The organism is Agromyces sp. NPDC055661, from assembly GCF_053618135.1.
In genome coordinates this window covers 1067158-1122621 of record NZ_JBSHHC010000001.1, presented here as the reverse complement: position 1 = coordinate 1122621, position 55464 = coordinate 1067158, and the positions used below count along the sequence as shown (strand labels likewise).

General features: G+C 72.0%; 51 protein-coding genes (1 of these 51 only partly in view). 27 read left to right on the top strand and 24 right to left on the bottom strand.

What is annotated here, in order from left to right:
• Positions 1-15: 15 nt before the first annotated feature.
• Both ACWGO8_RS05120 and ACWGO8_RS05115 read left to right on the top strand, forming a co-directional pair.
• Positions 16-1650 (top strand): LuxR C-terminal-related transcriptional regulator, encoded by a 1635-nt coding sequence (locus tag ACWGO8_RS05120; RefSeq protein ID WP_452042034.1) that lies wholly within the window; start codon positions 16-18, stop codon positions 1648-1650.
• Positions 1651-1744: 94 nt separating this feature from the next.
• On the top strand, positions 1745-2887 hold the full coding sequence (locus ACWGO8_RS05115; protein ID WP_452042033.1) for a flavin-containing monooxygenase: 1143 nt from the start codon (positions 1745-1747) through the stop codon (positions 2885-2887).
• 99 nt (positions 2888-2986) lie between these two features.
• On the opposite strand, the gene ACWGO8_RS05110 is transcribed toward ACWGO8_RS05115, so the two are convergent.
• From ACWGO8_RS05110 to ACWGO8_RS05100, 3 genes are all read right to left on the bottom strand, one after another.
• Entirely contained in the window at positions 2987-4351 is a 1365-nt protein-coding gene (locus tag ACWGO8_RS05110; protein WP_452042032.1) for an NAD-dependent succinate-semialdehyde dehydrogenase, read from the bottom strand.
• Between the two features lie 112 nt (positions 4352-4463).
• Positions 4464-5240: a PDC sensor domain-containing protein gene (locus ACWGO8_RS05105; RefSeq protein ID WP_452042031.1), complete on the bottom strand. Its 777-nt coding sequence runs from the start codon at positions 5238-5240 to the stop codon at positions 4464-4466.
• A complete protein-coding gene (locus ACWGO8_RS05100; RefSeq protein WP_452042030.1) occupies positions 5221-5991 on the bottom strand; it encodes a FadR/GntR family transcriptional regulator in 771 nt (256 codons plus the stop codon). The genes ACWGO8_RS05105 and ACWGO8_RS05100 overlap by 20 nt, the downstream gene beginning before the upstream one ends.
• A gap of 115 nt (positions 5992-6106) precedes the next feature.
• Between ACWGO8_RS05100 and ACWGO8_RS05095 the strand changes: the two genes are divergently transcribed.
• From ACWGO8_RS05095 to ACWGO8_RS05080, 4 genes are read left to right on the top strand one after another with little or no spacing between them, the layout of a single operon-like run.
• The gene (locus tag ACWGO8_RS05095) at positions 6107-7288 is read left to right on the top strand and encodes a CaiB/BaiF CoA transferase family protein (protein WP_452042029.1); all 1182 of its coding nucleotides are present in this window, start codon (positions 6107-6109) and stop codon (positions 7286-7288) included.
• The gene (locus tag ACWGO8_RS05090; RefSeq protein ID WP_452042028.1) at positions 7285-8475 is read left to right on the top strand and encodes an acyl-CoA dehydrogenase family protein; all 1191 of its coding nucleotides are present in this window, start codon (positions 7285-7287) and stop codon (positions 8473-8475) included. Before ACWGO8_RS05095 ends, ACWGO8_RS05090 begins: the two co-directional genes overlap by 4 nt.
• Entirely contained in the window at positions 8475-9974 is a 1500-nt protein-coding gene (locus ACWGO8_RS05085; protein ID WP_452042027.1) for an aldehyde dehydrogenase (NADP(+)), read from the top strand. The genes ACWGO8_RS05090 and ACWGO8_RS05085 overlap by 1 nt, the downstream gene beginning before the upstream one ends.
• A 37-nt stretch (positions 9975-10011) precedes the next feature.
• Positions 10012-10269: a hypothetical protein gene (locus tag ACWGO8_RS05080; RefSeq protein ID WP_376955844.1), complete on the top strand. Its 258-nt coding sequence runs from the start codon at positions 10012-10014 to the stop codon at positions 10267-10269.
• Positions 10270-10334: 65 nt separating this feature from the next.
• Here ACWGO8_RS05080 and ACWGO8_RS05075 read toward each other — a convergent pair whose 3' ends face one another.
• Positions 10335-10664 carry a hypothetical protein gene (locus ACWGO8_RS05075; protein ID WP_376955845.1) on the bottom strand — a complete coding sequence of 110 codons (330 nt, stop codon included), beginning with the start codon at positions 10662-10664 and terminating at the stop codon, positions 10335-10337.
• Between the two features lie 297 nt (positions 10665-10961).
• Here ACWGO8_RS05075 and ACWGO8_RS05070 point away from each other — a divergent pair, with 297 nt between their 5' ends.
• The 3 genes from ACWGO8_RS05070 (at position 10962) to ACWGO8_RS05060 (ending at position 13358) form a co-directional block, all read left to right on the top strand.
• Positions 10962-11783, top strand: a complete 822-nt coding sequence (locus tag ACWGO8_RS05070) for an amino acid ABC transporter substrate-binding protein (RefSeq protein ID WP_376955846.1) — start codon at positions 10962-10964, stop codon at positions 11781-11783.
• 59 nt (positions 11784-11842) lie between these two features.
• A complete protein-coding gene (locus tag ACWGO8_RS05065) occupies positions 11843-12508 on the top strand; it encodes an amino acid ABC transporter permease (RefSeq protein ID WP_376955847.1) in 666 nt (221 codons plus the stop codon).
• 97 nt (positions 12509-12605) lie between these two features.
• Entirely contained in the window at positions 12606-13358 is a 753-nt protein-coding gene (locus ACWGO8_RS05060) for an amino acid ABC transporter ATP-binding protein (protein WP_452043520.1), read from the top strand.
• 29 nt (positions 13359-13387) lie between these two features.
• On the opposite strand, the gene ACWGO8_RS05055 is transcribed toward ACWGO8_RS05060, so the two are convergent.
• Positions 13388-13885 carry a hypothetical protein gene (locus tag ACWGO8_RS05055; protein WP_452042026.1) on the bottom strand — a complete coding sequence of 166 codons (498 nt, stop codon included), beginning with the start codon at positions 13883-13885 and terminating at the stop codon, positions 13388-13390.
• On the bottom strand, positions 13882-15153 hold the full coding sequence (locus tag ACWGO8_RS05050; RefSeq protein WP_452042025.1) for an AAA family ATPase: 1272 nt from the start codon (positions 15151-15153) through the stop codon (positions 13882-13884). Before ACWGO8_RS05050 ends, ACWGO8_RS05055 begins: the two co-directional genes overlap by 4 nt.
• 104 nt (positions 15154-15257) lie before the next feature.
• Between ACWGO8_RS05050 and ACWGO8_RS05045 the strand changes: the two genes are divergently transcribed.
• Positions 15258-16052: a Pr6Pr family membrane protein gene (locus tag ACWGO8_RS05045; RefSeq protein WP_452042024.1), complete on the top strand. Its 795-nt coding sequence runs from the start codon at positions 15258-15260 to the stop codon at positions 16050-16052.
• Here the strand turns inward: ACWGO8_RS05045 and ACWGO8_RS05040 are convergent.
• The 3 genes from ACWGO8_RS05040 to ACWGO8_RS05030 form a co-directional block, all read right to left on the bottom strand.
• Positions 15949-17484, bottom strand: a complete 1536-nt coding sequence (locus ACWGO8_RS05040; protein ID WP_452042023.1) for an FAD-dependent oxidoreductase — start codon at positions 17482-17484, stop codon at positions 15949-15951. The genes ACWGO8_RS05045 and ACWGO8_RS05040 overlap by 104 nt on opposite strands.
• A gap of 197 nt (positions 17485-17681) precedes the next feature.
• Positions 17682-19094 (bottom strand): aminotransferase class III-fold pyridoxal phosphate-dependent enzyme, encoded by a 1413-nt coding sequence (locus ACWGO8_RS05035; RefSeq protein ID WP_452042022.1) that lies wholly within the window; start codon positions 19092-19094, stop codon positions 17682-17684.
• 10 nt (positions 19095-19104) lie between these two features.
• Positions 19105-20643 (bottom strand): CoA-acylating methylmalonate-semialdehyde dehydrogenase, encoded by a 1539-nt coding sequence (locus ACWGO8_RS05030; protein WP_452042021.1) that lies wholly within the window; start codon positions 20641-20643, stop codon positions 19105-19107.
• A gap of 147 nt (positions 20644-20790) precedes the next feature.
• Here ACWGO8_RS05030 and ACWGO8_RS05025 point away from each other — a divergent pair, with 147 nt between their 5' ends.
• From ACWGO8_RS05025 to ACWGO8_RS05015, 3 genes are all read left to right on the top strand, one after another.
• Positions 20791-22464 carry a PucR family transcriptional regulator gene (locus tag ACWGO8_RS05025; RefSeq protein ID WP_452042020.1) on the top strand — a complete coding sequence of 558 codons (1674 nt, stop codon included), beginning with the start codon at positions 20791-20793 and terminating at the stop codon, positions 22462-22464.
• Between the two features lie 93 nt (positions 22465-22557).
• The gene (locus tag ACWGO8_RS05020) at positions 22558-23019 is read left to right on the top strand and encodes a VOC family protein (protein ID WP_452042019.1); all 462 of its coding nucleotides are present in this window, start codon (positions 22558-22560) and stop codon (positions 23017-23019) included.
• A gap of 13 nt (positions 23020-23032) precedes the next feature.
• Positions 23033-23785 carry a winged helix-turn-helix transcriptional regulator gene (locus ACWGO8_RS05015; RefSeq protein WP_452042018.1) on the top strand — a complete coding sequence of 251 codons (753 nt, stop codon included), beginning with the start codon at positions 23033-23035 and terminating at the stop codon, positions 23783-23785.
• A 21-nt stretch (positions 23786-23806) separates the two neighbouring features.
• Here the strand turns inward: ACWGO8_RS05015 and ACWGO8_RS05010 are convergent, their stop codons facing one another.
• The 4 genes from ACWGO8_RS05010 to ACWGO8_RS04995 form a co-directional block, all read right to left on the bottom strand.
• The gene (locus ACWGO8_RS05010; protein ID WP_452042017.1) at positions 23807-24361 is read right to left on the bottom strand and encodes an MOSC domain-containing protein; all 555 of its coding nucleotides are present in this window, start codon (positions 24359-24361) and stop codon (positions 23807-23809) included.
• The gene (locus ACWGO8_RS05005; protein WP_452042016.1) at positions 24358-24717 is read right to left on the bottom strand and encodes a cupin domain-containing protein; all 360 of its coding nucleotides are present in this window, start codon (positions 24715-24717) and stop codon (positions 24358-24360) included. The genes ACWGO8_RS05010 and ACWGO8_RS05005 overlap by 4 nt, the downstream gene beginning before the upstream one ends.
• On the bottom strand, positions 24714-26162 hold the full coding sequence (locus ACWGO8_RS05000) for an NAD(P)/FAD-dependent oxidoreductase (protein WP_452042015.1): 1449 nt from the start codon (positions 26160-26162) through the stop codon (positions 24714-24716). Before ACWGO8_RS05000 ends, ACWGO8_RS05005 begins: the two co-directional genes overlap by 4 nt.
• A 275-nt stretch (positions 26163-26437) precedes the next feature.
• Positions 26438-27940: a helix-turn-helix domain-containing protein gene (locus ACWGO8_RS04995; protein WP_452042014.1), complete on the bottom strand. Its 1503-nt coding sequence runs from the start codon at positions 27938-27940 to the stop codon at positions 26438-26440.
• Between the two features lie 166 nt (positions 27941-28106).
• On the opposite strand from ACWGO8_RS04995, the gene ACWGO8_RS04990 reads away from it, so the two are divergent.
• From ACWGO8_RS04990 to ACWGO8_RS04980, 3 genes are all read left to right on the top strand, one after another.
• Positions 28107-28910, top strand: coding sequence for a dienelactone hydrolase family protein (locus ACWGO8_RS04990; protein ID WP_452042013.1), 804 nt, complete (start codon positions 28107-28109; stop codon positions 28908-28910).
• Between the two features lie 124 nt (positions 28911-29034).
• Positions 29035-30510, top strand: coding sequence for an anaerobic C4-dicarboxylate transporter family protein (locus ACWGO8_RS04985; protein ID WP_452042012.1), 1476 nt, complete (start codon positions 29035-29037; stop codon positions 30508-30510).
• 26 nt (positions 30511-30536) lie between these two features.
• Positions 30537-31892, top strand: a complete 1356-nt coding sequence (locus tag ACWGO8_RS04980; RefSeq protein ID WP_452042011.1) for a M20/M25/M40 family metallo-hydrolase — start codon at positions 30537-30539, stop codon at positions 31890-31892.
• Between the two features lie 20 nt (positions 31893-31912).
• Here ACWGO8_RS04980 and ACWGO8_RS04975 read toward each other — a convergent pair whose 3' ends face one another.
• From ACWGO8_RS04975 to ACWGO8_RS04965, 3 genes are all read right to left on the bottom strand, one after another.
• The gene (locus tag ACWGO8_RS04975; RefSeq protein ID WP_452042010.1) at positions 31913-33295 is read right to left on the bottom strand and encodes a permease prefix domain 1-containing protein; all 1383 of its coding nucleotides are present in this window, start codon (positions 33293-33295) and stop codon (positions 31913-31915) included.
• A gap of 4 nt (positions 33296-33299) precedes the next feature.
• Positions 33300-33671, bottom strand: a complete 372-nt coding sequence (locus ACWGO8_RS04970; protein WP_452042009.1) for a PadR family transcriptional regulator — start codon at positions 33669-33671, stop codon at positions 33300-33302.
• 141 nt (positions 33672-33812) lie between these two features.
• Positions 33813-34706: an aminoglycoside phosphotransferase family protein gene (locus ACWGO8_RS04965; protein ID WP_452042008.1), complete on the bottom strand. Its 894-nt coding sequence runs from the start codon at positions 34704-34706 to the stop codon at positions 33813-33815.
• A 190-nt stretch (positions 34707-34896) separates the two neighbouring features.
• On the opposite strand from ACWGO8_RS04965, the gene aceA reads away from it, so the two are divergent.
• The 4 genes from aceA (at position 34897) to ACWGO8_RS04945 (ending at position 39751) form a co-directional block, all read left to right on the top strand.
• The gene (gene aceA, locus ACWGO8_RS04960; protein ID WP_452042007.1) at positions 34897-36279 is read left to right on the top strand and encodes an isocitrate lyase; all 1383 of its coding nucleotides are present in this window, start codon (positions 34897-34899) and stop codon (positions 36277-36279) included.
• 128 nt (positions 36280-36407) lie between these two features.
• The gene (aceB, locus tag ACWGO8_RS04955) at positions 36408-38117 is read left to right on the top strand and encodes a malate synthase A (protein ID WP_452042006.1); all 1710 of its coding nucleotides are present in this window, start codon (positions 36408-36410) and stop codon (positions 38115-38117) included.
• A 111-nt stretch (positions 38118-38228) separates the two neighbouring features.
• On the top strand, positions 38229-38780 hold the full coding sequence (locus ACWGO8_RS04950; protein ID WP_452042005.1) for an N-acetyltransferase family protein: 552 nt from the start codon (positions 38229-38231) through the stop codon (positions 38778-38780).
• A 62-nt stretch (positions 38781-38842) separates the two neighbouring features.
• A complete protein-coding gene (locus tag ACWGO8_RS04945) occupies positions 38843-39751 on the top strand; it encodes a bifunctional helix-turn-helix transcriptional regulator/GNAT family N-acetyltransferase (protein ID WP_452042004.1) in 909 nt (302 codons plus the stop codon).
• On the opposite strand, the gene ACWGO8_RS04940 is transcribed toward ACWGO8_RS04945, so the two are convergent.
• Positions 39748-41154 (bottom strand): cryptochrome/photolyase family protein, encoded by a 1407-nt coding sequence (locus ACWGO8_RS04940; RefSeq protein WP_452042003.1) that lies wholly within the window; start codon positions 41152-41154, stop codon positions 39748-39750. The two genes, ACWGO8_RS04945 and ACWGO8_RS04940, sit on opposite strands and share 4 nt — an antisense overlap.
• 26 nt (positions 41155-41180) lie before the next feature.
• Positions 41181-42596 (bottom strand): MFS transporter, encoded by a 1416-nt coding sequence (locus ACWGO8_RS04935; protein WP_452042002.1) that lies wholly within the window; start codon positions 42594-42596, stop codon positions 41181-41183.
• A gap of 56 nt (positions 42597-42652) precedes the next feature.
• On the opposite strand from ACWGO8_RS04935, the gene ACWGO8_RS04930 reads away from it, so the two are divergent.
• Complete coding sequence (locus ACWGO8_RS04930) at positions 42653-43612, top strand: DUF5937 family protein (RefSeq protein ID WP_452042001.1); 960 nt, start codon at positions 42653-42655, stop codon at positions 43610-43612.
• Positions 43613-43730: 118 nt separating this feature from the next.
• Here the strand turns inward: ACWGO8_RS04930 and ACWGO8_RS04925 are convergent, their stop codons facing one another.
• A complete protein-coding gene (locus ACWGO8_RS04925) occupies positions 43731-44705 on the bottom strand; it encodes an NADP-dependent oxidoreductase (protein WP_452042000.1) in 975 nt (324 codons plus the stop codon).
• Positions 44706-44805: 100 nt separating this feature from the next.
• On the opposite strand from ACWGO8_RS04925, the gene ACWGO8_RS04920 reads away from it, so the two are divergent.
• Positions 44806-45495 (top strand): Pr6Pr family membrane protein, encoded by a 690-nt coding sequence (locus ACWGO8_RS04920; protein WP_452041999.1) that lies wholly within the window; start codon positions 44806-44808, stop codon positions 45493-45495.
• On the opposite strand, the gene ACWGO8_RS04915 is transcribed toward ACWGO8_RS04920, so the two are convergent.
• From ACWGO8_RS04915 to ACWGO8_RS04905, 3 genes are all read right to left on the bottom strand, one after another.
• Positions 45492-46286, bottom strand: a complete 795-nt coding sequence (locus ACWGO8_RS04915) for an alpha/beta fold hydrolase (protein WP_452041998.1) — start codon at positions 46284-46286, stop codon at positions 45492-45494. The genes ACWGO8_RS04920 and ACWGO8_RS04915 overlap by 4 nt on opposite strands.
• Positions 46283-46924 carry a YqaJ viral recombinase family protein gene (locus tag ACWGO8_RS04910; protein WP_376956813.1) on the bottom strand — a complete coding sequence of 214 codons (642 nt, stop codon included), beginning with the start codon at positions 46922-46924 and terminating at the stop codon, positions 46283-46285. The genes ACWGO8_RS04915 and ACWGO8_RS04910 overlap by 4 nt, the downstream gene beginning before the upstream one ends.
• Positions 46925-47063: 139 nt before the next feature.
• A complete protein-coding gene (locus tag ACWGO8_RS04905; protein WP_452041997.1) occupies positions 47064-47780 on the bottom strand; it encodes an amidase domain-containing protein in 717 nt (238 codons plus the stop codon).
• 163 nt (positions 47781-47943) lie between these two features.
• Here ACWGO8_RS04905 and ACWGO8_RS04900 point away from each other — a divergent pair, with 163 nt between their 5' ends.
• The 3 genes from ACWGO8_RS04900 (at position 47944) to ACWGO8_RS04890 (ending at position 50931) form a co-directional block, all read left to right on the top strand.
• The gene (locus ACWGO8_RS04900) at positions 47944-48351 is read left to right on the top strand and encodes a hypothetical protein (protein ID WP_452041996.1); all 408 of its coding nucleotides are present in this window, start codon (positions 47944-47946) and stop codon (positions 48349-48351) included.
• 9 nt (positions 48352-48360) lie between these two features.
• The gene (locus tag ACWGO8_RS04895; protein ID WP_452041995.1) at positions 48361-49404 is read left to right on the top strand and encodes an alpha/beta fold hydrolase; all 1044 of its coding nucleotides are present in this window, start codon (positions 48361-48363) and stop codon (positions 49402-49404) included.
• A gap of 279 nt (positions 49405-49683) precedes the next feature.
• The gene (locus tag ACWGO8_RS04890) at positions 49684-50931 is read left to right on the top strand and encodes a class I SAM-dependent methyltransferase (RefSeq protein ID WP_452041994.1); all 1248 of its coding nucleotides are present in this window, start codon (positions 49684-49686) and stop codon (positions 50929-50931) included.
• A gap of 82 nt (positions 50932-51013) precedes the next feature.
• On the opposite strand, the gene ACWGO8_RS04885 is transcribed toward ACWGO8_RS04890, so the two are convergent.
• Both ACWGO8_RS04885 and ACWGO8_RS04880 read right to left on the bottom strand, forming a co-directional pair.
• Positions 51014-51685: an ABC transporter ATP-binding protein gene (locus ACWGO8_RS04885; RefSeq protein WP_452041993.1), complete on the bottom strand. Its 672-nt coding sequence runs from the start codon at positions 51683-51685 to the stop codon at positions 51014-51016.
• Between the two features lie 107 nt (positions 51686-51792).
• Positions 51793-53298 carry an ABC transporter permease gene (locus ACWGO8_RS04880; protein ID WP_452041992.1) on the bottom strand — a complete coding sequence of 502 codons (1506 nt, stop codon included), beginning with the start codon at positions 53296-53298 and terminating at the stop codon, positions 51793-51795.
• 171 nt (positions 53299-53469) lie between these two features.
• Between ACWGO8_RS04880 and ACWGO8_RS04875 the strand changes: the two genes are divergently transcribed.
• Both ACWGO8_RS04875 and ACWGO8_RS04870 read left to right on the top strand, forming a co-directional pair.
• Positions 53470-54210 carry a response regulator transcription factor gene (locus tag ACWGO8_RS04875; protein WP_376955884.1) on the top strand — a complete coding sequence of 247 codons (741 nt, stop codon included), beginning with the start codon at positions 53470-53472 and terminating at the stop codon, positions 54208-54210.
• A protein-coding gene (locus ACWGO8_RS04870; RefSeq protein WP_452041991.1) for a sensor histidine kinase crosses the window boundary here: on the top strand, positions 54207-55464 show its 5' portion. Its footprint extends 347 nt past the window's final position; 1258 of the gene's 1605 nt are visible here — the first part of the coding sequence; the start codon lies at positions 54207-54209; the stop codon falls past the right edge of the window. The genes ACWGO8_RS04875 and ACWGO8_RS04870 overlap by 4 nt, the downstream gene beginning before the upstream one ends.

Below are 55464 nucleotides of genomic sequence, written 5' to 3'. Positions count from 1 at the left end.
CCACTTGGAGGCGTCATGGACGCGCCGACCGCCCTCGACCGAGGCCGCACCGCATATTCGGAACATCGCTGGACCGAGGCCATCGACGACTTGGATGCGGCCGATCGTGCGACGGCGGCCACTGCACTCGACCTCGAGCAGCTCGCCACCGCGGCCCTGCTGGTGGGGCGGTTCGAGGAGAGCGTCGCGTGGCGAACCCGGGCACACGAGGCGTTCATCGCCGAGCGGGACCTCGACGGCGCGATCCGGAGTGCGGTGTGGCTCGGCATGGAGTTCATGTACGTCGGGAACCTGGCGCAGGCCGGCGGCTGGTTCGCGCGGGCGCAGCGACTCCTCGACGAGCACCCCGACGGCCGCCCCGACCACGGGTTCCTCTTCATCCCGGAGGCCCTGGCCTCCCTGTACCGCGGCGACGCCGAGGACGCCGCGGCATTGTTCGCGCGCACGTCCGAGCTCGCGCGCGTCGCGCAGGATGCCGACCTCCTCGCCCTCGGGCAGATGGGCCTCGGCGAGTCGGAGATCATGCTCGGCCGTGCGGCGGAGGGTCTCGCGCGGCTCGATGAGGTGATGGTCGCCGTCACGGCGGGCGAGCTCTCGCCCATTCCCTCCGGCATCGTGTACTGCGAGGTCCTGCAGTGCTGCCGCCGGACCTTCGACGTGCGGCGTGCGCATGAGTGGACGAGGGCGCTCGATCGCTGGTGCGCCGAACAGCCCGACATGGTCGCGTTCAGCGGCCAGTGTCACGCGCACCGTGCGGAGCTCTTCCTCCTGCACGGTGCTTGGGCGGACGCGCTCGCAGCGGCGGAGGAGGCGCGGCAGCGGTCGGAGCTCGGGGATCCCAACGGCATGTTCGGAGCGTGCTACCAGATCGGGGAGGTGCATCGGCTGCGCGGTGAGCCGGATGCCGCGGCGTCGTCTTTCGAGCAGGCCGCACGCACGGGCTTCGAACCCCAGCCCGGCCTCGCCCTGCTGAGGCTGGCACAGGCGGAGGTCGACGTGGCGCGCGCCATGGTCCTCGCCGCGGCAGAGCGACTGGACCCGGCGGAGCGCCGCTGGCTGCTGCCCGCGACCGTCGAGATCCAGCTCGCCGCCGGCGACGTCGCCGCCGCGCGTGCGGTGGCCGACGAGCTGCGGGAGCTCAGCCGGTCGAGCCCGATGCCGATGCTGCTGGCGGTCGTCGAGCAGGCCGACGCGGCGGTGCGGCTCGCCGAGGGCGACGCGCGTGGCGCGCTGACGGCGTCGCGGCGGGCATGGGCCCGCTGGCGTGACCTGGATGTGCCCTACGAGGCGGCGCGGTGCCGGCTGACCGCGGCCAGGGCCTGCCGAGCCCTCGACGACGAGGCGTCCGCCGCGATGGAGCTCGACGCGGCGCGCGTGGTGTTCGCGGATCTCGGCGCCGGTCAGGCGCTCGCTGCGGCGGAGGCCGAGTGGTCGACCGCGTCGACGCCGCAGCCGGGCGGGCTGTCCGACCGGGAAGCCGAGGTGTTGCGGCTCGTTGCGGCGGGCGAGACCAATCGCGAGATCGCGAGCGATCTCTTCCTCAGCGAGAAGACCGTCGAGCGGCACCTCAGCAACATCTTCGGCAAGCTCGGCGTGTCGTCGCGGTCGGCCGCGACGGCCTGGGCGTTCCGGCAGGGGGTGGCCGACTGATCGGCATGCGGCGGATGCCCCGCAGCAGGCGCTCGTGGCGAATGGGGGATTCTCCCGACGCGGCGGCCCCTGCGGCATCCGTACCGTGTCGCCCATGAACGAGACAACCGACCACATGGACGAGACCGATCGGGAGCTCGACGCCGTCGTCATCGGCGGCGGGCAGGCCGGGCTCGCGATCGGCTACCACCTGCGACGGCAGGATCGCGAGTTCGTGATCCTCGACGACCGGCGGCGCGTCGGCGATGCGTGGCGCACGCGCTGGGATTCCCTGCGCCTGTTCACCCCGGCGCGATACGACGGGCTGCCCGGCATGAGGTTCCCCGGCGACGGGCTGGCGTTCCCCACCAAGGACGAGCTCGCCGACTACCTGGAGGCGTATGCGACCCGGAATGCGCTCCCGATCCTGCTCGGCGTGCACGTCGACGGCGTTCGTCGCGATGGCGACGTGTTCACGATCAGCGCCGGCGATCGCCGGTGGAGAGCGCAGCGCGTGATCATCACGACCGGTGCGTTCCATGAGCCGAGGGTGCCGGACTTCGCACGCGGACTCCGGGCATCCATCGTCCAGCTGCACTCCGCCGAGTACCGCAACCCCGGGCAGCTGCAGCCCGGACCCGTGCTCGTCGTCGGGCTCGGCAACTCGGGCGCCGAGATCGCCCGGGAGCTCAGTCGCACGCACGCCACGAGCGTCTCGGGGACGCCGGGCGGCGAGCTGCCCGTGCGGCACGGGCGAATGGCGGCGCGGTTCGTCTTCCCGCTCGTGCGGTTCGCGGGCCTGCACGTGCTCTCGCTCGGCACGGCCGTCGGGCGGCGGGTGCTGCCGAAGCTCACCTCGCATGCCGCACCGCTGATCCGCACCCGGAGGAAGGAGCTCGCCGCGGCCGGAGTGGAGGCGGTCGGACGGGTGACGGGTGTCAGCGATGGGCTCCCCGTCACCGCGGACGGACGCGTGCACGCCGTGGCGAACGTGATCTGGTGCACCGGATTCCGCAGCGACTTCGGATGGCTGCAGGTCCCCGCGTTCGACGAGACGGGCCGGTTCCGGCAGTGGCGAGGGGTCGTGGAGTCGGTACCCGGGCTCTACGCGCTCGGCCTGGACGCCATGTACTCGATCAATTCCGAGAGCCTGCCCGGCATCGTCCGCGACGCGGCGTACCTCGCACGGCAGCTGCGCGCTCCTCGCCGGGTGCGGTCGACGGTCGACGGCGAACCGGCGACGGCGAACGCCGCCTGACGCGGTGAGCCCCCGGCCACGCGGACCGGGGGCTCGAGTGCGCGGATCTCGATACGCGTCCGCCTCCGGCGGGCGCTCCTCGATCAGCGGATGGTGGCGTCAGCCGACGCGGATCATCTTCTTGTTGACGAACTCGTCGGCGCCGAAGCGGCCGAGCTCGCGGCCCGAGCCCGAGCGCTTGACGCCACCGAAGGGCAGCTCGGCGCCGTCGGCGAGCACGAGGTTGACGAACACCATGCCGGCCTCGATCGCGTCTGCGACGCGGTCGGCCTGCGCGGCGTCGGTCGTGTAGACGTACGAGCCGAGGCCGAACGGGATGTCGTTGGCGATGCGGACGGCGTCGCCCTCGTCGGCCGCGCGGTACACCTGCGCGACCGGGCCGAAGAACTCCTCCTTGGACGCGGGGTTGTCGGACGAGACATCCGTCAGCACCGTCGTCTGGAAGAACGCGCCGTCGCGCGAGCCGCCGTGCACGAGCGTCGCGCCGTGCTCGACCGCGCGCTTGACCTGCTCGTCGAGGCCCTCGGCCGCCTTCAGCGACGACAGCGGGCCGAGCGCCGAGTCCGACGAGGTCGGGTCGGTCGCCTCGACCTCGGCGATCTTCGCGGTGAACTTCTCGAGGAACGGCTCGTAGAGGTCGTCGATCACGATGAAGCGCTTGGCCGCGTTGCACGACTGGCCGCTGTTGTCGAGGCGCGCGTCGACCGCGTTCTGCACGGCCGAGTCGAGGTCGTCGGTCGACAGCAGGATGAACGGGTCGGAGCCGCCGAGCTCGAGCACGACCTTCTTGAGGTGACGGCCGGCGATCTCGGCGACCGCGGCGCCGGCGCGCTCGGAGCCCGTGAGGGAGACGCCCTGCACGCGCGGGTCGGCGATGACGGTCTCGATCTGGTCGTGCGACGCGTAGATGTTGACGTACGCGCCCTCGGGGAAGCCTGCGTCGGCGAAGATCTGCGCGATGGCCGCGGCCGACTCGGGGCACTGCTCGGCGTGCTTGAGCAGGATCGTGTTGCCGATGATGAGGTTGGGTCCGGCGAAGCGGGCCACCTGGTAGTACGGGAAGTTCCACGGCATGACGCCGAGCAGGACGCCCAGCGAGGAGCGGCGGATGACCGCCGAGCCTTCGCCCGCGAGCAGCGACACCGGCTCGTCCTTCAGGAATTCGGCCGCGTTGTCGGCGTAGTAGCCGTAGATGTCGCCGGCGAAGTCGGCCTCGGCGAGGGCCTGCTCGATGGGCTTGCCCATCTCGCGCACGATGATCTCCGCCAGCTCCTGGCGGCGCTCGACGTGCAGCTCGCCCACGCGGCGGACGAGCGCTGCGCGCTCCTCGACCGTGGTCGACTTCGACCAGGTGCGGTGCGCCTCGGCGGCGGCGGCGATGGCGGCCTCGAGCTCGGCGTCGGTGATGGTCGGGTACGTCTTGACCGTCTCGCCGGTGGCGGGGTTGGTCACGGCATAGCTCATGGGAGTTCTCTCCTTCTCAGGTGCACGCACGCCTCGGTCCCTGAGCCGGTCGAAGGGCCGTCTGCCGCGGTGCAGTCGCTCGTCCGTCAAAGATATACCACTGAATGATTGATCAGGAACCGGATGCCGCGGGCTGTACGCGCACGGCGAACGGCGTGCCGGCGCACGGTACGGTCCGGCTTCCGGGGCCCGCAAGCTGGCCGACCTGCAGCGCCGGCTCGGTGGAGAGCACGACGCGGCCGTGCTCGTTCACGAGCGCCAGCGGCTCCTCGACGTCGAGGAACGCGGCGAGCAGCGCGCGCTCGAGCGTGCGCACGGCGACGTCCGCGCCGACGACGCCGACCATGCGCTCGCCGTCGGCGTCGTGCACGGGCATCGTGAGCGTGAGGATGTAGTCGCACGTGCAGAGGTGGTCGACGTAGGGGCCGGTGACGTGCGCGTGCCGCGTGGTGGCGGGGATGCGATACCACTCGAGGGCGCGGAAGTCGCGGAGGTACTCGGTGTAGCCGCGCGTCGACAGGTCGAGTCGCGTCGGTCCGTCGGTGGAGCCGAGCACGGGGTTGTCGTCGAGGGGCCCGAGCCACCACGCGAAGTGCACGCCCTTGCCGCGCACGACCTCGCCGTCGGCGATGAACCCGGCGCCCACGAGCATCGGGTCGTCCTCCTCGAGCCGCGGGAGCACGAGGTCGGCGACCGTCGTGTCGAGCGTGACCGGGCGGACCTCGCCGCTCGACGCGCCTGCGCCGATGCCGCCCGCAGCGGCGCCCACTCCGCCCGCGCTGGCCGCGAGCAGTTGCTCGATCGGCGTGCGCCACGCGGCGAGCTGGTCGAACACCCCGCGGAACACCTCGCTGACGGCGTCGGCGACCTCAGTCGGCGTGCGGCTCATCGAGCGCACCCCCTCGTTCGACGCGCGCCTTCGCGGCGAGCAGTCGCCGGGCGAGCATCACGACGAGCTCGCCCGCGGCCTCGCGGGCCCTGGACGCCCGGTGCCGTGCGACGGCGCGCACGATGCGCTGGTCCAGGTCGGCGGCCTCGGCCCGCGCGACCTCGTCGGCGAACCCGAGCAGGAGCAGCGGGCCGAACTCGGCCTGCAGCCGGATCTGCTCGCGGACGAGCCGCGCCGACTGGCTGAGCACCGCCAGCTCGAGCAGGAACCCGCCCTGGTTGGTGCGCGCCGCCGCGGCGGTCGAGAAGTCGGCGTTGCGCAGCCAGCCCGCCAGGTTCGCGGCGTCCTCGTCGGACGCGCGCTCCGCGGCGCGCTCGGCGGCGCCCGCGAGGATCGCGCCGAAGTACACGGCCATGTCGCTGAGCTCGACCTGCGCGAGCCCCCGCAGCCGCGCCGTGATGATCGCGCGGTGCTCGGCGTCGTCGTGCACCACGAAGCTGCCGCCCTCGCGGCCACGACGGGTCTCGACGAGGCCGGCGTCGCGCAGGATGCCGAGGCCCTCCCGCACGGTGATGAGCGCGACGCCGAAGCGGCGGGCGAGCTCGGGCTCGCTGGGGAGGCGCTCGCCGGGGTCGAGCACCCCGAGCACGATGCCGTCGGTGAGGCGCTGGGCGACCTGCTCCGCGCGGCCGGCGTCGGCGAGCTGGGCGAACACGGCTTCGCGCGCGCCGGGACCGACCCTCGTCTCCATGGGACCACGTTAGCCGAGGGGTGCGCCCACGGCGGGCGCCGCGCGGAAAAAAGATTCGATATAGGATGAATCCCGCGTGCCCCGCCGGGCCGCATCATGCGAAGGCGGATGATCCATGACCGAGTCGACCCGTGCGACGCCGCGCGGCGCGCTCGCCGGCGTGCGCGTCGCGGACTTCTCCCGCGTGCTCGCGGGGCCCTACGCCACCATGACGCTCGCCGACTTCGGCGCCGACGTGATCAAGGTCGAGCCGCCGGCGGGCGACGACACGCGGCACTGGAAGCCGCCCGTCGACGCGGCGGGGGAGGCCACGTACTTCGGCAGCGTGAATCGCAACAAGCGGTCGGTCGCGCTCGACCTCGCGACGAAGGCGGGACTCGCCGAGGCGCGGCGGCTCGCGGCATCCGCCGACGTCGTGGTCGAGAACTTCCGCCCCGGCGTGATGGACCGGTTCGGCCTGTCGTACGACGAGGTGCGGGCCGCCAACCCCGGCGTCGTGTACTGCTCGATCACGGGCTTCGGCACGGGTGAGGGGGCGACCCTCGCGGGCTACGACCTCCTCGTGCAGGCGGTCGGCGGGCTCATGTCGATCACCGGCGAGCCCGAGGGCGAGCCGTCGAAGGCGGGGGTCGCGCTCGTCGACGTGCTCTGCGGGCAGAACGCCGTCGCCGGCATCCTGCTCGCGCTGCGCGACCGCGACCGCACCGGCCTCGGCCAACGCGTCGAGGTGAACCTGCTGCAGAGCCTGCTCTCGGCGCTCACGAACCAGGCCGCCTCCACCCTCGCGACCGGGCGTGCGCCGCGACGGCTCGGCAATCGGCATCCGAGCATTGCGCCCTACGCCGTGTTCCCCGCCGCCGACCGCGACCTCGTCATCGCCGTGGGCAACGACCGGCAGTTCCGCGCGCTCGCCGGGCTGCTCGGCGTCCCGGCCCTCGCCGACGACCCCCGCTACGCCACGAACGAGGCGCGCGTCGCGCACCGCGACCTGCTGCACGCCGAGCTCGAGGGCGCGCTCGCCGCGGCATCCGCCGACCACTGGGTGCGCACCCTGACGGACGCCGGCGTGCCCGCTGGGCTCGTGAACGACGTCGCCGAGGCCATCGCGTTCGCGGAGTCGCTCGGCCTCGAGCCCGTCGTCGAGTTGGGCGCGACACGCACCGTCGCGAACCCCATCGGCCTCTCGGAGGCCGTCCCCGACTACCGCACGCCCCCGCCGCGGCTCGACGAGCACGCCGGCGCCGACTGGCTTCCGCGCGATCCGCGCGATGTCCGTGAGAAAGGACCCATCGCATGACCACGGCCCCACGCCTCGACGAGGTGTTCGACCTCGACGGCCTGCTCACCGACGAGGAGCGCGACTGGCAGCAACGCGCTCGCGCGTTCGCGCAGGAGCGCATCCTCCCGATCATCGAGGAGGACTTCGAGAACCGGCACTTCCGCCGTGAGCTCGTGCGCGAGCTCGGCGAGCAGGGCTTCCTCGGCATGCACCTCGAGGGCTACGGCTGCGCGGGCGCCGGTGCCGTGAGCTACGGCCTCGTCTGCCTCGAGCTCGAGGCCGCCGACTCGGGCTGGCGCACGTTCGTCTCGGTCCAGGGCTCGCTCGCGATGAGCGCGATCCGCCGCTACGGCTCCGAGGAGCAGAAGCAGCAGTGGCTGCCGGGCATGGCGAAGGGCGAGCTCATCGGATGCTTCGCGCTCACCGAGCCCCAGGGCGGCTCCGACCCGGCGGCGATGACCACGGTCGCCCGCCGCGACGGCGACGAGTGGGTCATCGACGGCGCCAAGCGCTGGATCGGGCTCGCGTCGCTCGCGGATGTCGCCGTCGTGTGGGCGCGGGTCGAGGACCCGTCCTTCGGAACGGGCGGCGCGGCCGTGCGCGGCTTCCTCGTGCCCACCACGACGCCGGGGTTCACGGCGAACCCCATCGAGGGCAAGCTCTCGATGCGCGCGTCGGTGCAGTGCGACATCGACCTCGACGGGGTGCGCGTGCCGGCCGACGCGATCCTGCCCGGGGCATCCGGGCTCTCCGGCCCCTTCGGCTGCCTCAATGAGGCGCGGTACGGCATCGTCTGGGGGGCCATGGGCGCCGCCCGGTCGTGCTTCGAGGCCGCGCTCGAGCGCTCGCGGGAGCGCGAGGTGTTCGGCAGGCCGATCGGTGCGAACCAACTCACCCAGGCGAAGCTCGCCGACATGCTGCTCGAGCTCGAGAAGGGGATCCTGCTCGCCCTCCACCTCGGACGCCTCAAGGAGCAGGGGCGCCTCACGCCCGCGCAGATCTCGGTCGGCAAGCTCAACAGCGTGCGCGAGGCGCTCGAGATCGCGCACCAGGCGCGCACGATCCTGGGCGGCGACGGCATCACCGACGCGTACCCGGTCATGCGCCACGCGGCGAACCTCGAGTCCGTGCGCACCTACGAGGGCACCGACGAGATCCACCAGCTCATCCTCGGCCGCGCCCTCACGGGCCTGGCGGCGTTCTGATGAGCGGCCGCCACACCGTCGTCGCCGACGGCAGCACCGAGGCCTCGGCCGAGGTCGACGCGACCGTGCGCGCCGCCGCGGCATCCGGCGTCGACCGTACGACCCGTGCCGAGCGCGCGACCTGGCTGCGGGCGCTCGCGGACGCGGTCGAACACCACCGCGACGAGCTCGTCGCGATCGCGCACGACGAGACCCACCTGAGCGAGGCGCGGCTCGGCGGCGAGGTCGTGCGCACGGCCACCCAGCTGCGCTTCTTCGCCGGGGTCGTGGAGGAGGGCTCCTACCTCGAGGCGACCATCGACCCGCCCGACGCGCGGCTCGTGCCGCCGCGTCCCGACCTGCGGCGGATGCTGCGGCCGATCGGCCCCGTCGCGGTGTTCGCCGCGTCGAACTTCCCGTTCGCGTTCTCGGTGCTCGGCAACGACACCGCGTCGGCGCTGGCCGCCGGATGCCCGGTCGTCGTGAAGGCGCACCCGGGGCATCCGCGGCTCTCGCACCGCGTGGTCGAGGTCGGCCGGGTCGCGCTCGCCGACGCGGGTGCGCCGGCCGATGCGCTCTCGTCGGTCGAGGGACTCGACGCGGGCGTGGAGCTCGTGGGGCATCCGCTCGTCGCCGCGGTCGGGTTCACCGGGTCGCTGCGTGGCGGACGCGCACTGTTCGACCTCGCCGCGGCCCGGCCCGCGCCGATCCCGTTCTACGGTGAGCTCGGCTCGCTGAACCCCGTCGTCGTCACGCGCGCGGCGGCCGACGCCGACCTCGAGGCGATCGCGACCGGGCTGTCCGGTTCGTTCACCCGCGACGGCGGCCAGTACTGCACGAAGCCCGGACTCGTGTTCGTGCCCGAGGGCACGGGCTTCGAGGAGGCGCTCTGCGACGCGCTCGGCACGGTCGGCGCGCAGCGCCTGCTCACCGACGGCATGGCGACCGCCTTCACCGAGGGGGCGGAGCGGCTGGCCGGCCTCGACGGCGCCGAGCTCGTCTGGCGGGGCGCGGCCGAGGGTGCGGATGCCCCGGCCACCGTCGTCGCGACCGATGCGACCACGTTCGCCGCCGCATCCGACGCGTGGCTGCAGGAGTGCTTCGGCCCGCTGACGGTGCTCGTGCGCTACCGCGACGACGACGAGCTCGACACCGCGCTCGCCGCCCTCGAGGGCAGCCTCACCGCCTCGATCCACCACGCGCGCGGCGAGGACGTGACGGCGCTCGCCGGGAAGCTCGAGCGCGTCGCCGGACGGCTCGTGTTCAACGGCTGGCCGACGGGCGTCGCGATCGCGTGGGCGCAGCACCACGGCGCCGGCTGGCCCGCCACCACGGCATCGGTGCACACCTCGGTCGGCGCGACCGCGATCCGGCGGTTCCTGACGCCCGTGGCGTACCAGGACGCCCCCGCCGCGGTGCTTCCGGTCGAGCTCCGCGACGGGAATCCGCTGGGGATTCCGCGTCGCGAGGACGGCATCCCGATACCGGCCGTCAACCGTGACGACACGTCGCCCGCGTAGGCATAACATCGTTGATGCAACGAAGCAAGGAGCACCGATGAAGGCAATGGAGCCTCGTCTCACCCGTGCCGTCGTGGAGTGGACCGGCTGGGGCAGCACGCCCAGTCCCGTCCGCGACGACGCGCGGGTCATCGCACGGTTCGGCGGGGTCGCCGGACCGGCACTCGCCAAGGCGGCCCGCACCCTCGAGGCCGACTACGCCGCGTCCTCCTCGGAGTTTCGGCTGCGGCATCCCGAGCTCGGCGGCGACGCCGTCGACGCGCTCGCCTGGAGCGCCGCGTACGACCGCGGCTGACCGGCGCGCATGACGCGAGGCGGCCCCGCCCCCACCGGGGACGGCCGCCTCGTCGCGTGCCCGAGTCAGTTGACGCCGGGGATCACCAGCCAGCGGTTCGCGAGGATCAGGTAGAGCGCGATCGCGACGAGGGCGATGATCGTGATCGTGCGTCCGGTGCGGCCGCCGGCGAAGAGCGCCACGGCCAGCACGACGAGCGTGGCGACGGCGAGCACGATGGCGCCGAACGGGATGCCGGGGATGAACAGCGCGAGCAGGAACAGGCCTGCGACGACGATCTCGATGATGCCGACGATCGTCGAGCCGCGGCGCGCCCGCAGGCGCAGGATGCCGTCGACGAGCGCGAGCGCGCCGCCGATGAGGGCGATGACGAGGAGCCAGGACAGCGTGATCATGGGGTCCCTTCGGGTTGGTGTGGGGGTCACCGCGACGCGGGAGGGGACTCCCACGACGCGGCCAGCGTAGTGACGGGCGGTTGCGGCGCGGCAGGGCTTGCACGCGACACGCCGGGCCGTGTATGCCGCCGCCCGTATGCGCCGCGGGGCCGGCCATACGTCCCGATCTCGCGGCATCCGGAATGCAATGCGGAGTCATGCGGTTTCACCACGGGTCGCCCGCGTGCTGGACTGGTTCCGCCCGGGCGACGAACGAACGCCCGCCGGGCCTCGACATTCCCCACGAAGGAGCACCACATGACCCGCGCTCGCCGCGCCCGCACCCTGCTCGGCCTCGCCGCAGCATCCGCCGCACTCATCGCCCTCGCCGCCTGCTCGAGCGGCGCACCCGCGGCGAGCGACAGCGCGGAGGGCGGCGACGAGTTCGGCCTGCTGAAGGCGGGCACGCTCACCGTCGCGACCGAGGGCACGTACCGTCCCTTCAGCTTCCACGAGGACGGCTCGGGCGACCTGGTCGGCTACGACGTCGAGCTCGCCGAGGCCGTCGCCGACAAGCTGGGCCTGAAGGTGGAGTTCCAGGAGACGCAGTGGGACGCGATCTTCGCGGGCCTCGACGCGGGCCGGTTCGACGTGATCGCGAACCAGGTCTCGATCAACCCCGAGCGCGAGGAGCAGTACCTCTTCAGCGAGCCCTACACCGTCTCGCCCGGCGTCATCGTCGTGAACGAGGGCGACTCGTCGATCTCGAGCTTCGACGACCTCGCCGGCAAGACGACCGCGCAGTCGCTCACGAGCAACTGGTACGAGCTCGCCCAGGAGTCCGGCGCGAACGTCGAGGCCGTCGAGGGCTGGGCGCAGGCCGTCTCGCTCCTGCAGCAGGGCCGCGTCGACGCGACGATCAACGACAAGCTCACCTTCCTCGACTACGTGAACACGACGCCCGACGCGGCGATCGAGGTCGCCGCCGAGACCGACGACCCGTCGCTCAGCGCCCTCGCCTTCACGAAGGACAAGCAGGCGCTCGTCGACGCCGTGAACGGCGCGCTCGCGGAGCTGCGCGACGAGGGCGTGCTCGCCGAGCTCGGCGAGAAGTACTTCGGCGCCGACGTCTCGCAGTAGGTGAGCCCGTCACCGGGTAGGGTGGCGGCGCGGCGGATGCCGCCGGAGGGAGGCTCCCGGTGAACGAGGACCTGCAGCTCTTCCTGGAGTCGTTCTGGCCCATCGTCTGGGGCGGCATCACGGGAACCATCCCCCTCGCGCTCATCTCGTTCGCGATCGGGCTCGTGCTCGCCCTCGGCGTCGCGCTCATGCGGCTGTCGCGGAACCGCGTGGTCTCCGGCATCGCCCGGTTCTACGTCTCGGTCATCCGCGGCACGCCGCTGCTCGTGCAGCTGTTCGTGATCTTCTACGGACTGCCGGCGATCGGGATCGTCATCGACCCGTGGCCGAGCGCCATCGCGGCCTTCTCGCTGAACGTCGGCGGCTACGCCGCCGAGGTCATCCGCGCCGCCATCCTCTCGGTGCCGAAGGGCCAGTGGGAGGCGGGCTACACGATCGGGATGTCGAACGCGAAGACGCTGCGGCGCATCATCCTGCCGCAGGCCGCGCGCGTCTCGGTGCCGCCGCTCTCGAACACGTTCATCTCGCTCGTGAAGGACACGTCGCTCGCCTCGCTCATCCTCGTGACCGAGCTCTTCCGGGTGGCGCAGCAGATCGCAGCGTTCAGCCAGCAGTTCATGCTGCTCTACCTCGAGGCGGCGCTCATCTACTGGCTGTTCTGCCTGGCACTGTCGTCGGGGCAGAACGCCCTCGAGAGGAGGCTCGACCGACATGTCGCACACTGATCCGCCGGGTCGCGACGACGAGCGCGACGGCGACGGCGACGGCACGGATGCCGCGGGCGGCGACGCCCTCGCGCCCGAGACGCCCGCCGACCACACGATGGTGCTCACCGCGCGCGGCATCCGCAAGTCGTTCGGGCAGAACGAGGTCTTGCGCGGCGTCGACCTCGAGGTGCGCCGTGGCGAGGTGGTCGCCCTCATCGGGCCGAGCGGCTCGGGCAAGACCACCGTGCTGCGCTCGCTGAACGGACTCGAGACGCCCGACGCGGGCACGATCGCGGTCGACGGGGGTCCGTCGATCACGTTCGGCGCGCCCGTGCCGAAGGCCGACCGGTTCGCGCTGCGCGACCGCTCGGCGATGGTGTTCCAGCACCACAACCTGTTCCCGCACATGACCGTGCTGCAGAACGTCATCGAGGGGCCGACGCAGGTGCAGCGCGTGCCGAAGGCCAGGGCGATCGCGGAGGCCGAGGCGCTGCTCGCGCGCGTCGGACTGTCGGAGAAGCGCGACGCCTACCCGTTCGAGCTGTCGGGCGGGCAGCAGCAGCGCGTCGGCATCGTGCGCGCCCTCGCGCTGAAGCCCATGCTCCTGCTGTTCGACGAGCCGACCAGCGCCCTCGACCCCGAGCTCGTCGGCGAGGTGCTCGCCGTCATCAAGGAGCTCGCCGAGGAGGGCTGGACGATGGTCATCGTGACGCACGAGCTCGGGTTCGCACGCCAGGTGGCCGACGAGGTGCTGTTCCTCGACGGCGGAGTCGTCGTCGAGCAGGGCCCGCCGTCGCAGCTCTTCACCGCGCCCCGCGAGGAGCGCACGCGCCGGTTCCTCGAGCGGATCCTGCGCCCGTTCGACTGAGACCCCATCGGCCAATCTGCGTGATTGGCTTATGGTCCGAGCAGACAATCAATGGCCGCCCGCAGTCCGCCATCCAAGGTCCAGACGTCCACGACGTGGGTTTTTCGGTTCAGGCTCGCGCGAAGGCGTCGATACTCGGTTATGAGCAGCATGTCCCCGGCCTCAAGGGTTTCGGTAGCTAGATTATCGACGAAGTTCGCGACACAAGGCTGTGTCTGAGCGAAGAACTCGCGAACGAAATCCTGATCCCAGTTTGCCGGAATGAATGTCCATGGCAATTCGTCTCGAATGGTTTGATCGATGCACTCGTCCAGTAGCTGAGCGCATCGACGGCGGTGGTGGCCCGAAGCAATCCGCTGGACATGTTGAGATGTCTCGATGACTGCAGCAATCGGCAGCACCAGAGAGATTCCGTCTGTTCGACGTTGCTCGAGCCCGGCTAGGACGTCGTTGCGGTCGTTCGCCTCGTTTGGTATGTCAACCACATTGATCAGAATGGACGCGTCAACGACTTCCACCCGCTTCATGAATTCTCCAGGTTCAAGAAGGTGCTTGTGGGTCGAGGTGTGCGCGTTAGTTCTCCCTGCATCAAGGCCGATCCAAGCCTCCCGCTACCAGCTAGTCGGAGGTAGTTGGCATGATCCGTTAGCGGTGTCAAGGTCGAATGCCCGTCCTCGGATCGCCCGCAAACCACTACTCCGCCGTGATCGTCAGGAGTCAACGCATCGAGGAGCGCCGGGCTATGCGTTGTAACAACCAGGGTAACGGCACGCTCGTCAGCCTCAGACTTGAGCAGCTGAAGCACACCCGCTGCCTGAGAGGGATACAACCCGTTCTCAATCTCCTCGACGACCAGAGTTCGTGTCGAACTCTGGTCGAGCTGACTCGACGATGTGTTCCGCAATCTGCCTAGAGCGAGAAGGGTGGAAAAGATTGACAGATACCGAAGCGTGCCATCGCTCATTACCGAAGCGGGTACAACCTGTTGGTCGCCAGCGAAGCTCTCGGCTAATGCGACCATCACATCGATGAGTCCGCGGCTTGGCAAGGTCGCTTCTGCGAACGTAATCTCAGCCATTCGGTCGCCGATGAGGTTCTTTAGGAGTTTGTTTAGCTTGTCCCAAGCCTCGCCGTCATGTCGCAGGGAGTAGACGACCGCGGACGTTGTCGTACCGGAACGGTCGGGGAGCGCGCCGACGCGAGGATATCCGCGCATTAGTCCGGGTACGGGATCCAACACAAACACACCGCGAAGGGCATCTGTGACGACTTCACATGCACTGATTACGCGCGTTCGCGCTTGAGTGTCGGCTGGAATCTTGGTCAGTGCTTGTACCACGGCCAACCGTGACGACAAGAACTGAAAGACCTTTGGCTGCGATCCCGAGTACACCTCAGCGTCGGAGATACCGCTCCCTGGGTGACGGTGGTGTGACCTAATGAGAACCTTGGTCTTACCCTTTGCTCGTTCCGTGAGGATTTCTTGAGTAACTTCGGGCTCCGCCGCCACGTCAATAACGATGTCCAGGTCGTAGCGAGTGCTGTCGTCTTCGACGGTGCATCCGACGCGCACCTCTGTCGTGCCGAATGGTGCAGCATTCTTAATGCCGCCGCGAAGACCGGCAACCTCCAGTTCGTCCCGCTCGAGGTCAGCAACCCCGCGCTCTTCAGCCAAGAGCGCGAGGAGCGAAAGTGCGTCAAGCGCGTTCGATTTTCCGCTCGCGTTGGGACCGACCAAGATACATAGCGGTTCAATGCGCAGTTCGGCATCTTCGAAGCTCTTGAACGAATTCATTCGAACTTCGGTTACCCGCGCTCGCCGCATCTCGATATCCCTTCACGCTCATGGCGACACTACCGGTTCCGACTCCTCGGAGGCGCGGGGCGTAGCGTTGACGCATGGCCGCCCGCACCCCCGGAGTCACCGCTCCGGCCGCGCGGGCCCAGGTGGAGCCGACCCTCGACGCCCGGATTCCGGACATGCGGCAGCGTCGCGCCCTCGGCATCTTCCGCGTGCTCATCGCCGCGATCGAGGTCGTCGCGCTCATCGGCAACTACGAGTACGTGCTCGGATTCCGCTTCTTCGCCACCGCGAACTTCTTCAGTTACTTCACGATCCAGTCGGCGATGCTCGCCGTCGCGACGCTCGGCATCGCCGCCGCCTACGCGCTGCTCGCGCCGAGCGATCCGCCGTGGCTCGGCGTGCTGCGCACCATGGTGACGGCCTACCTGCTCGTCTCGGGGATCGTGTTCGCGCTCATCGTGAGCCAGGCGTCGACGCGCGACTACCGCGTCGACGTGCCCTGGTCGGACACGCTGCTGCACTGGGTCGTGCCGGCGCTCGCCGTGATCGCGTGGACGACCGACAGCATCATGGCGGTGAACCCGCCCGTGCCGTGGTCGACGGTCGGCTGGGTGCTCGTCTATCCGTCGCTGTGGCTGCCCTACACGCTCTGGCGCGGCGCTGACGTGGGCTGGTACCCGTACTTCTTCCTCGACGAGGCGCAGGTCGGCGGGGCACTCGGGGTCGCGCTCTACTGCGCGCTCGTGCTCCTGATCTTCGTCGCGGTCACGGCCCTGCTCGTCGCCATCAACCGGGCGTTGTGGCGTAGGGCGCGAGCCCGACGAGGATCGCCTCGAGGAACTCCCGATCGTCGAGCGCTTCCAGACGAGGTGCCTGCCCCGCCGCGATGACGCCGACGAGGATCGGCTCGCCGGTCTCCCGGCCGACGTCGAGCCAGGCGGCGACGGGCGAGGGCGTGCCCACGAGCGTGAGCACGTCGGGCACGGATGCCACGGGCTCGACGGATGCCGCGTCGCCCGAGGCATCCGCCTCGCCGTCGCCGCCCGCGGCGGTGCCGCCCTCGCGCCAGAACGCCTCGTCGAATCGCAGCCACACCACGTCGATCGCGCCGGTCTCGAGCACGGCGATCGCGTGCTGGTGCGCGTACGGCAGCGCGGGGGAGAAGCGCAGCGTGTCGGACTTCAGCACCCCGAGCGGGACCGTCACGATCGCGCGGTCGACGGTGAGGGACTCGCCCGAGTCGAGGCGCAGGCTCACCCGGGTGTCGTTGTAGGCGATGCGCGTCACCACGCTCGACACGGCGATGTCGACCTGGTCGGCGAGCCCGTCGAGGAGGTCGGAGAGGCGCCCGGTCACGAGGCGGGACCCGGGCGGGAACGCGGTGGTCGGTGCCGTGCGCGCGGACACGCGGCTCGGCGGCGCGCCCGTCGCCGGCTGCACGTCGCTCGTGATGGTGTGCGCGAGCCACGACGCCGGGCTGACGCCGTCGTCGCCGGGGGCCTGCGAGAGTGGGACGACGCCCGACTGCACGAGCGCGTCCGCGAGCGAGACGTCGCGGGGCGCGGCCTCCGCCCAGGCGCGGGCGGTGTCGACGGCCTCGTCGCCCGTCGGCGGGATCGCGACCACGGCGCCGTCGACGGTGCGCGCCTCGACCACGCCGTCGAACGTCAGGGTGTCGACGGATGCCGCGCCGAGCGCCTCGGCGAGCGGCTCGTCGTCGGGCACCAGCACGGGGCCGAGCTCGACCGGCCGGTCGAAGCCGTCGACGTCGACCGACCACACGCGCCCGCCCGCCCGGTCGCGCGCCTCGACGACGACGACCTCGAAGCCCTGCTCGAGGAGGTGCACCGCCGCCGTGAGCCCGGCCATGCCCGCGCCGATCACGGCGATGCGCTCGCCGGACTCGGCGACGCGGGCGACGTGCTCGGCCGCGGCGAGTCCGGAGTCGCGTGCGCCGGTGATGGTGCCCGGGGCGTCGGGGGAGCACGCCTCGCCGGCGATCCAGAGGCGATCCTCGACGGGGTCGGCGAGCGAGGAGCGCAGCTCGGGGGTCGTGCCGACGCCGTCGAACGAGAACGCGCCGCGTGCGAACGGGTCGGAGCTCCAGCTCGAGCGCCGCATCGCGGTCGGCAGGGGGACGCCGTCGGGCACCGCCGGTGTCGGCGTCGGCGTGGGCGACGGGGTCGGGCTGGCCGTGGGGGTGGTCGTCGGGTTCGGCTGCCCCCAGGTGCAGCTCGAGAGGGCGACGGCGGCGATCCCCGAGAGCGACGCGGCGAGGAAGGTTCGCCGGGCCATGCCGCCGGACCCCGCCCGAGACTCCATGTGGTTCAGGCTAGTCGACGGCCTCTGCGCGGGTTGAGGAGGGCGCGCAGCGCTCGTCCGGCCCGCGCGTTGGGGAGGGCGCTCCTCAACCCGCGGACATGCCCGACGACCCCGAAATGCATGAGAATCCTCGCTTCGCCCCCTCGCGGAGACCCATCGCGCGGATTCTCATGCGTTTCCGGTGCGCCGGGTGTTCGTTACCCCGCCGCGACGAACCCGTCAGCGACCGAGAGCGCCTCGTCGATCACGTCGAGGCCGCGCACGAGCTCGTCCTCGGTGATGACGAGCGGCGGCGCGACGTGCATCCGGTTGAAGTGGATGAACGGCCAGAGGCCGGCCCGCTTGCACGCGGCCGCCACGGCCGCCATCGGCGCGGCATCCGCACCCGACGCGTTGAACGGCACGAGCGGCGCGCGCGTCGCGGCATCCGACACCAGCTCTATCGCCCAGAACAGGCCGAGGCCGCGCACCTCGCCGACCGACGGATGCCGCTCGGCCATCGCCTGCAGGCGCGGCTCGACGACGCGCGTGCCGAGGTCGCGCACGCGCTCGAGGATCCCGTCGCGCTCGAACACCTCGAACGTCGCGACGCCCGCCGCGCACGCGAGCGGGTGGCCCGAGTACGTGAGGCCGCCCTGGAACGACACCGTGTCGAAGTGCGCCGCGATGCGCTGCGAGATGACCACGCCGCCGAGCGGCACGTACCCCGAGTTCACGCCCTTGGCGAAGGTGATGAGGTCGGGGGTCACGCCGAAGTGGTTCACGGCGAACCACTCGCCGACGCGGCCGAAGCCGACCATGACCTCGTCGGCGATGTAGACGATGCCGTACTTGTCGGCGAGTGCCCGCACGCCCTGCAGGTAGCCCGGCGGCGGCACGAGGACGCCGTTGGTGCCGACGACCGTCTCGAGGATGATCGCGGCGATCGTCGACGCGCCCTCGAGCGTGATGACCTGCTCGAGGTGCGCGAGCGCGCGCTCGGTCTCCTGCTCGGGCGTCGCGGCGTGGAACGACGACCGGTACGGGTACGGCCCGAGGAAGTGCGCGACGCTGCCGTCGCTCGGCTCGTTCGCCCAGCGGCGCGGGTCGCCCGTGAGCGAGATCGCGGTCGCGGTGCCGCCATGGTAGCTGCGGTACATCGAGAGCACCTTGCGCCGGCCGGTGACCGCGCGCGCCATGCGCACGGCGTACTCGTTGGCGTCGGCGCCGCCGTTCGTGAAGAACACCTTGTCGAGGTCGCCGGGCGCGACCTCCGCGATGCGCCGGGCGAGCTCGCCGCGCACGTCCGACGCCATGGACGGCTGGATCGTGGCGAGGCGGCCGGCCTGCTGCTGGATCGCCGCGACGAGGTCGGGGTGCTGGTGCCCGAGGTTGAGGTTCACCAGCTGGCTCGAGAAGTCGAGGTACGCGTTGCCCGCGTAGTCCCAGAACGTCGAGCCCTCGCTCGCGGCGATGGGCAGCGGGTCGATGAGGGCCTGCGCGCTCCACGAGTGGAACACGTGGCCGCGGTCGTCGGCGCGCACCTGCGCGTCGGCCGCGGGGTCGGGCAGCGGATGCCGCGTGCCACTGCGGTCGACGTACGTCGCCGTGTCGATGAGGGTGTCGGTCATGTCGGGGTCCTCAGTGGTTGCTCGGGAAGCCGAGGTTCACCTGCGACTCCGACGGGTCGGGCCAGCGCGTCGTGACGACCTTCGAACGGGTGTAGAAGTGCACCGACTCGGGGCCGTAGATGTGCGAGTCGCCGAAGAGCGAGTTCTTCCAGCCGCCGAACGAGTAGGCGCCGATGGGCACGGGGATCGGCACGTTCACGCCGACCATCCCGACCTCGATGTCGAACTCGAACTGGCGCGCGGTGCCGCCGTCGCGCGTGAACACCGCGACGCCGTTCGCGAAGTCGTTCGCGTTGATCAGGTCGACGGCGTCCTCGTACGACGCGACGCGCACGACCGAGAGCACCGGGCCGAAGATCTCGTCGTCGTAGACCTTCATGCCGGGCCTCACGTGGTCGACGAGCGAGGTGCCGACGAAGAAGCCGTCGCCCTCGAACGCCTGCTGCGTGCCGTCGACCACGACGGTGGCGCCCTCTGCGGCGGCGCCCGTGACGTACGAGGCGACCTTGTCGCGGTGCTCACGGGTGATGAGCGGGCCCATCTCGCTGGCCGGGTCGGTGCCGTCGCCGATCCGCAGCGTCGCCATGCGCTCGGCCACCTTCGCGACGATCGCGTCGGCGACCTCGTCGCCCACCGCGACGAGTACGGAGACCGCCATGCAGCGCTCCCCGGCCGAGCCGTACGCGGCCGAGACGGCGGCGTCCGCCGCGGCATCGAGGTCGGCGTCGGGCATGACGACCATGTGGTTCTTCGCGCCGCCGAGCGCCTGCACGCGCTTGCCGTTCTCGGACGCGCGGCGGTAGATCGAGCGGGCGATCGGCGTCGAGCCGACGAACGAGACCGCACGCACGTCGGGCGAGTCGAGGATCGCGTCGACCGCGACCTTGTCGCCGTGGACGACGTTGAGCACGCCGTCGGGCAGGCCGGCCTCCTGGAACAGCTTCGCCAGGAAGAGGGAAGCGCTGGGGTCCTTCTCCGACGGCTTCAGCACGACGGTGTTGCCGCACGCGATCGCCGAGGCGACCATCCAGAGCGGCACCATGACCGGGAAGTTGAACGGCGTGATGGCCCCGACCACGCCCACGGGCTGCTTGGCCTGGTGAACGTCGACGCCGCGCGCGACCTGCTCGGAGCGCTCGCCCTTCAGCAGGTGCACGAGCCCGGCGGCGAACTCGACGTTCTCGATGCCCCGGCTGATCTCGCCCTTCGCGTCGGAGAGCACCTTGCCATGCTCGTCGGTGAGGATCGCGGCGAGCTCGTCCTGGCGCTCGACGAGGAGGTGCCGGAGCTTGAAGAACACGTCCGCCCGCTTGATGAGGCCCGTGGCGCGCCACCCGGGCAGTGCGGCCTTCGCGGCGGCGATCGCCTCGTCGACCTCGGCGGTCGAGGCGAACGCGACGCGTCGCGACACCTCGCCGGTGGCGGGGTTGAAGACGGGACCGGTGCGGTCGTCGCCGCCGACCTCGCGGCCGGCGACGAAGTGACGGACGAGGGCGGTCTCGCGGTCGTCGGCGACCTCGCGGTCGACGGTGTCCTGGACGAGGCTCATGGCGCTCCTTCGGTTGGTTCGTGACGACGGATGCCTCGGCACCGCGTCAACGGATGTGCGTGCCGCCGGACGTCATGTCGGACAGATCGACCGAGTTCGTCTAAGCTGGCGTTTTCCCAGTCTTGCAGAGCCAGAGAGGCCGAACTGATGGCAGACCGTCGCGAAGACGAGCCGAACCATACGGATCGTCCGAACGGCCCAGGAGAGCGCGGCGGCGACGCCGGACTGCCCACCGTGCGCGAGATCCTGACCCTCGAGGCCGTCGCGCAGGGCGTGCCCGAGGTGCTCGCGGGCGACGACGCGCTCGACGCTCGCGTGCGCTGGGTGCACGCATCCGACAGCGCCGGCGTGGCCCGACTGCTCGACGGCGGCGAGCTGCTGCTCTCGACCGGATCGGGCTGGCCGACCGAGCCGGCCGACCTCGAGGCGTTCATCGCGGGGCTCGTCGACGCGGGCGTCGCGGGCCTGGTGCTCGAACTCGGGGTGCACTACCGCTACGTGCCCGCGATCGTCGAACAGGCGGCCCGCGAGCACGGCCTGGCCCTCGTCGCGCTGCACCGCGAGGTGAAGTTCGTGACGCTCACCGAGGCGGTGCACAGCCGCATCATCTCCGAGCAGACCGAGGCCCTCCGGGCGCGCGACGAGGTGCGTGAGCGGTTCACGGCGCTGAGCCTGCGCGGCTCGCCCGCGGACTTCATCGTGCACCAGCTCGCGCAGACGCTCGGCGCCGCCGTGGTGCTCGAGAACCTGGCGCACGAGGTCGTCGCGGCCGAGGTGCCGCCCGCCGCCGAGGAGGGGCTCTTCGCGGGGTGGGAGGCACGCTCGCGCGCGGCGCATCGCGACGACGAGCAGCGGCGCCGCGACGGCCGGCCCGCCGGCGCCGACGAGTGGCTCATCGTGCCCGTCGAGGCCCGCGGCATCCGCTGGGGGCACCTCATCGCGCTGCCCGGCCCCGCGCACCCCGCCGGTCGGGTGAGCGTGCTGGAGCAGGGTGCGATCGCGCTGGCGCTCGGACGGCTCGCCGACGGCGGCGCCGACGAGTGGACGCGCATCGGCCGGCAGCGGCTCGTCGACGCGCTGCTCGAGGGGCGGTTCGCGGGCATCGCGGGGGCGGCCGCCCGGCTCGAGGCAGCCGGGCTCCCGGTCTCGGGTGCGCGGCTGTACGGCATCGTCGCGACGGGTCCTGCGATCCCCGACGGCGCAGCGGATGCCGCGGCGCGCGCCCGCGGCGGCCGGGCCATCGATGGCGTGGGGCCCGGCGCCACGGTCACACGGTCGGCGCGCGTCGTGCTCCTGTCGCTGCCGGCGCCGCTCACGGATGCGGCCGCGAGCCGCTTCGCGTCGGACCTCGTCGGCGGCGACGCGGCATCCGCCGACCGGCTCGTCGTGTCGATCGGCTCGGTCGCCGACGGGCTCGACGGCTTGCTCGGCTCGGTGCAGGAGGCGACCGACCTCTCGCGTGGGGCGCGCCCGCGCGGGGTGCGTGCCGCGGTGCTGCGGCGCGCCGACGAGCGGCCGCTCATGCGGCTCGTGACCTCGCTGCGCGACGACCACCGGCTGCTCCGGCACAGCGAGCGGATGCTGCAGCCGCTCATCGAGTACGACCTCGCCCGCGACGGCGACCTGCTGCACGTGCTCGGGGCGGTGGTCGCACATCCGGGCAACCGCACGGCGGCCGCCGCGGCGAGCCACCTCTCGCGCTCGGTCTTCTACCAGCGGCTCGCCCTCATCGGCGACCTGCTCGGAGCAGACCTCGACGACGGCGAGACGCTCACGGGCCTGCACCTCGCGCTGCTCGTACGGCGCAGCGCGGCGAGCTGAGCGAACTTTTTACTTGCTATTGACAAGTTCACTTGCAAAGAGCAAGCTATGGATCACACCGGAACCAACCGACGACGATCCACGGAGGACACCATGACCGCCACGAGCATCTTCGTGAACATCCCGACCACCGACCTCGACCGCGCCAAGGCGTTCTACGAGGCGCTCGGGTTCACGATCAACCCGAACTTCACCGACGAGAACGCCGCCTGCGTCGTGCTCAGCGACACCATCTACTTCATGGTGCTGACGCGCGAGTACCTCGGCACGTTCACCGACAAGCAGATCATCGACCCGAAGACGCAGGCGCAGGTCGCCATCGCGCTCACCCGCGACTCCCGTGAGGACGTCGACGCGGTGCTCGCCAAGGGCCTCGCCGCCGGCGGCAGCGAGCCGCGACCCGTGCAGGACTACGGGTTCATGTACTCGCGCGACCTCGACGACCCCGACGGCAACAACCTCTCGTTCCTGTTCATGGAGCCGGCCGCCGCCGAGATGGGCCCCGAGGCGTACATGGCGCAGCAGGGCGCCGGCGCCGAGGCGCCGTCCGCCTGACCGGGCACCCCGGATGGCCACACGCGCCACTCGCGGCTTCGGCCAGTACAGCGGCGTCGCACGCGCAGTCGAGCGGGTCGGGGAGCGATGGGCACTGCTCATCGTCCGCGACCTGCTCGTCGGCGCGCGCCGGTACGGCGACCTGAAGGCCGGCCTGCCGCGCATCCCGACGAACATCCTGGCCGACCGGCTGAAGGAGCTGCAGGAGGCGGGCGTCGTCCGCCGCGTGCCCACGGTGCGCGGCGGGTACGAGCTCACCGAGCTCGGCCGTGCGCTCGAGCCCGTCGTCGTCGCGCTCGAACGGTGGGGCTGGTCGACGCTGGGCGAGCCCGCCGAGGGCGAGCTGGTCACGGCCGACGCACTCGTGACGGCGCTCGGCGCCGCGTTCAAGCCGGATGCCGCGGCGTCGCTGCCGCCCACCGAGTACGTGCTGCACGTCGGCGACGTCTCGATCTCGGCGATCGTGACGGGCCGTCACCTCGACGTCGCTCCCGTCGGCCCGAGCGCGCTCCCGCAGCCGCGCCGAGCGATTCCCGACGTCGCACCCGAGGACGTGCTCGAGCTCGCGGTCGAGCCGACGGGGTTCCGCGACCTCGTCTCGGGCGTCCGCGGGGCCGTCGCCGTCAAGGGGCCGCCATCGGGCGTCGCCATCCTCGACGGGGGGAGCGCGCTGCTCGAGCGCTTCCGGCTGACGTTCCGCATCGACCCGATCGCGCCGCCGACCGGCGCGGCGAGCGAGGCCGGCGACGCGGCATCCGTCGCCTGAGCCGGCGGCCTGCCGCGCCCCTCAGACCACGGGCAGCGGTTCGTGCGGCCGCGCCGGCAGCACGACGAGGATCGGGTCGCCCGCGCGCACGACGCCGTCCTCGACGACGACGGCCATCACGCCGGCGCGACGGTGGGTGCCCTCGGCGTCGCGGCGGATCATCCGGCGCATCAGCCCCGGCTGGAATCGATCGATCTGCACGCAGGGATTCCGCAGCCCCGTGAGCTCGACCTCCGCGGCGTCGCCGAGCCGCAGCCGCGTCCCGAGCGGCAGCGACAGCAGGTCGATCCCGAGCGTCGTGACGTTCTCGCCGAGCTCGCCCGGCCCGACCTCGTGACCCTCCACGGCGAGCTCGTCGAAGAGCTCGCGCTGCAGCAGGTGCACCTGGCGCACGTTCGGCTCGGTCCACGTGCCGCGGAATCGCGAGCGACGCCGCACCGTTGCGCCGGCATGGGCGTCGCCTTCGATGCCGTGCCCCGCGATGAGCGTGATCTCGTCGCGCACGGGCTTCGTGAACCGGTGCGCGTCGTCGCGGGCGACCGCGAGCACGGATGCCGCTCGAGCTTCGTCGCTCACGGCGACACGTACACCTTGCGCAGCGTCTGCCGCACCGACCAGATCGTGCGCATGCCCGACTCGAGGCGCACGACGGAGCCCGGCCGCAGCACGATCGGCGACGCGTGCGGGTGCTCGAACTCCACGGTCGCCGCGCCGGCGAGCACGACGAACACCTCGTCGGCCTCGACGTCGCGCATCGCGCCGACCGACATCTCCCAGACGCCGACCGTGCGGCCGCCGTCGTCGTCGAGCACGAGGTGACCCGTGGTCGGCGAGCCGGCGACGACCTGGTCCGCCTCGACCGGCACGTGCGCGAGCACGACCGTCGCGGCATCCGCGATGACGCCCGGATGCAGGCGGGGTGCGTCGCTCATGAGTCGAACCCCAGGCCGAGGGCGTCGAGTGTCTTCAGCAGCATGTTGCGCCTGCCTCTCGTGTGGTCGGCGCGGTCGAGCGACCAGCGCGTCGCGTTGATGCCCATGGCGGCGATGGGCTCGGGCGGGAACGGCAGCGGCCGTTCGCGCACCATCCGCAGCCGCGTGCGCTCGTTGTCGCGTCGCTCGAGGAGGTCGAGCACGACCTCGCCGGCGAAGCGCGCGGCGGCCACGCCGAGGCCCGTGAACCCGGCGGCGTAGGCGACCCGGTTGTCACGGGCGGTCCCGTAGAACGCGGCGAACCGCGTGCTCGTGTCGATCACGCCGCCCCACCGGTGCGTGAACCGGAGGCCCTCGAGCTGCGGGAACGTCGTGAAGAAGTGGCCGGCGAGCCGCTCGTAGGTCTCGGCGCGATCCTCGTACCGCTCGAGGATGCGACGGCCGTAGTGGTAGACCGCGTCGTAGCCGCCGAACAGGATGCGCCCATCGCGCGTCGGCCGGTAGTAGTGGAACTGGTTGGCGAGGTCGCCGAGGCCCTGCCGGTGCTTCCAGCCGATCGACGTCTGCTGCTCGGCGCTGAGCGGCTCGGTCATGAGCACGTAGTCGTAGACCGGCACGGTCATGAGCCGGTTGCGCTTCAGCAGGCTCGGGAACACGTTCGTCGCGAGCACCGCGCGCTGCGCGATCACGCGGCCGGCGTCGGTCACGACCGTCACCGCGCCCGTCGAGCCCGGCGTCTCGATGCGGCGCACGCGCGACTGCTCGAAGATCTCGACGCCGAGCTCCTCGGCGACGCGGGCGAGCTCGGCCGCGAGCTTCGCCGGGTGCAGGATGGCGCTGCCGCGCGTGTCCCAGACGGCGGCGAGGTACGTGGGGGAGTCGACCTCGGCCCGCACCTGCTCCTGGTCGAGGAACCGCACGGTGTCGTCGCCGCGGGCGGCCGCCTCGGCGGCCTCCTCCTCGAGCCAGTCCACCTGGTGCGGCTCGACGGCGAGGGCGAGTGCCCCGTTGCGCTCGAACTCGAAGTCCATGCCGAGCTCGGCCTCGGACGCCTCGATCGCATCGAGGTTCTCGATGCCGAGCCGGTCGAGCGTCGGCATCTCGTCGGGCCAGCGCGACATCCCGTTCTCGTGGCCGTGCGTGAGGCTCGCCTCGCAGAAGCCGCCATTGCGACCGGATGCCGCCCAGCCGATCGTCTTCGCCTCGATGAGCACGACGTGCGCGTCGGGGTTGCGGCGCTTGGCGAGCACCGCCGTCCAGAGCCCGGTGTAGCCGCCGCCGACGATGACGAGCTGCGCGACGTGCTCGCCCGTCAGCGCCGGGCGGCGCTTCCGAGCCTCCGCGCCGAGGTCGTCGAGCCAGAACACGCGGTGCTCGCTCCGGGCGAGCGAGTGCTCGACGACGGATGCCGCCGGTCGGCGGCGTTCGAATACGGTCGTTCCCACGGGGTTCTCTCCAAGGCGGTCGGTGCTCCCATCCTCCCCTCCATCACGAGCGCGGCGCCACCGCGCGGTGTCGTGAATGCCCGCGCCCGCCGGACGGATTGGCCGGATGGACAATTAGCTCCCTGGGGCAGCTGGTCAGCTCCGCGGCGGAGCCGTGTGCGCAATTCAGGTCGGGAGGTGTGTCGCGCGGCTGCGGCACGGCGTGTCCAGGCGACACGCGGGGCGCCGACCTGAATTGCGCACACACTCCGAGGAGTGCGAGTCGAGACGGTGGCTCAGCCCCGCGGCGCGTGCGCCTCGAGGAACTGGAACACCTCGGTCTGGTCGACCCCGGGGAAGGTGCCGGTGGGCAGCGCCGCGAGCAGCGACGTGGGCGTGCGCGCGGCCGGCCACGAGGCATCCGCCCACCGGTCGGACAGCGTCGACGGCGGGCGCCGGCAGCACGACTCGTCGGGGCAGGTCGAGACCGCGCGGTGCGGCGTCTCGCGTCCGCGGAACCATTTCACGTGTTCGAACGGCACGCCGACCGACACCGAGTACTCGCCCTCCTTGGCCTTCTCGATGCGCGAGGTGCACCAGAACGTGCCCGACGACGTGTCGGTGTACTGGTACCAGGGGCTGAACCGGTCCTCGACGTCGAACACCGTGCGGGCGGTCCAGTTGCGGCAGACCGTCGTGCCCTCGACCGCGCCGAGCGCGTCGGACGGGAACCGCACCTTGTCGTTCTCGTACGCCTTGATGATGGTGCCCGACTCGTGCACCTTCATGAAGTGCACCGGGATGCCGAGGCGCGCCGTCGCGAGGTTCGTGAACCGGTGCGCGGCGGTCTCGTACGACACGGCGAAGGCGTCGCGGAGCTCCTCCATCGAGATGCGGCGGAGGTTCTTGGCCTCGGTGAGGAAGCGCACCGCCGCCTGCTCGGGCAGCAGGATCGCCGCCGTGAGGTAGTTCGTCTCGATGCGCTGGCGCAGAAATTCGCCGTAGTTTCGCGGTTCCTCGTGACCGAGCAGATGGCTCGCGAGCGCCTGCAGGATGGGGGAGCGGGAGTCGCGCGAGGGCGACTGCTGCGTGGGCAGGTAGATGCGGCCGTTGTGCTTGTCGGTCACCGAGCGCGTCGAGTGCGGGAGGTCGCCGACGTAGTGCAGCGAGTAGCCGAGGTGCGACGCCATGTCGGCGACGAGCTGGTGCGACACCGGGCCGCCGGTGTGCCCGACCGCCTCGAGGAGCTCGGCGGCCTTCGACTCGAGCTCGGGATAGAAGTTGTCGCGGGCGCGCATCTCGGCGCGCAGCTCGGCGTTCGCCCGACGGGCCTCTTCAGGAGTCGCCGCCCGCTCGCGGTGCAGCCGGTCGATCTCGTGGTGCAGCGCGAGGATCGTCTGCAGCGTCTGGTCGCTCATCGTCTTGGCCACGCGGAACGGCTCGAGGCCGAGCGCCTGGAACACGGGACCGCGCTGCGCCCGCTCGACCGCGATCTCGAGCGCGGCGCGCTCCGACGGTGCGTCGGGCTTCAGCAGTTCGTCGGCCGTCGTGCCGAGCGCGAACGCGATCGTGCGCAGCATCGAGAGCCGCGGCTCGCGCTTGCCGTTCTCGATCGCGGACACCTGCGACGGCGCGCGGTCGATGGCCCGGGCGAGCTCGCCGAGCGTCATGCCGACGGCGGTGCGACGGTCGCGGATGCGCCGGCCGAGGGTCAGCGCGTCGACCTCGTCGCCCTCGCTCGCGGGCTCGGTCGAGGCGGCCTCGAGGGTCGTGCGAGCGGTGCGATCGGCGGTGACCATGCATCGATGGTCACATGGGCGCACGGATGCCGCAAACGGAACAACCGCGAAACTTCTGCTTGGGTGACCTCGACGGGCGGGTTTCTGCGCCGGACGACGCGCACGACTCGGTAGAACGCCCATCGACGCGACGCCGCGAGTAGCGTGTGGCCGGGGAGGAGCGCCGATGAGCGGACACGCGCCGGTCGGCCGGCTCGAGGACTGGACCGAGGTCGACGACGACGCGGCGCCGTGGTCGCGGTACGAACGCGGCGAGGGGCCCGCGGTCATCGTGCTGCACGAACTGCACGGCATCACGCCCGAGGTGCTCGGATTCGGGGACTTCCTCGCCCGGACCGGTTTCCACGTCGTGATCCCGCACCTCTTCGGCGTGCGCGGCGAGCGCGCGAGCGGCGCGCGCACGGCCGGCCTGGCCCTGCGGATGTGCGTCTCCCTCACGTTCCGCGCGCTCGCGCTCGGATCCGATCGCCCGATCGCCCGCCAGCTGCGTGCGTTCGCCGCGTCGCTGGCCGAGCGCACCGGCGGGCAGGTCGGCGTGGTCGGCATGTGCTTCACCGGCGGGTTCGCGCTCGCGGCGGCGGTGGACCCGCGCGTCGCGGCGCCGGTCATGAGCGAGCCGGCGGTGCCGTTCCCGCTGCCCGGCCCGTGGTCGCGCGACCCCGGAGTGAGCGAGGCCGAGCTCGCCGAGGTGCAACGGCGCGCACGCGAGGAGGGCCTGTGCGTGCTCGGCCTGCGCTTCAGCGAGGACGCCACGTCGCCCGCGGTCCGATTCGGCACGCTGAAGGACCGTCTGGGCTCCGCGTTCGAGGTCTTCCAGCTCGACTCGCGGCCCGGCAACCCCGGCGGATTCGGCCGGCGCGCCCACTCGGTCCTCACGATCGAGGTACGGGACGACCCGCCCAACCGGGCCGCCGAGGCCCGTGATCGGGTCGCCGGATTCCTGCACGAACGGCTCGATCCCGAGCACTGAACGGACCGGATCCCGACCGCGGAGCGGGGGATGCCGACGGCCGGAACGCGCCCGATCCGCCTCTCGACCCCGCGGCGGCGGCGGCGCTACTGTGAGCCCAGACATCGACGTTCCGGGGGTTGCGATGGAGATCCTGCTCGTAGTGCTCCAAGGTGCCGTCGTCATCGGCGCGATCGTCATGGGCGTTCGCACCGGCGGCCTCGGACTGGGGCTCTGGGGTGTCGTCGGCACGGCGATCCTGGTGTTCCTGTTCCACCTGCAGCCGGGTGCGATCCCCATCGACGCGTTCTTCATCATCATCGCGGTGATCACGGCGTCGTCGGCCATGCAGGCCGCGGGCGGAATCGACTACCTCGTGGCGATCGCGTCGAAGATCATCCAGGCGAACCCGAAGCGGCTCACCTACGTCGCCCCGGTCGTCGCGTTCGCCTTCACCGTGCTGTCGGGCACTTCGAACATCTTCTTCGCGCTCATTCCGGTGATCTACGAGACGGCCTACCGCAACGGGCAGCGGCCCGAGCGGGCGCTCGCCGCCTCCACGGTCACGTCTGGCCTCGGCATCACGGCGAGTCCGGTCTCCGCCGCGATGGCCGCGTTCCTGGTGCTCATGGACGGCACCGGCTACGGACTGCCGCAGATCCTCGCGATCACCATCCCCGCTGCGCTCATCGCCTGCGTCGCCACGTCGGTCGTGCAGCAGCGCATCGGCAAGGAGCTCCTCCACGACCCGGTGTTCCTCAAGCGCGTCGAGCAGGGATCCGTCGAGGTGCCGGCCGCGTTGAAGTCCCGGTACGCCGCCGAGATCGGCGGGGCCGCGGCATCCGCCGGCACGACGACCGGGGCGGCAGGCGAGGGCCCGGATGCCGCGACGGCGACGGCGACCGCGGTGCCGGATGCCCCGGCCGACGTGCCCCCGCCCCGCATCGAGCACCCCGTGCCGCCGGGCGGCGCGGTCTCCGCGTGGATCTTCGTCGCGGGCACGCTGCTCATCGTCCTCTTCGGGCTGTTCTCGGGCCTGCGGCCCGCGTTCCCGACCGGGGAGGACGGCGAGCTCGAGCCGATCCCCATGGCGACCATCATCGAGATGGTCATGTTCACGGTCGCGCTCGTGATCATCCTGGTGCGCAAGGTCAATCCGTCGGTCGTCGTCGAGCAGCCGCTCCTCAAGGCGGGTTTCGTCGCGGCGGTGGCCCTGTTCGGCATCGCGTGGATGGCCGACACCTTCATCTCGGCGAACGAGGAGACGATCATCGAGCCGCTCGGCGCGATGATCGAGTCGAACCCGCTGCTGCTCGCCGTCGCCCTGTTCCTCGTCTGCGGTCTCACGACGAGCCAGTCGGCGACGACGAACACGATGATCCCGATCGCGCTGGCCGCGGGCCTCGCGCCCGGCATCATCACGGCGATGTGGCCCTCGCTCATCGGCGTCTGGCTGTTCCCGGCCAACGGCTCGCAGATCGCCGCGGTCGAGACCGACCTCACCGGTTCGACGAAGCTCACGCAGGTGCCGGTGTACCACTCGTTCACGATCCCGATGCTCGTGTCCTGGGTCGCCGTCGTCGCATCCGGCCTGCTCATCCAGCTGATCATCCCGGCTTGACGCCCGACTCGAAGGAGACCCACGCGATGACCCACGCCGATGACCTGTCCGCCGCGACCTCGCAGCTCATGCCCGAGGTGATCGAGCGCCTCGAGCAGCTGGTCCGCATCCCCTCCGTGGCCTTCCCGGGGTTCGACCCCGAGCCGGTGCACGAGATGGGGAAGGCCGTGGTTGAGCTGTTCGAGGCGGCGGGCGCCGATGGCGTCGCGCTCCTCGACGTGCCGGGCGGCTACCCGTGCGTGTACGCCGACCTGCCGGGCCCCGAGGGATCGCCGACCGTGATGCTCTACGCGCACTACGACGTGCAGCCCGCGCCGAAGAGCCAGGGCTGGTCGAGCGAGCCGTTCGAGCCGGTGACGAAGGACGACGGCCGCTTCTACGGGCGCGGCGCGGCCGACGACAAGTCAGGACTCGTGATCCACTACGCGACGCTGAAGCTGCTCGGGGCCGACCGGCCGTGCCGCATCAAGATCCTCGTCGAGGGCGAGGAGGAGACGATCTCGCACCTCGAGCCGTTCGTCGAGGCGAACCCCGAGCGGTTCGCCGCCGACGCCTACGTGATCGCCGACATCGGCGGGCAGGCCGCCGGTCGGCCCGGCCTCACGACGGCGCTCCGCGGCGACGTCGCGTGTACGGTCACGGTGCGCACGCTGGCGTACCCGGTGCACTCGGGCGAGTTCGGCGGCGCGGCCCCCGACGCCATGACGGCGATGATCCGCATCCTCGACACGCTGCACGACGAGCACGGCGACACCGTCATCCCCGGCGTCGACAGCGGGCGGTGGCACGGCGCCGCCATGGACGAGGAGGTCTACCGCGGCGGGTCGGCGATCCTGCCGGGCGTGACGTTCCTCGGCACCGGTTCGCTGTCCGACCGGATCTGGGCGAAGCCGTCGGTCACCGTGCTCGGCATGGACCTGCCCAACACGACCGAGGCGTCGAACGTGCTGCTGCCCGAGGTCACCGCGAAGCTCTCGATGCGCATCGTCCCCGGCTCCGACGGCGAGGCGCAGCTCGAGGCGCTCATGGAGCACCTGCGCTCGCAGCGGCCCTGGAACTGCGAGGTCGAGGTGAAGCGCGTGAAGGTGGGGCATCCGTTCGCCGTCGACGAGTCGAACCCAGCCATCGTGGCCGCCGAGGACGCCCTGCAGGAGGCCTACGACGCGCCGGTCGAGTCGATCGGCAGCGGCGCATCGATCCCGCTCGTCGCCTCGCTGAAGAAGGTGTCGCCGGATGCCGCGATCGTGCTGTGGGGCGCGGAGGACACCGCGAAGTCCCGCATCCACGCCTCCGACGAGTCGGTCGACCCGAAGGAGATCGAGCGGATGATCGCAGCGCAGACGCTGTTCATCCGCAAGGTCGCGGAGGCGGAGCGTCGCTGAGGCGGCTCTGACCCGGCCGATCAGGCGAACCCGAACACCGGCGGGAACACCAGCAGGATGACCGCCGCCCACGCCAGGTAGATCGGCAGGTAGCCCGTCTGCCAGCGTTCGAGCCGCCCGAACGCGACGGTCCGCCGCACGAATCCGACCTGGAGCCACGCAGCCCACGCGAGGTTCGCCAGGAGGATGAGGTTCAGCAGGAGCGACGCCGTCTTGTTCGCCGTGAAGCCGAACTCGCCGGTCCGGGCGATCATCGCGATGAGCACGATCACGTCCACGACGAGGGCGCTCGCGAGCATGAGCACCTGCAGCCGGTCGAACCACCCCGGCGGGAGCGCCGGGTCGCGCGCCGAGATCGCGTAGACGAGCAGCGCGACCACGACGACGAGCACGAGGTCGAAGGCGATGAGGAGGTCGCGGCTGGCGTCGACGAGGTTCCACTGCAGCACCGCCGCGACGATGAGCGCGAGCATCATGAGCGTGAAGAGCGGGGTGAACACCTTCGTGAGCACCGGCGCGATGTTCTCGATGACCCGCTGCTTCGCCCCGACCAGCCACGCCGCGACGAGGACCGCGCCCGCCGCGCCGCACGGCAGCACCCACTCCTCGACGAACGACACCACGTCGACCTGGATCGAGGCGAACACCGCGATGGTGAGTGCGCTGAGCGCACCGCCGACGAGCGCGATGAGGAGGTAATAGACCGCCCATTCGCCGCTGAAGCGCAGGAAGTCCATGCGGGCGGTGTCGCTCCGCCAGGCGCCGCGCGCCTCCACGATCCCCGTCATGAGCCAGAGCGCGAGGAGCGAGCCCGCCGCGGCGAGCATCACCGTGGACGCACCCGGGAGGAACGGGTACGCGTTGAGGGCGATGGCCGCGACCGCGAAGGCGCCGCCGACGACCCAGACGGCGGTGGCCGGCGGTCGGCGACGCCAGGCGAACCAGGCCGCGAGGAACGGCAGCACGAGCACCGCCGCGTTGCGGGCGACCACGGCGGGATCGTCGATCAGGAGGTCGGCGACCTTGACGGCCAGGCCGGCCCCGACGCCGAGCGCGAGTGCGACCGGGAGGCCGTTCGCACGTCGGAGGAACGGGATCGGTGCGGCCGGGGCATCCGTGCCGTCGGCACCCGGCGCGTCGTGAAGCACGAGCTGCTTCCAGAGCCGCTCGGAGTGCTCGGCGGCGTACTCGTGCGACAGCGCGTCGATGCTGCCGAGGCGCTTCACGGCGATGAGGAATGCCTCGTCCTCGGTCAGCCCGGCCTCGGCGAGTCCGTCGATCCGGTCGCGCAGGTGCGACTCGAGCTCGTCGATGTCCGCCGAGCTCAGCACGTCGCGCCGCGCCATCCACTCGCGCCACGAGGCGATCAGGTCGCCGAGCCCGGGGCCCTGTTCGATGGTCATCGTCTCACTCCGTCCCCAGGGCGAGGCGGGGTCGGCGGTGGCCGTCGGCGCCGTCGGGCCAGACCTTGTCGAGCACGCCGCCGACGATCGACCATTGCTTCCGCTGCTCGGCGAGGGCGGCGGCGCCCTGGGCGCTGAGTCGGTAGTGCTTGCGCGGTCGTCCGACCGAGGAGTGGCGCCACTCCGACTCGACATGGCCGAGCCGCTCGAGACGGTGCAGCAGCGGGTAGAGCATCCCGTCGCTCCATTCGAGCTCGCCGCCCGAGAGCTCGGCGACCCGCTGCAGGATCGCGTACCCGTACGACTCGCCGTCCGCCAGGATGCCGAGCACCACGGGGGTGGCGGCGGCCGCCACGAGGTCCTTGCCGATGCGCATCCGATGCTCCCGCCTCGAGTCGGAGATACCTTGCAGTGCTAGGTACATAGAACCGCAATGTATGTGGAACTGCAAGGTACGGCGGGCGAGTCGGATGCCGCGGTGTCGGCCGATCGGGCTGCCGAGCGGCGCGGCGCGACGTCAGCTGCGCTCGGCCACGAGCTCCGCGATGACGTGGCGCGCGTTCGCGGCGAGCGGCGGGTTTCGCTCGGCGTAGTACGGCAGCTGCGCCAGCGCCTGCAGCAGCACCCAGCCGCGGGCGCGCGCCCACGTCGCGTCGTCGGCCCCGACCTCGTCCCGGAACACGGCACGCGCCGCAGGCGGCAGCAGGTTCCACGCGACGCGGTGGTCGCTCGCGGGATCACCGAGCCCCATCGCGCTGAAGTCGAGCACGCCCGTGAGGCGTCCGTCGCGCAGCAGGAGGTTGCCCGGCGACAGGTCGCCGTGGATCCAGACCGGCGAGCCGTCGTGGCGCGGCGCGGCGAGCGCCTCGTCCCACACCGCGACCACGTCGTCGCGGACGGGACCGAGCTCGTCGGCGACGAGTTCGAGGTTCGTGCGCACGAGCTCGTCCTCCTCGTGCAGCGGGCGCGGCCACGCCGTCGTCGGTGCGTCGGTCGGGTCGAGCGCCCGCATCGCGCGCACGAATCCGGCGAGATCGCGCGCGAGCGCATCGTCGTCGTATGCGCCGCCCTCGGTCGACGGATGCCGCCCCTCCACCCAGCGGCACACGGTCCACGGCCACGCCCACTCCTCCACGGGCGCGCCGAGCGCCAGGGGGACCGGCACCTCGACCGGGAGCGACGGCGCGATGCGCGGGAGCCACGCGTACTCGCGCTCGAGCGGCGCGACCGCCCAGTGGATGCGCGGCATCCGCACCGACAGCTCGTCGCCGAGCCGGTAGATCGCGTTGTCGGTGCCGTACGACTCGACCGGCGTCACGGGAAGTCCCGCCCAGTCGGGGAACTGCGCGGCCACGAGGCGGGCGGCGAGCGCGGCATCCGTCGTCACCTCGTCGTCGTGCATGCGCGCCATCCGCTCACGCTATCGGCCCGGGCGCCGCTTCTTCCGCCGCGCGGAAGAACCCGGGAAGTTCACCCCCCGAATCGTCGGTCGAGCGCTTCCGGCCCGGAGCAGCATGGATGCACAGACCCCCGGACGGCACCGGAGACGACGCCCGACGGAACACCGAAGCATCCGCACGCTGCACCGAAGGAGCACCACGATGAGCACGACGAACCGCCCCGGCGACCAGACCCAGACCGCGGTCGAGCTGCAGCTCGAGTGGGACGCCGACCCGCGCTGGGAGGGCGTCCGCCGCGACTACACGGCCGAGGACGTCATCGCCCTGCGCGGCCCGGTGCGCGAGGAGCGCACGCTCGCCAAGCGGGGGGCCGAGAAGCTGTGGGAGGACCTTCAGCGGAATACGGGCACGGCGTTCGCGCCGCAGGAGGACCCGCAGTGGTCGGCCGCGCTCGGCGCCCTCACCGGCAACCAGGCCGTGCAGCAGGTGCGTGCGGGACTCAAGGCGATCTACCTCTCGGGCTGGCAGGTCGCGGCCGACGCGAACCTCAGCGGGCAGACCTACCCCGACCAGTCCCTCTATCCCGCGAACTCGGTGCCGGCGGTCGTGCGCCGCATCAACAACGCACTGCTACGCGCGGGGCAGATCGAGCACCCTTCGACGGGCTCAGGGACCGGCCCTTCGACGGGCTCAGGGACCGAGCAGACGGGCTCAGGGACCGAGAAGGACTGGATGGCCCCCATCGTCGCCGACGCCGAGGCCGGCTTCGGCGGCCCGCTCAACGCCTACGAGCTCATGCACCAGATGATCGAGGCGGGTGCCGCGGGCGTGCACTGGGAGGACCAGCTCGCGAGCGAGAAGAAATGCGGCCACATGGGCGGCAAGGTGCTCATCCCGACGTCGCAGCACATCCGCACGATCAACGCGGCGCGGCTGGCGGCGGATGTCGCGGGCGTCCCGTCGATCATCATCGCCCGCACCGATGCGCTCGCCGCGACCCTGCTCACGAGCGACCACGACGAGCGGGACCGCCCGTTCGTGACGGGCGAGCGTACCGCGGAGGGCTTCTACGAGGTGCGGAACGGCATCGAGCCGGTCATCGCCCGCGGCCTCGCGTACGCCGAGTACGCCGACCTGCTCTGGGTGGAGTCGGCCGAGCCCGACCTCGACCTCGCGCGTCGGTTCGCCGAGGCCGTGCACGCGAAGTTCCCCGGCAAGCGCCTGAGCTACAACTGCTCGCCGTCGTTCAACTGGAAGCGCCACCTCGACGACGACCAGATCGCGAAGTTCCAGCGCGAGCTCGCGTCGATGGGCTACGCGTTCCAGTTCATCACCCTCGCGGGCTTCCACGCCCTCAACCACTCCATGTTCACGCTCGCCAAGGACTACAACGAGCGGCACATGAGCGCATACGTCGAGCTCCAGGAGGCGGAATTCGCCTCGGAGGCATCCGGATACACCGCCACGCGCCACCAGCGCGAGGTCGGCACCGGCTACTTCGACCAGATCGCCACGGCGCTGAACCCCGCCAGCGCCACCCTCGCCCTCGTCGGATCGACCGAGGAAGAACAGTTCAGCCACTGAGCGGCACCCGCCGTTCTCAGGACCGACCAACCCGCAACGACTGCTTCTCAGGAGATCCGGGGCGTCCAGTGACGTCACCGCCAGAAATCTCCTGAGAAACGGAAGGAACCGGAGGAGGAGAGAAGACCATGAACACCACGCCCACCATGACGCTCGAGCGCGAGCGAACGGATGCCGCGGCATCCGCCCCCCGCTTCGCGAGCCAGCAGCCCGACGGCACCGGCACCGGAAGCTTCCGCACCGTCGAGCCCCGCATCGAGGTCACCGCTCCGCTCGGCGAGCGGTACGAGGAGATCCTCACGCCCGAGGCGCTGCGCTTCCTCGCCGAGCTGCACGACCGGTTCGCGCACACCCGGCACGACCTGCTCGCCGTCCGCCTGCAGACCCGCGTGGACGCGGCGAACGGTCGCGACCCGAAGTTCCTGCCCGAGACCGCGTGGATCCGCAACGACTCGTCGTGGCGCGTCGCCGGCACGGCCCCGGGCCTCGAGGACCGTCGCGTCGAGATCACCGGTCCGACCGACCGGAAGATGGCGATCAACGCGCTGAACTCGGGCGCGAAGGTCTGGCTCGCCGACCAGGAGGATGCCACGAGCCCCACCTGGGGGAACGTCATCGAGGGTCAACTCACCCTGTTCGACTTCCTGCGCGGGAACCTCGAGTACACGAGTCCCGAGGGCAAGGAGTACCGCGTCACCGCGGGGGAGACGCCGACGATCGTGATGCGGCCGCGCGGCTGGCACCTCGTCGAGAAGCACCTGAAGTTCCACGACCGCGCGGGGCGCGCAATGCACGCGTCGGGCTCGCTCGTCGACTTCGGGCTGTATCTCTTCCACAACGCGCAGGCCCTCATCGCGGCCGGTCGCGGGCCCTACTTCTACCTGCCGAAGCTCGAGTCGCACCGCGAGGCGAAGCTCTGGAACGACATCTTCGTGTTCGCGCAGGGCGCGCTCGGCATCCCGCAGGGCACGATCCGCGCGACGGTGCTCATCGAGACGATCCAGGCCGCGTTCCAGATGGACGAGATCCTCTACGAACTGCGTGACCACTGCGCCGGCCTCAACGCGGGCCGCTGGGACTACATCTTCTCGATCGTGAAGACGTTCCGCTCGCGCGGTCGTCGCTGGGTCATGCCCGACCGTCGCTCGATCACGATGACCGTGCCGTTCATGCGGGCGTACACCGAGCTGCTCGTGCAGACGTGCCACAAGCGCGGCGCGCACGCGATCGGCGGCATGAGCGCGTTCATCCCGAACCGCCGCGACCCCGAGGTGACGGAGCGCGCGCTCGCCGCGGTCGCCGCCGACAAGCGGCGCGAGGCCGGCGACGGCTTCGACGGCACCTGGGTGGCGCACCCCGACCTCATCCCGACGGCTCGCGCGGAGTTCGACGCGGTGCTCGGCGACCGGCCGAACCAGGTCGACCGCCTGCGCGACGACGTCGAGGTGACGGCGGCGCAGCTGCTCGACATCCCGTCGATCGGCGGCGAGGTCACCGAGGCCGGCGTGCACGACAACATCTCGATCGCCATCCGCTACATCGAGTCGTGGCTGCGCGGCACGGGCGCGGCGGCGATCGACAACCTCATGGAGGACGCCGCGACCGCCGAGATCTCGCGCTCGCAGGTCTGGCAGTGGCTGCACGACAACACCATCACCGCCGAGGGCACGCGCATCGACCAGACCTCGATCGTGCGCATCATGGCGGCGGCCGTCGCCGAGCTGCCGCGCTTCGAGGGCGACCGCTTCGACGACGCCATCTCGGTGTTCCGCAGCGTCGCGCTCGAGCCGGAGTTCCCGACGTTCCTCACGGTGGGGGCCTACGCGCGGTTCCTGTGACCGCGTGACACGGCGAGCGGATGCCGCGGGCGGGGACCCCGCGGCATCCGCTTCGTCTGCGTTGCGTCACATGTCCTCGATGCGCCAGGGCCTCTGCGAGAATCCGTGTCCATGTCCGACATCTCCATCCGCGTCGCCGAGCGGGCGGATGCCGCGGCGCTCTCCGAGCTCGCCGCGGACACGTTCCCGCTCGCGTGCCCGCCGTCGACCACGCCCGACGCGATCGCCGCGTTCATCGCCGAGCACTTCACGGTGGAGCGGCTCGCGGACTGGCTCGAGGATGCCGATCGCACGCTGCTCGTAGCGGAGGAGCCCGGCGGCCGCCTCGTCGGCTACTCCATGCTCGTCGGCGGCGCCTCGGGCGAGCCGGGCGACACGGATGCCGCGGCCGCCGTGTCGGCGCGACCGGCGATCGAGCTGAGCAAGTTCTACACGCGGGCGGGCGCGCACGGCTCGGGCACGGTCGCCGGCCCGCTCATGACGGCGACGATCGACGCGGCGGGCGCCACCGCGGCCTCGACGGTCTGGCTCGGCGTGAACGAGGAGAACGCACGGGCCATCCGCTTCTACGAGAAGCACGGCTTCGGCAAGGTGGGGCGCAAGAGCTTCCGGCTGGGCGACCGGATCGAGGAGGACTGGGTGCTGGAGCATCCGCTGGCCTGAGTTGCCGTCGGTGCGGCCGGGTGCCGTTGATGTGCAGTTGATCACTGACTAAGGTCAGAGATATGGCCGTCACCAGCCACGAACCCCAGCGCGACCCCGACGCGATCGGCACCGTGCGCGCCTTCAACCGCACGGTCACCACGCGCATCGGCGCCCTGCAGGACCACTACCTCGGCAGTGACCGGTCGCTCGGTGCGTCGCGCGTGCTCTGGGAGGCCGGCGACGACGGCCTCGACGTGCGAGCGATCCGCGAGCGGCTCGGCCTCGACTCGGGCTACCTCTCGCGGCTGCTGCGCTCCCTCGAACGCGAGGGACTCGTCACGGTCGAGGGCTCGGCCGGCGACTCGCGGGTCCGCACGGTCCGCACGACCGCGCGGGGTCGCGCCGAACGCACGGAGCTCGGGCGACGCAGCGACGACCTCGCCGGGTCGCTGCTCGCACCGCTCGGCGGCGGCCAGCGCGCTCGGCTCGTCGAGGCCATGGCCACCGTGACACGGCTGCTCGACGCGGGCCTCGTCGAGGTCGAGCCGGCGGATGCCGCGTCCGGCGACGCCCGCGCGTGCCTCGCCGCCTACTACGCCGAACTCGCGCGGCGCTTCCCGGGCGGGTTCGAGCCCGGCCGCAGCCTTCACCCCGACACGCACGAGTTCCAGGAGCCCACGGGCGGCTTCGTGCTCGCGCGGCTCCACGGGCGGGCGATCGGATGCGGCGCGGTCCTGTTCCACGACGGTGCGCCCGCCTACATCAAGCGCATGTGGGTCGACGACGAGGTGCGCGGGATGGGCGTGGGCCGACGCATCCTCGGCGCGCTCGAGCAGGCGGCGCGTGATCACGGCGCGGCATCCGTCACGCTCGAGACCAACGCGAGCCTCACCGAGGCGATCGCGATGTACCGCGCGTCGGGCTACGTCGAGGTCGAGCCGTTCAACGACGAGGTCTACGCCGACCACTGGTTCGAGAAGCAGCTCTAGCGGGCGGGATCTCGGGTGGGCGAGCGGCCGAGCTGGCCGCGCGCCGCCTTCACGTGCTCGTAGGCGGCGAGGGCCGCCTCGCGGGTCTCCTTGAGGTCCACGATGGGCTCGGGGTAGTCGTCGGTGCCGGCCTCGGGCACCCAGCGCTGCACGTAGACGCCGTGCGGGTCGAACTTCGTCGCCTGCAGCTCGGGGTTGAAGACGCGGAAGTACGGCGCGGCGTCCGCCCCCGAACCAGCCACCCACTGCCAGTTGAACGGGTTCGAGGCCGCGTCGGCGTCGACGAGCGTGTCCCAGAACCACTGCTCGCCGCGGCGCCAGTCGATGAGCAGGTTCTTCGTGAGGAACGACGCCGTCACCATGCGCACGCGGTTGTGCATCGTGCCGGTCGCCCAGAGCTCGCGCATGCCCGCGTCGACGAGCGGCACGCCGGTCCGCCCCTCCTCCCACGCGCGCAGTGTGGTGGGATGCAGCCGCGGCCACGGGAACGCGTCGAATTCGGCGCGCCAGTTGCGCGTGGCGAGGTCGGGCGCGTGGAACAGCACGTGCCAGGCGAACTCGCGCCAGCCGAGCTCGGTGAGGAACCGCGAGGCGCCCGTGCCACCGGACCGGCGCTCGCGCACCGCGTGCCACACCTCGTAGGGGCTCAGCTCGCCCCAGCGCATGTGCGGCGAGAGCCGCGAGGTGACCGACTCCGACGGCACGTCGCGGCCGTCGGCGTAGTCGCCGAGGTCCTCGGCGAGGAACTCGCGCAGGCGAGCGTGCGCCGCCGCGGCGCCCGGCGTCCACGCGGCGCGGAGGCCGCCGGCCCAGTCGGGGTGGGCGGGCAGCAGCTCCCAGTCGTCGAGGTCGTCGCTCGCGGCATCCGCCGGGGTGATCGCGTCGACGCCCCTGGGTGCCGGCAGCGGATGCCGCGGCTCGGGCGCCGACCGGCACGCCCGCCAGAACGGGGTGAACACCGAGAACGGCGTGCCCTGCCCGGTGCGGATGGTCCACGGCTCGAACAGCAGGTTCGCCGCGAAGCTCTCGACGGTGAGACCGTCGTCGCGCAGCACCTGCTTGAGGTTCGCATCGAGGTCGCGTTCGGGGCCACCGTAGCGGCGGTTCCAGAAGACGGCGTCCGCGCCGGTCTCGTCGACGAGCGCACGGATGACGCGATCGGACAGCCCGCGACGCAGCACGAGCCGCCCGCCGTGCCGGTCGAGGTCGTCGGCCAGTGCGGTGAGCGAGCCGTGCAGCCACCAGCGGGCGGCGCCGCCGAGCGGGCGGACGCCGGGCGACTCCTCGTCGAGCACGTACGCGCACACGATCGGCGCGCCGCGCTCGATCGCGGCGTGCAGGGCCGGGTGGTCGGCGATCCGGAGGTCGTCGCGGAACCAGACGATCGACGGTGCGTCGCTCATGCGGGCGACCCTAGCCGAGTCCGCCGTCAGGCGGCAGGCGTTGACGTGCGCGCCGCGACCCGAGCGATCGCCCAGGTGCCGAGTCCTGAGGCGAGGAACACCGCCCCCAGGATCGCCCACCCGCCGAGCCCGAAGGTCAGCGCCGTCGACGTCACGAACAGCGGGGAGACCATGGCGCCGAGCGAGTAGCCCATCGAGAACACGCCCTGGTACGTGCCTGCGCGCACCGGGTCGGCCAGCTCGAAGCTGAGTCCCCAGCCGCCGGCCTGCGAGAGCACCTCGGCGAACGCGTGCGCGATCGCCGCGGTCACGATCACGGCGATCGCGAAGCCGGCCGGGAGTCCGGCGGCGGCCGCGTAGACGAGGCACGCGGCCGCCATGAGCCACGCCGCGATGGCCGAGACGCGACCCGCGCGGCGCAGGTCGTGCGTGCCGCGCGAGAGCGGCACCTGGAACAGGACGACGATCACCGTGTTGAGGATGAGCACGACGGCCACGAGTACCTCGGGCGCGTTGGTGTCGTTCGCGATCCAGAGCGGCACGCCGACCTCGCCGACGCCGAACTGCATGCCGAAGATCGCGCTGAGCGCCGTGAGGGCGAGGTAGCGGGGGTCGCGCCAGGGGGAGTGGGCGAGGCGGGATCGACGAGGCGCGGCATCCGTGCCCCTCGACGCGACGGCCGACGCGCTCGGCACCGGGGTCGGCGCGTCGACGTACCGGGGCAGCTTCACGAGCTGGGTCACGCCGGCGAGGTACATGACGCCGGCACCGACGATGATCCAGCGGTAGGCGTCAGCCGTGCCGGCGAGCAGCGCGAGGGCGCCGATGCCCGACCCGACCGCGATCGCGATGTTGGTGACGGTGCGCAGCACCGCGCGGGCGTGCACGCGCCGGTCGCCGTCGAACGCCCGGGCGATGATCGCCATGCGCGTCGAGTTCGCCGCCTGCTCGACCGCGCCGACGATGACGGCGATCACGAGCGCGCTCGCGAAGTCGTGCGCGAACACGTAGCAGATGAGGCCCACGCCGTCGATGATCGAGAGCACCACGAGCAGTCGCCGGGCGCTGATGCGGTCGGCGAGCCAGCCGCCCGCGAGCGACGAGAGCACGCCGGCGGCGCTCGCCGCGCCGAGCACGATCGCGACCTCGTGCGGCGCGAGGCCGACGATGAGCGTGAAGTACAGCACGGTGACGGTGAGGAAGATCCCGCGGCCCACGCGGCTGATGAGCGTCGCGATGACGAGGATGCGCAGCACCGGGTCGGCGACGGATGCCGCGAGCCGCCGCAGGAGGCGGGGTCGCTCGCCGCTCGGGGTGGCTGTGGTCGACGCGGCATCCGTGACCGCCGCATCGATCTCGGGCTCGAGCTGGAGCTCGGGCTCGACGATGGGGACGGCGTCGGTGTCGGGGGAGGGCGACGAGGGGGCGGGGGCAGGGCTCACGGATCCAGTTCTCCCAGACCCGAAGGGGCGCCGAAATCGATGTAGCGTAGTGCTTCATGTTGAGGTACCTGCTGACCGAGGACGACGTGGGCAGCGTTCGCTTCGGGCTGTCGCCGCTGTGCGAGCTGGGCCTGTCGCTGCGGGCGATCAAGGAGCCCGCGCGGTTCCCGCTGCAGCTCGGCTGGCTGCGGCGCACCGAGGATGCTCGGGCTCGACTGGACATGCCGACGCTCATGGCCCTCATCGACGAGCGGATGTGGACGCCCGACTTCCTCAACCCGCGCCCGACCTCGCCGTTGACCCGGCTCGACGACGAGCTCGAGGCGCTCGCGGCGACCCCGGGGGATGTGTTCCGCGCCGACCTCGTGGCGGTGCACGGGTACGTGCCCGACGTGCTCGCCGGCTCGTCCAGCGCGGCGCTCCGGCGCGTCATCCGTGCCCTGCGGCAGCTCTGGGACACCTGCTTCGAGCCGTACTGGCCGCGCATGCGGGCGGTGCTCGAGGCGGACGTCGTCTACCGAGGGCGCCAGATCGCGCAGTCGGGCGTCGCCGCGATGCTCAACGGCCTCTCGTCGCGCATCGAGTACGACCACGGGGTCGTGACGGTGCGGCTCGCCGACCCGAAGGACCGCACGCAGGCGATCGACGGCAACGGGCTGACCCTCGTGCCGACCATGTTCACGCGCCGGGCCTCCGCGCCCGTCGGCGACGGCCCGCCGATGATCATGTACTCGGCCCGCGGCCAGGGCGCGCTCTGGGAGACGGAGCGCGTCGCCAACCCCGCCGCGGTCGTCGCCGTGCTCGGCGAGACCCGGGCGAGCCTGCTCGCCGCGCTCGGCGACCCCGCCTCGTCGACCGAGCTCGGCGTGCGCCTCGGCGTGACTGCGTCGGCCGTGAACCAGCACCTCCGCGTGCTCCGCGACGCGGGCCTGCTCGTGAGCACGCGCTACGGTCGCAGCGTGCTCTACCTCCGCAGCGAGCTCGGCTCGGCGCTGCTCGAGGCACGCGCGGGCTGACGCACACTTCCGACCCGCGCGAGAGCGCACAGTCCTCAATGCAGGAACTTCCAGCCCGTTCTCGGCGTGCCGGGGCGTGACGCGCCGCGGATCCGCCGATTCTTCCTGCGTTCGACGTCTAGACCGGGTCGTCCGCGACCCGGAGCACGACCTTCCCGCGCACGTGCCCGTCCTCGAGCATCCGATGCGCCTCCGCCCCCTCGGCGACCGGCAGCTCCCGCTCGACGTGCACGCGCACCGACCCGTCGTCGATGAGCCGCGTGATCACCGCGAGCGTGCGTGCGTCGGGCGACACCGAGTAGCCGGTCGCACGGATGCCGCGGGCCGCCGCCTCCTCGGCCATCGTCGGCCACGACCCGGTCGGCACGTTCACGACCAGCCCGCCGGGCCGGAGCACCTCGAGCGAGCGCGACCCCGTGCCGTCCGCGACGTTGCCGATGAGGTCGATGACGACGTCCTGCTCGCCCGCGACGTCCTCGAACCGGTCGGATCCGTGGTCGATCACGTGCCGGGCGCCGAGCGATCGCACGAACTCGACGTTGCGCCCGGAGCACGTCGCCGTGACCTCCGCTCCGAAGTAGGCGGCGAACTGCACCGCGAAGTGCCCGACGCCGCCCGAGCCCGCATGGATCAGCATCCGCTGCCGGTCGTGCGCCCTGGCCACGTCGATGACGGCGCCCCACGCGGTGAGCGCGGCGAGCGGCACGCCGGCCGCCTCGACGAACCCGAGCGACGCGGGCATCGGGGCGAGGCTCATCGACGAGACGGAGAGGTATTCGGCGTAGCTTCCGCCGGTGCGCGGTACGCGCCCCATCCCGTACACGCGGTCGCCGGGCTGCAACGGATGCGCGGCATACGGCACCGCCTCGACGACTCCCGCGAAGTCGTTGCCGAGCACCGCGGGATACGACGTGATGGCAGCGGAGACGCCGCGACCGCCGCGGGTCTTCACGTCGATGGGGTTCACGCCCGCCGCCACGACGCGCACGAGGACCTCGTCGCTGATCCGCCGCGGCTGCGGCACGTCGGCGAGATGCAGCTCGTCGGCGTCGCCGGTGCGATCGATCACGAGCGCCCGCATGGTCTCCGCCATCGCGCCGTCCTTCCGTCCCCGTCTCTCCACGCACCACTATGCTGCAGACAGCGCGCCGGGGTGCCTCCGACGCGTCGGATGCTTCGGGACGGGGGTTCGGATGCGGCGGCTGTTCGGGGTGCTGCGGGTCATCGCGGCCGCGGCGATCATCATCGCGATCGTCGGCCAGTTCGTCCAGAGCTGGTCGATGGTGCCCGACCGGCTCTCGTTCGTCGTGAACTTCTTCAGCTTCTTCACGATCCTGTCGAACGCGCTCACCGCGATCGTGCTGCTCATCGGCGCGGGCTACGCCTTCACGCGCGCGGTCGACCCCGACTGGTACAACCTCGTCCGCGCGTGCGCCGTCACCTACATGGCCACGACGTTCGTGGTCTACAACCTGCTCCTGCGCGAGATCTCGCTGGATCAAGCGACGACCGTGCCGTGGTCGAACGAGATCCTGCACGTCTGGGCGCCGCTCTACCTCGTCGCCGACTGGGTGCTCGCACCCGGTCGACGGCACGTGGAGTGGCGTCGCCTGTGGACGATCGCGATCTTCCCGCTGGCGTGGGCCGCGTACTCGATGATCCGCGGCGCGATCGTGGGCTGGTACCCGTATCCGTTCCTGAACCCGGCGCAGGAGGCGGGCTACGGCGGCGTCGCGGTGTACGTCATCGCCATCGCCGCCTTCATCCTGCTCGTCGGCGCGGGCATCATCGCGCTGAGCCGCACGCCGTGGCCGCACGAGCCCGACGAGCCGACCCCGCCGAGCGGAGCCGCCGAGCTCGAGGACGCGCGGCCGATCTCCTAGTCGCGCACGAGCCAGCGCGCGACCCGTTCGCGCAGCACCTCGGTCTGCTCGGCCTGGCCGTCGTCGCGCGGCGGCAGCAGCTCGAGCATCGAGCGCAGCCCGCCCGCCCATCGCTCGGCGATCGGGAACGGATGCACCGGGTCGCGCGCCGCGCCGATGACGAGCGAGCGGATGCCGCGTGCCGAGAGCTCGCGCAGGTCGTCGTCGTGCTCGAACGCGCGGTTGCGCGGGATCTCGACGAGCCGCATCGCCCGGCGAGCGGCATCGGGCGCCTGGAACTGGGCGAGGAGCGCACGACCCCCGGCCGGCGACACCGACGCGACCTCGTGGAAGATCTCGCGGTCGCGGAACTCCTCGGCGCCCGCCGGACCCGCGTCGGCGAGGATCTGGCCGATCACCGGGAACGCCCGCAGGTTGTCGGGCAGCGAAGTGTCGTCGAACGACGGCCGAACGAACACCACCCGGCGCACGGGCAGCAGGTCGTCGAGCACGATGCGCAGCGCGATCGCGGCGCCCATCGAGATGCCGATGATCGTGACCGGCTCGGATGCCTCGGGGTGCCCGCGCCCGGCCTCGGCGAGCGCCGCGGGCACGTGCTCGCAGACCTCGGCGGCGAGGCGGTCGATCGCGAAGTCGGCCGGTTCGCCGACCGCGAGGAATCCCCCGTGAGCCCGCACGTCGGGCGCGACGATGAGCTCGTCGGCGCCCGCCGTCTCCTGGATGACCGACTCGAACAGCCCGAGCGGTTGCCGGCGGTCGTTGCCGAGTCCGTGCAGGAGGACTGTGGTCACGCCAGCACACCCGGGCGGTAGACCGCCCTCGCCGCGTCGTCGGGGCGCAGTGCGGCGAGCAGTTCGTTCGCGAGCGTCACGAGGATGGCGATCTGGTCGTCGTCGCGATCGACCCACCGGCATCGCGGCTCTGGGTGCACGGGCACGAAGTCCTCGTGCTGCTCCCACACCACCAGCGTGCGCTCAGCCCCGAGCACGTACTGCTGCCACCACACCTGGCGCAGGTAGCCGCGGGGGATGCCGCGCCACGCGCGCGACGTCGTCTTGATCTCGCAGAGCTCGGGCGTGCCGTCGACCGCGACGCGCAGGCCGTCGGGCGTCGCCAGGTGCCGTCGGTCGGATGCCGCGTGGAAGAGCAGCGTGGACGGCTCGATGCCGTGCGCCCGCCGCACCCACTCGGCGATCACGGGCTCGCGCGTGCGGCCGTGATCGGTGAACCGGCTCCCGCCGAAGCTGCGCGGCGAGCCGTGCAGCTTCTCGTAGGCCGCGCCGCGGACGGAGGAGCGGGACGCCAGCTTCGCGGCATCCGTCGCCGTCACGCCCTGCGAGCGCGCCCGCAGCCAGGCCACCCGATCGCTCGCGTCGGCCACGATGCGTCGCTCGTGCGGGTGCGGCTCGGAGCGGAGCGCCTCCGACACGCGGGGTGCGACCGACTCGAGGTCGAACAGCGCGAACGGGATGTCGGTCACCCCCTTACGGTACCCCCGAGGACCCCCGTCCGCAGGCGGATCGGGCGTGTCCGGGGGACATCTCCGCCGTGCCGCGACCTGTGGAGCGCTAGTCGGCGATGCTCCAGTACGAGGCGACGCCACCGGGGTGGTCGACGGTGATCGCCCAGTCCACCGAACGGTCCCACGTGGCATCCGTGTGGCCGGCGTAGTGGATGCTGATCGAGCCGTCGTCCTCGTGGATCACGGCCGTGACGATGCCGGTGTGGTCGCGGTCGCCCGAGTCGTCCCAGTCGAACTGCACGATGTCGCCCACCTTCACCTGGTCGCGCTGGTCGTCGCTGAGGGCGGTGGCGCGCTCGGGGTGGTCCTCGAGGTACCACATGAGGGCGGTCGAGCTGCGCCACGCGTCGGAGCTCGCGTACGGGTCGCCGTCCTCCTCGTCGTACCACCACTCGTCGTCGGGCTCCCAGCCGCGGGCGAGCAAGGACTGGCTCGTGAAGTTCACGCAGTCGTTCTCGTCGAGGTAGCCGAACTCGTCGCTCTCGGTGGCGTCCCAGTGCTCGCGCACGTACTCGAGCTGGGCGGCGACGGCGGGGCTGAGCGACGACCAGTCGAGGCCGTCGTCCGACGTCTCGTCGGCGTCGTCGCCGGCGACGCCCGTCGTCGTGTCCGCGGCGGCGGTGTCCGACGTGCTCGCCCCCTGCCCGACGGCGAACCCCAGGCCGACGGTCGCGCCGCCGACGAGGAGGGCGACGATGACGGCGGCGGCGAGGACGAGGGTTCGTCGCCGGCGGAAGATGCGGTGCTGGTCCGGGTTCGACATCCATTCGACCGTATGCAGTCGTCCTGTGCGTCACCTTTGCACGCGGCGTGGATGGCCCGAACGGGCCACGCCGGAGTGGCCCGAACGCGCGATGCCGCGATGCGGCGGGCGGCGTGGAATCGGGATGTCGGCCAGCCGGCCGGCCCGAATCGCTGGAGTCGTCATGTCCGCCACCACCGCCACCACCGCCACCGCCACCGCCGTCCCGTCCACGGCCGATGTCGCCGACGCTGCGCGCGCCGCACGCGCCTCGATCGCGGTCGGCCGCGCGCGCGGCTACTACCGCGTGCTGTTCGAGGCCGGGCCCGTGGATGCCGCGACCTTCGCGGAGCTCTCGGGCGCAACCGAGGCCGACGCCCGCGCCTGGCTCGCCCAGCAAGTCGCCGCCGGCGTGCTCCGCGCCGTGCGCGGTGCCGACGCCGACCACGAGGAGCTGCTGCTGCCCGGCGAGTTCGTCCCGATCCTGCTCGGCGACCACGGCGAGCCCGAGCTCGCGGGCGCCCGCGCACTGCTCGGCGAGCACCGCGACGAGCTGCCGTCCGTCCTCGGCGAACCCGTCCCCGCCTCCTAGACTCGGGGCGTGGAGCCCGAGGACCAGGTCATCCGCTACGCCGAGCACGACGGCACGTCGATCGCGTGGTCGGCCGTGGGCCAGGGGCGGCCGCTCGTCATCGGCGGCTGGTGGTCGAGCCACCTCGAGCTCGACTGGCGCAACGCGAGGTTCCGCCGGTTCACGGGCGCGCTCGGGCAGCACCGCACGGTCATCCGGTACGACCGGCCGGGAGCCGGCATCTCCGACCGCGGCGCCATGCCGCCGCGCACCCTCGAGGAGGAGCTCACCACGCTCGAGAGGCTCGTCGACGAGGCCGCCCCCGGCCGGATCTCGCTGTTCGGGGCCTCCTCGGGCTCGGGCGTCGCGTCCCTCTATGCTGCGCGGCATCCCGACCGCGTCGACCGGCTCGTGCTCTACGGCTCGTACGCCCGCGGCGTCGATCTCGCCCCGCCCGCTGCGCGGGAGGCGATGCTCGCGGTCATCGACCAGCACTGGGGCCTCGGCTCGCGCGTGCTCGCCGACCTCTTCCTGCCCGACGCCACCGCCGAGGAGCGCGACGAGTTCGTGGAGTTCCAGCGCCGCTCCGCGTCGCGCGAGGTCGCCCTCGCCTCGCTGCAGGCCGTCTACGACTTCGACTCGACGGGGCACCTCGGCGACGTGCTCGCACCGACCCTCGTGCTGCATCGCCGCAACGACCGGGCGATCCCCTTCGCGCTCGGCAAGGACGTCGCCCGCCGCATCCGCAACGCCCGCTTCACGGCGCTCGAGGGCGACGACCACTTCCCGTGGCGCGGCGACGCCGACGCCGTCGTGCGCGAGACGCTCGCGTTCCTCGGCGCGCCCGTCGATGCCGCCCCCGCCCGCTCGGGACCCGGCGCGGCCCGCCTCACCGAGCGGGAACGCGAGGTGCTGCGACTCGTGGCGCGCGGTCAGACCGACGCCGAGATCGCAGCCGAGCTCGTGCTCTCCACCCACACCGTGCACCGCCACATCGCCAACATCCGCACGAAGCTCGGCGTCCCGTCACGCACGGCCGCCGCCGCCTGGGCGTTGCGCAACGAGCTGATCTGAGGCCGTCCGCAGGGACTGGCCGGCAGGCCCTCGGCCCGAGCGGATGCCGCGGGCTGGCCGGTTCCGGCCACGCGAGGTTGGCCGGATCCGGCGATTCCCCGCGCGCCTCATCGGCGTTGACTGGCGTCCCATGCCGCACACCGGTGCGGCGGCGAGACGAAGCAAGGAAGCCACACCATGTCCGACACCTTGAACCCCCATCTGCTCGCGGAGGACGCGAGCGCCCATCCGTCGACTCCTGAAAACAAGGACGGGCAGACACCGATGCGCACAGCGTCCGTGTTTTCAGGAGTCGCCGCGGACGCACGTGTCACCTCCCTCGTCATCGACGACGTCGACGACGTCGACCGCGTCGACGGCCTCGCGATCGCCCCCTCGGCCGAGGAGCAGGAGGCCGCCCTCGTCGGCGCCTTCGCCGAGCAGCTCGTCGGCATGCTCGCGTCGGCCACGACGCTCCTCACCGTGGAGCTCGGCCGTCGCTTCGGGCTCTACCGCGCACTGCGCGAGCACGGGCCGATGACCGCGGACCGCCTCTCGCGCACGACCGGCGTCGCACCGCGCTACGCCCTCGAGTGGCTCGAGCAGCAGGCCGCCGCCGGCCTCCTCGCCGTCGAGGATGCAGCGGCTTCCCGCGACGCCCGCCGCTTCTCGCTGCCCGCGCACCACGCGCCCGTGCTCGTCGACGAGACGCACCCGGCGCACGCCGCGCCCGTCGCGGGGCTCCTCGCCGGCGTGGCGCTGGCGTTCCCCGAGGTCGTCGCCGACTTCCGGCGGGGCCGCGGCGTCGCGTTCGAGGAGTACGGCGCCGAGCTCCGACAGGGCCTCGGCGCGCTGAACCGCCCGGGCTTCACGCACGAGATGCGGGCCTGGGTCGAGACCCTGCCCGACCGCGCCGCGGCGCTCGATGCCGGCGGCCTCGTCCTCGACGCCGGCTGCGGCACGGGCTGGTCGACGATCGCGCTCGCGACGGCGTTCCCGTCTGCGCGCGTCATCGGCCTCGACCTCGACGGCGCCTCGATCGACGAGGCGCGCGAGCACGCCGTCGCGGCCGGCGTCGCCGACCGGGTGGTGTTCCTCGTCGGGAACGCCGGCGACGCGACTGCCGTCCGCGACGCGGCCGCCGCGATCAGGGCGTTCACGACGGGCCCCGTCGAGTCACGCGAGACGGATGCCGCGTCGCCGGGCTTCGACCTCGTCACGGTCTTCGAGGCGCTGCACGACATGGGCCGACCGGTGGACGCGCTCGCCGCGTTCCGGTCGCAGCTGCGCCCGAACGGCGCGGTCCTCGTGGCCGACGAGCGGGTCGCCGACGAGTTCCACGCCGACGCCGACGCCGTGGAGCGCATGCTCTACGCGATGAGCGTGCTGCACTGCCTGCCCGCGACGACCGCCGAGTCCGACGCCGTGGCGAACGGCACTGTGCTGCGTCCACCGACCGTGCGCCGCTGGGCCGCGTCAGCCGGCTTCGGCCGGGTCGACGTGCTGCCGATCGAGAACCCGTTCTGGCGGTTCTACCGCATCAGCTGAGCGAGCAGGGCGGGCACCACGCGCAGACTGATGCCGCGGCGGCAGGCACCGCCGCGGCATCCGCTCGGACTCGTGACCGCTGTCACCCCTGCTCGGTCACGGTGCCGTTCTTGATGTGCAGCCGCCGCTCGGCGCGCTTCGCCACCGCGGAGTCGTGCGTCACGATCACGAGCGTGAGGCCGCGCTCGCGCCAGAGGCCCTCGAGCAGGTTCATGATCTCGTCGCGGGTCTGCTCGTCGAGGTTGCCGGTGGGCTCGTCGGCCAGCAGCACGTCGGGCTCCTTCACCAGCGCGCGCGCGATCGCGACGCGCTGCTGCTGGCCGCCCGACAGCTCGCCCGGCACGTGCCCGGCGCGGTCGGCGAGCCCGACCGAGGCGAGGGCCTCGACGGCGCGGCGCCGCCGCTCCTCGGCGCTCACGGCGAGCGGCTCGAGGGCCGTCTCGACGTTCTCCTGCGCGGTGAGCGTGGGGATGAGGTTGAACCCCTGGAACACGAAGCCGATCTCCGTCGCGCGGATGGTGCCGAGCTTGCGGTCGGGCAGGTGCGAGAGCTCCGCGTCGCCGAGGCTGATGCGGCCGGCCGTCGGCCGGTCGAGCGCGCCGAGCATCTGCAGCAGCGTCGACTTGCCGCCGCCGGTCGGGCCCTGGATCGCGACGAGCTGGCCCGACGGGATCGTGAGGGTCACGTCCTGCAGCGCGGTCACGGTGCGCTTCGACTGCGCGTAGGTCTTCGAGACGTTCTCGAGCGTGTACATGGTCGGTCCTTCTCAGTCGTTCGGTCGCGAGCGCGGTCGTCGGTGCGACGCGGTGGGTCGGTGGTGGCCGGATGCCGCAGGGCGGCGCCCGACATCGGGGGCGGGCGTCATGCGACGCTCCGCAGGGCCTCGGCCGGGCGGAGCCGTGCGGCACGCCAGCCGCCGATCGCGCCGGCGAGCAGCCCACCGAGCACCGCGAGTCCGATCGCGACGGCGATCACGCTGACCGTGACGGGGGCGTTGAGCACGACCTCGGTCGTGGCGGAGGCCGCCTGGTTCGCCGCGCCGAACGGTCCGCCGCCCGCCGCGCCGCCGGGTCCGCCCGCCATGACGCCGTCGGGCAGGGTCGTGCCGGCGCTGCCCGCGAGCGTGGGCGAGACGAGGTTGACGATCCAGATGCCGACGAGCCCGAGTGCGAGGCCCGCGGCGCCGCCGATGAGGCCCTGCACGAGCGACTCGCCCGCGACCTGGCCCGTGATGCGGCGGTTCGACCAGCCGATCGCCTTCAGCGTGCCGAACTCGCGAGTCCGGCGGGTGACGCCCTGGATGGTGAACAGGATCGCGATGAGGAACGCCGCGGCCAGCACGGCGATCGACAGCCAGAGGCCGAGGTTCGCGATGAGGCTCGACGCGGTCGAGAGCGACCCCGAGACCGATGCCGCGAGGTCGGCCTGCGTCGACACCGTGGCATCCGGCAGCGCCTCCTCGATGTCGGCCTGCACGGCCGCGATCCGGTCGGCCGACTCCGCCTGCACGTAGATGTCGCTCACCTGGTCGGCGAGGCCCGACAGCTCCTGTGCGAGGTCGAGCGGGATGTAGACGTTCGACGCCGTCGCGGCATCCGCCGACGTGGAGGTCACGGTGCCGACGACCTCGAAGTCGGTGCCGCCGACATCGATCGTGTCGCCGACCGCGAGCTCGGCGCTCGTGGCGTAGTCGGCGTCGAGCACGGCCACGGCCTGGCCCGAGTCGGATGCCTCGAGCCCGCGTCCGTCGGCGAGCTCCACCGCCGAGAGGGGTCCGACGGCGGCGGTCGACGGGTCGAGCCCGAGCACCGTGAAGCTGTCGACGTCGAACGCGCTGCCGCCCGCACCGTCGAAGCCGCCGGTCGGGGGCTGCTGCTGCGTCTGGTCCTCGCTCGGCGCCGAGCCGTCGGCGCTCGGGGCGGACTGCTGCATTCGCGGCGGCAGCTCGCCCGAGAACGTCATGTTGGTGAGCGACAGCGCAGCGGATGCCGCGGCGACGCCGTCGACGTCGGTCACCGTGTCGAGCGCCGACGCGTCGAACGTCGTCGAGCCGAAGCCCGCCGTGAGCCGTGACTGGCTGAGCTCGGTGGAGTCGCCCTCGGTCGTGCCGTCGTCGGCACCGAACTCGAACCGGCCGGGACCCTGCCCGGCGTCGCCATCGCCGGGAGCCGTGGGCTCCTGCGAGACGGTGAGGTCGGTGCCGACGCCGTACACGGACTCGAGTACGGCCGCCTGGGCGTCTTTCACGCCGGTCGAGACGGCGTTCACGATCATGACGAGGGCGATCGCGAGCGCCATCCCGATGGCGATGATCGCGGTCTGCCTGCGGCGCCCCGCGAGTTCGCGTCGGAGGTAGGTGAAGAACATGGGGATCCTCGGGGTCGTGGGGATGCGCACCGGACGGGGCGCCGATCGCGACGTTAGGAACGGAGGCTTTGGTCCGGCTATGGCCCGCCACTGGGGTCGCTATGGCTTCGGCTGCGGCATCCGCACATGGAAGTCATAGGGAACGCATAGCGGCGCGCGGATACTGGAGTCATGAGCACCCCAACGACCCACCGCGCCCCGCAGATCACGAAGGGCGACGGCTCGATGGTCCGCGTCCTCGTCGTCGACGACGAGCACTCGCTGACCGAGCTGCTGAAGATGGCGCTGCGGTACGAGGGCTGGGACGTGCGCACGGCCGCCGACGGCTTCAGCGCGGTGAAGGTGGCGCGCGAGTTCCGCCCCGACGCGATCGTGCTCGACATCATGCTGCCCGACATCGACGGGCTCGAGGTGCTGCAGCGGGTGCGCTCCGACGGCACCGAGACGCCCGTGCTCTTCCTCACCGCGAAGGACTCGCTCGACGACCGCATCGCCGGCCTCACGGCGGGCGGCGACGACTACGTCACCAAGCCGTTCAGCCTCGAGGAGGTCGTGGCCCGGCTGCGCGGGCTCATCCGCCGCTCGACGCTCACGCTCGCGCAGGCGAAGGACCCGGTGCTCGTCGTCGGCGACCTCACGCTCGACGAGGACTCGTACGAGGTCGCCCGCGACGGCGCGCCGATCGAGCTCACCGCGACCGAGTTCGAGCTGCTCCGCTTCCTCATGCGCAACCCGCGCCGCGTGCTCTCGAAGGCGCAGATCCTCGACCGCGTCTGGAGCTACGACTTCGGCGGCAAGGAGTCGGTCGTCGAGCTCTACATCTCCTACCTGCGCAAGAAGGTCGATGCGGGCCGCGAGCCCATGATCCACACCGTGCGCGGCGCCGGCTACATGCTGAAGGCGGCGGGATGACCCACCCGGGCGACCCCGGATTCGCCGCCGCGTCGCGTGCCGAGGCGCAGGCGACCACGACGAGGTCGACGACGGATGCCGCGCGCCGCCGCCGGCGGCCGTGGACCCTCCACCGCCGGCTCCTCGCCATCGTCGCGGTGCTGCTCATCGCCGTGAGCGCGGTGATCGGGATCATCAGCGTCGCGGTCTTCCACACCTCGTCGGTCGGACGCCTCGACGCGAGCCTGGGGGAGGCCATCTCCCGTGCCAACATCGCGATCGGCGGTCAGCCGCCCGGGTTCCCGGGCGACCCCGACGACGCTCCGGGGCTCGTGCTGAACATCCCGGGACAGCAGGCCGGGACGCTCGCGGCGCTCGTGCGGGCGGGCGAGGAGGTGCACGCCGGGTACATCACCGAGGGCGGTCGCGTGCTCGACCTGCCCGAGGAGATCTCGTCGGTGCTCGGCGAGGTGCCGGCCGACGGCGATCCGCACACGATCACGGTGCCGCGGTTCGGCGACTACCGCGCGATCGCCACGACGCGACCCGAATGGAACGGCGTCTCGATCGTGCTCGCCCTCCCGCTCGCCGACGTGAACGCGCAGACCACCCAGCTCGCGATCACGGTCGCGATCGTCGCCGCCGGTGGACTCCTGCTCGCGCTCGCGATCGGCTCCGCCGTCGTGCGGCGGGCGCTCAGTCCGCTCGCCGAGGTGACCGCCACGGCCCAGCGCGTGTCCGAACTGCCGCTCGATCGCGGCGACGTCGCGCTCGCCGAGCGCGTCCCGGTCGACGACGACGGCACCGAGGTCGGGCGCCTCGGCACCGCCTTCAACCGCATGCTCGGCCACGTGGCCTCCGCGCTCACCGCGCGCGAGCAGAGCGAGCAGAAGGTCCGCCGCTTCGTCGCGGACGCGAGCCACGAGCTGCGCACCCCGCTCGCATCGATCCGCGGCTACGCCGAGCTCACGCGCCTGCACGGCGGCGAGCTGCCGCCCGACGTGGTGCACGCCGTCGGGCGCATCGAGTCGGAGTCCGTGCGGATGACCGAGCTCGTCGAGGACCTGCTGCTGCTCGCGCGCCTCGACGAGGGCCGTGAGCTCGCCGCCGATCCGGTCGACATGGGCCGCGTCGTGGTGGAGGCGCTCGGCGACGCCCAGGCGGCCGGCCCCGACCACGACTGGGAGGTCCGGCTGCCGGATGCCCCGACGGTCGTCATGGGCGATGAGCCGCGCCTGCGCCAGGTCGTCATGAACCTGCTCGCCAACGCGCGCG

What these genes read in the sequence shown, in the direction of transcription:
- ACWGO8_RS05120 (WP_452042034.1), top strand. Translation starts at nt 16, where the DNA reads ATGGACGCGCCGACCGCCCTCGACCGAGGCCGCACCGCATATTCGGAA.
- ACWGO8_RS05115 (WP_452042033.1), top strand. Translation starts at nt 1,745, where the DNA reads ATGAACGAGACAACCGACCACATGGACGAGACCGATCGGGAGCTCGAC.
- ACWGO8_RS05110 (WP_452042032.1), bottom strand. Translation starts at nt 4,351, where the DNA reads ATGAGCTATGCCGTGACCAACCCCGCCACCGGCGAGACGGTCAAGACG.
- ACWGO8_RS05105 (WP_452042031.1), bottom strand. Translation starts at nt 5,240, where the DNA reads ATGAGCCGCACGCCGACTGAGGTCGCCGACGCCGTCAGCGAGGTGTTC.
- ACWGO8_RS05100 (WP_452042030.1), bottom strand. Translation starts at nt 5,991, where the DNA reads ATGGAGACGAGGGTCGGTCCCGGCGCGCGCGAAGCCGTGTTCGCCCAG.
- ACWGO8_RS05095 (WP_452042029.1), top strand. Translation starts at nt 6,107, where the DNA reads ATGACCGAGTCGACCCGTGCGACGCCGCGCGGCGCGCTCGCCGGCGTG.
- ACWGO8_RS05090 (WP_452042028.1), top strand. Translation starts at nt 7,285, where the DNA reads ATGACCACGGCCCCACGCCTCGACGAGGTGTTCGACCTCGACGGCCTG.
- ACWGO8_RS05085 (WP_452042027.1), top strand. Translation starts at nt 8,475, where the DNA reads ATGAGCGGCCGCCACACCGTCGTCGCCGACGGCAGCACCGAGGCCTCG.
- ACWGO8_RS05080 (WP_376955844.1), top strand. Translation starts at nt 10,012, where the DNA reads ATGAAGGCAATGGAGCCTCGTCTCACCCGTGCCGTCGTGGAGTGGACC.
- ACWGO8_RS05075 (WP_376955845.1), bottom strand. Translation starts at nt 10,664, where the DNA reads ATGATCACGCTGTCCTGGCTCCTCGTCATCGCCCTCATCGGCGGCGCG.
- ACWGO8_RS05070 (WP_376955846.1), top strand. Translation starts at nt 10,962, where the DNA reads ATGACCCGCGCTCGCCGCGCCCGCACCCTGCTCGGCCTCGCCGCAGCA.
- ACWGO8_RS05060 (WP_452043520.1), top strand. Translation starts at nt 12,606, where the DNA reads ATGGTGCTCACCGCGCGCGGCATCCGCAAGTCGTTCGGGCAGAACGAG.
- ACWGO8_RS05055 (WP_452042026.1), bottom strand. Translation starts at nt 13,885, where the DNA reads ATGAAGCGGGTGGAAGTCGTTGACGCGTCCATTCTGATCAATGTGGTT.
- ACWGO8_RS05050 (WP_452042025.1), bottom strand. Translation starts at nt 15,153, where the DNA reads ATGAATTCGTTCAAGAGCTTCGAAGATGCCGAACTGCGCATTGAACCG.
- ACWGO8_RS05045 (WP_452042024.1), top strand. Translation starts at nt 15,258, where the DNA reads ATGGCCGCCCGCACCCCCGGAGTCACCGCTCCGGCCGCGCGGGCCCAG.
- ACWGO8_RS05040 (WP_452042023.1), bottom strand. Translation starts at nt 17,484, where the DNA reads ATGGAGTCTCGGGCGGGGTCCGGCGGCATGGCCCGGCGAACCTTCCTC.
- ACWGO8_RS05035 (WP_452042022.1), bottom strand. Translation starts at nt 19,094, where the DNA reads ATGACCGACACCCTCATCGACACGGCGACGTACGTCGACCGCAGTGGC.
- ACWGO8_RS05030 (WP_452042021.1), bottom strand. Translation starts at nt 20,643, where the DNA reads ATGAGCCTCGTCCAGGACACCGTCGACCGCGAGGTCGCCGACGACCGC.
- ACWGO8_RS05025 (WP_452042020.1), top strand. Translation starts at nt 20,791, where the DNA reads ATGGCAGACCGTCGCGAAGACGAGCCGAACCATACGGATCGTCCGAAC.
- ACWGO8_RS05020 (WP_452042019.1), top strand. Translation starts at nt 22,558, where the DNA reads ATGACCGCCACGAGCATCTTCGTGAACATCCCGACCACCGACCTCGAC.
- ACWGO8_RS05015 (WP_452042018.1), top strand. Translation starts at nt 23,033, where the DNA reads ATGGCCACACGCGCCACTCGCGGCTTCGGCCAGTACAGCGGCGTCGCA.
- ACWGO8_RS05005 (WP_452042016.1), bottom strand. Translation starts at nt 24,717, where the DNA reads ATGAGCGACGCACCCCGCCTGCATCCGGGCGTCATCGCGGATGCCGCG.
- ACWGO8_RS04995 (WP_452042014.1), bottom strand. Translation starts at nt 27,940, where the DNA reads ATGGTCACCGCCGATCGCACCGCTCGCACGACCCTCGAGGCCGCCTCG.
- ACWGO8_RS04990 (WP_452042013.1), top strand. Translation starts at nt 28,107, where the DNA reads ATGAGCGGACACGCGCCGGTCGGCCGGCTCGAGGACTGGACCGAGGTC.
- ACWGO8_RS04985 (WP_452042012.1), top strand. Translation starts at nt 29,035, where the DNA reads ATGGAGATCCTGCTCGTAGTGCTCCAAGGTGCCGTCGTCATCGGCGCG.
- ACWGO8_RS04980 (WP_452042011.1), top strand. Translation starts at nt 30,537, where the DNA reads ATGACCCACGCCGATGACCTGTCCGCCGCGACCTCGCAGCTCATGCCC.
- ACWGO8_RS04975 (WP_452042010.1), bottom strand. Translation starts at nt 33,295, where the DNA reads ATGACCATCGAACAGGGCCCCGGGCTCGGCGACCTGATCGCCTCGTGG.
- ACWGO8_RS04970 (WP_452042009.1), bottom strand. Translation starts at nt 33,671, where the DNA reads ATGCGCATCGGCAAGGACCTCGTGGCGGCCGCCGCCACCCCCGTGGTG.
- ACWGO8_RS04965 (WP_452042008.1), bottom strand. Translation starts at nt 34,706, where the DNA reads ATGGCGCGCATGCACGACGACGAGGTGACGACGGATGCCGCGCTCGCC.
- aceA (WP_452042007.1), top strand. Translation starts at nt 34,897, where the DNA reads ATGAGCACGACGAACCGCCCCGGCGACCAGACCCAGACCGCGGTCGAG.
- aceB (WP_452042006.1), top strand. Translation starts at nt 36,408, where the DNA reads ATGAACACCACGCCCACCATGACGCTCGAGCGCGAGCGAACGGATGCC.
- ACWGO8_RS04950 (WP_452042005.1), top strand. Translation starts at nt 38,229, where the DNA reads ATGTCCGACATCTCCATCCGCGTCGCCGAGCGGGCGGATGCCGCGGCG.
- ACWGO8_RS04945 (WP_452042004.1), top strand. Translation starts at nt 38,843, where the DNA reads ATGGCCGTCACCAGCCACGAACCCCAGCGCGACCCCGACGCGATCGGC.
- ACWGO8_RS04940 (WP_452042003.1), bottom strand. Translation starts at nt 41,154, where the DNA reads ATGAGCGACGCACCGTCGATCGTCTGGTTCCGCGACGACCTCCGGATC.
- ACWGO8_RS04930 (WP_452042001.1), top strand. Translation starts at nt 42,653, where the DNA reads ATGTTGAGGTACCTGCTGACCGAGGACGACGTGGGCAGCGTTCGCTTC.
- ACWGO8_RS04925 (WP_452042000.1), bottom strand. Translation starts at nt 44,705, where the DNA reads ATGGCGGAGACCATGCGGGCGCTCGTGATCGATCGCACCGGCGACGCC.
- ACWGO8_RS04920 (WP_452041999.1), top strand. Translation starts at nt 44,806, where the DNA reads ATGCGGCGGCTGTTCGGGGTGCTGCGGGTCATCGCGGCCGCGGCGATC.
- ACWGO8_RS04905 (WP_452041997.1), bottom strand. Translation starts at nt 47,780, where the DNA reads ATGTCGAACCCGGACCAGCACCGCATCTTCCGCCGGCGACGAACCCTC.
- ACWGO8_RS04900 (WP_452041996.1), top strand. Translation starts at nt 47,944, where the DNA reads ATGTCCGCCACCACCGCCACCACCGCCACCGCCACCGCCGTCCCGTCC.
- ACWGO8_RS04885 (WP_452041993.1), bottom strand. Translation starts at nt 51,685, where the DNA reads ATGTACACGCTCGAGAACGTCTCGAAGACCTACGCGCAGTCGAAGCGC.
- ACWGO8_RS04880 (WP_452041992.1), bottom strand. Translation starts at nt 53,298, where the DNA reads ATGTTCTTCACCTACCTCCGACGCGAACTCGCGGGGCGCCGCAGGCAG.
- ACWGO8_RS04875 (WP_376955884.1), top strand. Translation starts at nt 53,470, where the DNA reads ATGAGCACCCCAACGACCCACCGCGCCCCGCAGATCACGAAGGGCGAC.